We start from the raw sequence: 57,671 nt of genomic DNA, 5'->3' as shown, positions 1-57,671 counted from the left end.
TATTATTGATATGGGTCCCGAAGGTGGAAAAGGAGGAGGCCAGTTGCTGGTCTGCGGAACTCCGGAAGAAGTAGCCGCTTCGGGAAAAGGATATACATCAGGATTTTTAAAAGAAGAACTGAAAGGAGCGATAAAAAATGGCAAAAGATAAGATTGCAAAAACCAATGCAGCCCGCCTGCTGGATCGGGATAAGGTGAAATACGAACTGGTTCCCTATGAGGTGGATGAAAACGACTTGAGTTGCGTACATGTGGCTGCCACATTGGGTGAGAATATTGAACAAGTATTCAAGACGCTGGTGCTGCATGGAGACAAGTCGGGCTATTTTGTCTGCGTGGTTCCGGGAGAACACGAGATTGACCTGAAGCTGGCGGCCAAGGTTTCCGGCAACAAGAAATGTGATTTGATTCCGGTAAAGGAGTTGCTTCCGTTGACCGGATACATTCGGGGAGGATGTTCTCCGATAGGGATGAAGAAACATTTCCCGACGTATATCCACCACACTTGCACGGACTTTCCTTATATTTATGTCAGTGCAGGAGTGAGAGGGTTGCAGGTGAAACTGGCTCCGGCCGATTTGATTAAAGTGAGCCAGGCCGAGGTGTGTACATTGTTTTAAGAAGATAGAATAATAGCATTCGTTTATGGGATACGGAAAATGGATTGGGGGAATCATGGGATTCATGGCCATGGGCCCCTTGGGAGCTTTGGCCGGATTTGCCATCGGCTCCTTGTTTGACAAGAGTGTGACTGCACAGAATGAAATGGGGGAAACTGCTGGAACTTATACGCAGGAGGATATCTATGCCGGACAGCGCAATAGCTTTTTGTTTTCTATGCTGGTCATGGCTTCGTATATCATCCGTGCGGACGGACGTATCATGCACAGTGAAATGGAATTCGTTCGTCAGTTCCTGCGGGTCAATTTTGGCGCCAATGCCGTGGACGAGGGCGAACGTATTTTGCTGAACCTGTTTGAACAGCGTAAGCAGATGGAACGGAATGACCCTTCTGCGTTTCGTCGTACCATCCGGGAATGTGGGGCACAGATTGCCGCCAACCTGACTTACGAACAGCGTTTGCAATTGCTCGATTTCTTGGTGAAGATTGCCCAAAGTGACGGCAATGTGTGTCAGGCCGAAGTGGATGCATTGAAAGAAGTGGCACAGTCCATGCAGCTTTCCATACAGGAAGTAGACTCCATGCTGAACCTGAAAGGCGATTCACTGGAAGATGCCTACAAGGTGCTGGAAATCGAACCTACGGCTTCGGATGAGGAAGTGCGCAAGGCTTATCGCAGTCTGGTACTGAAACATCATCCCGACCGGGTAGCCACATTGGGAGAAGATATCCGAAAGGCTGCCGAAGAAAAGCTCCAGCGTATCAATGATGCCAAGGAGCGGATTTTCAAGGCACGTGGCATGAAATAAATTACCAAAGAGGCCTGTCTCGTTTTTTTACGTTGACAGGCCTTTTTTGTGTCTTTTTATGAAGTTGATAAATAGATTGTTATGCATTGCGAGTACTGCCTAAGAAGTACCGCAGTACTTCCTTGGCAGTACTGTAGTACTTCTTAGGCAGTACTGCAGTACTTTCGGGAAAGTACTGGTTAGTCGTACCAGTTGAATCCGGTTTCTTGCTGGTCAAATTCCAGGTTGTCTGTCACTCCAGCCTGCTTCAGGGCCTTGCGGATGATTTCCTGTTCCTGGAGATTCAGTTTTCTTTCCCCTCTTCTTCTTTCAAAATAAGGATTTCGCCCGAAGTGGGCAACCAGGATATTCATGAATTTCTGATATTGGTCGGGATACATCCGCTTTTTCATTTGAGTGAAACCGCGCATGTAGGTCACCGGAGTGGCATCGCGGTAATACGGACAGGAAGTGTCTTTGGTGCATCGTGCGGGATTGGCCAGGTGCAGGAATGCCTCCCGTTCCAGCAGTACCGGATAGGCCAACTGGCGCAGGCAATTGGAAGCGCAGGTACAGTCAGTATATAAGCAGATGGAAAAACTGGCCGGAGCCTCTTTGTAAGGATTCTTTTTCATAAGTGTGTTTTTTAGCTTAAGCTGATAACAAACTTATGCAAAATAATTCTGAAAAGGGACAAGTTCGGCTACTTTTTTTTGATGGTTTGACAAAAATATTCTGTAGATTGCGCCGTGTTGCCTGTGAGAGAATGGGGTACAATCAGTTGTGGGGAGAGGGTGGTGTATCTGCCTTCGACGAACCAAACCACTTGTCGATAAGAAGAGCCAAGGCTCCGTCGCCCGTTACGTTGCAGGCCGTACCGAAACTGTCCATGGCGATGTAGAGGGCAATCATCAGGGCCTGTGCGTTTTCGTCAAATCCTAACATGGACGACAGGATTCCCAATGAGGCCATGATGGCACCTCCCGGTACGCCAGGAGCGGCTACCATGGTGATGCCTAACATAAAGATAAATCCGGCAAACATCTGAAAGTCGTAAGGAATGCCCTGCATCATCATCAGGGCCAAGGCACAAGCCACAATCTTCATGGTACTTCCCGAAAGGTGGATGGTGGCACACAACGGAATGACAAAGCCGGCAATTCCTTCGTGCACGCCATTCAGTATCGTCTGTTTCATGGTCACAGGAATGGTGGCCGCCGATGACTGGGTACCCAGTGCGGTGAAATAGGCCGGCATCATCCTTGCTAACAGGCGGAACGGATTCTTGCGTACAAACAGTCCCGCGATGCAGTATTGGAATATCAGCAGGAAAATGTGCAGCAGGAAGATGATGCCGATAATCTTGATGAATACGCCTAATACGTGGAATACCTGTCCGGAATGCGTCATGTTGAAGAAAATTCCGAAGATATAAATCGGCAACAGGGGAAGGATTACGGCTTGTATGGTCTTGACGATGATTTCCTTGAAATCGTTGCAGACATTTTTCAGGTAGGTCGTATCCAGGTGTGCTAGTCCGAGTCCGAGGGTAAAGGCCATTACCAAGGCCGTCATGACATTGAGCGGTTCCGGTATGGCCACGGTAAAGAAAGGAGTGACGCCGTGTGCCTCACTGATTTCCGACAAAGGTATGTTCCGGGTGATGAGGCTGGGGAAAAAGGTTTCTCCTACGCCGAACGAGAGAAATCCGGAAAACAGGGTGGCTCCGTAAGCCAGCAACACGGTGGCTACCAGCATTTTCCCAGCCCCTTTCCCGATGTCGGCAATGGCCGGAGTGACCAGTCCCACAATAATCAGAGGAATGATGAAGTTCAGAAACTGGCTGAAAAGCGCGTTGAAGGTCACAAAGATACGTACCGGAAGAGCCGGTGAGACGATACCTGCACCGATGCCTAAGGCAATAGCTATGATGATTTGCGGTAAAAGTCCTAGTTTAATTTTTTTCATGAGGTTTGGTTTTTGTCACAAAGATAGTATAATAATCCTGAACAAGCGATACACTCTACCTGAGGAAATGATTACTTTTGTGCCCGAGAAAAATAACGGACAAAATTAGTTAAATTATGGAACCGACTCAAAAGAAGATTAACAAGGTAGAGCTTCGAAATTTGCAGATTGAAGATTATGCACAGCTTGCCCAGTCGTTTACTCGCGTTTATGCCGACAAAGATGTGTTCTGGACACATGCACAAATAGAAAAACTGATTCGTATTTTCCCGGAAGGACAGATTGTCACCGTCGTGGATGACAAGATTGTGGGATGCGCACTTTCCATCATCGTGGATTATGATTTGGTCAAGGGAGACCACACGTATGCGAAGGTGACAGGAGATGAGACTTTCAGCACACACAATCCGAAAGGAAATATCCTTTATGGTATTGAAGTGTTTATCCATCCGGAATACCGGGGGCTGCGTCTGGCTCGCCGAATGTATGAGTATCGCAAGGAATTGTGTGAAAAATTGAACCTGAAAGCCATCATGTTCGGTGGACGTATTCCGAACTATTACAAATATGCCGACCAGATGCGCCCGAAGGAATACATCGAGAAGGTCCGTTCGCGCGAAATCTATGATCCGGTGCTGACTTTCCAGCTTTCGAATGATTTCCACGTACGCCGGGTAATGCGTAACTATTTGCCGAACGATGAGGAATCCAAGCATTGCGCTACCTTGCTTCAGTGGGATAACATCTATTATCAGCCGCCTACAGATTCTTATATCGACAAGAAGACCACAGTCAGAGTGGGTCTGGTACAGTGGCAGATGCGTTCCTATCAGACACTGGACGATGTGTTTGAACAGGTAGAGTTCTTCATCGATGCGGTGGCCGGATACAAGAGCGACTTCGTATTGTTCCCGGAATATTTCAATGCCCCGTTGATGGCCAAATTCAACAATATGGGAGAGGCCCAGTCTATCCGTGCTTTGGCTCAATATACTGAAGATATCAGAGACCGTTTCATTAACCTGGCCATTAAGCACAACATCAATATCATCACAGGTAGTATGCCTTATGTGAAGGAAGATGGTGGACTCTACAATGTGGGATTCCTTTGCCGTCGTGACGGAACTTACGAAATGTATGAGAAGATTCACGTAACTCCCGATGAAGTGAAGAGCTGGGGCTTGAGCGGCGGTAAGAAAGTACAGACCTTTGACACCGACTGTGCCAAAATCGGTGTGTTGATTTGCTATGATGTGGAATTCCCGGAACTTTCCCGACTGATGGCCGATCAGGGCATGCAGATTCTGTTTGTGCCGTTCTTGACCGATACACAGAACGGTTATTCACGTGTACGTGTCTGCGCACAGGCACGTGCCATTGAAAATGAATGTTTCGTGGTGATTGCCGGTAGTGTAGGCAACCTGCCTCGTGTACACAACATGGATATCCAGTATGCACAGTCAGGTGTCTTCACACCGTGTGACTTTGCTTTCCCGACCGATGGAAAACGTGCGGAAGCGACTCCGAATACCGAAATGATTCTGGTTTCCGATGTCGATTTGGATTTGTTGAATGAACTTCATACCTACGGTAGTGTACGTAACTTGCGTGACCGCCGGAATGATTTGTATGAATTGCGCATGAAGAAAAGTGCTCAGGAAAATAATTGATAAAAAAATCCCCGGATGGCTTGGGCTTTCCGGGGATTTTTGTGTCTTATTCTTTGTAAAGGTCTTCGTGATAGTCGAACAACCAGTCGGCTTCGGCGAGCAACGGATGGTGTTTGTCTTTCTCCGAAAGAATGACTTTTTCGGCGGGTATCTTCCAGTCAATCTTCAAAGCGGGGTCATTCCAGGCAATGGCACCTTCACTTTGGGGTGCATAGAAATTGTCGCACTTGTATTGGAAGATGACTTCATCGCTCAGTACGCTGAATCCGTGGGCAAAGCCGCGGGGAATGAAAAACTGCCGGTGATTGTCCTCTGTCAGTTCTACCGCCACATGCTGTCCGAAAGTGGGAGAACCTTTGCGTATGTCCACCGCTACATCCAGTACAGAACCCTTGATGACGCGTACCAGCTTGCTCTGTGCAAATGGTGGTTTCTGAAAATGCAGCCCGCGTAGCACTCCGTAGCTTGATTTGCTTTCATTGTCTTGTACGAAACGGATGGTGCGTACCTGCTTGTCGAAATCTCTTTGGGAGAATGACTCAAAAAAATATCCTCTCTCATCTTTAAACAGACGGGGTTCGATGATGACTACCCCGTCGATTGCCGTATGTATTACTTCCATTCTTGAAGGATTTAAAAACCAGTTAAAGGTTGTTCTTTTGCAGTTCGTCAATTACTTTCAGCAAGTATTGCCCGTATTGGTTCTTCAGCATGGGCTGAGCCAGTTCACGCATCTTTTCTGGAGTAATCCATCCCTGACGCAGGGCGATGCCTTCCAGGCAGGCCACTTTCAGTCCTTGCCGCTTTTCAATGACTTCGATATAGGTGGAAGCCTCTGCCAGCGAATCATGCGTGCCGGTATCCAGCCAGGCGAATCCTCTTCCAAGGGTTTGTACTTTCAGTTGTCCGTCGGACAGGAAACGCTGGTTCACCGAAGTGATTTCCAGTTCCCCACGGGCGGAAGGTTTGATTTGTTTGGCCACTTCCACCACCTTGTTCGGATAGAAATAAAGGCCTGTCACCGCATAGTTGGATTTGGGATGCTGAGGCTTTTCCTCAATGGAGAGGCAATTGCCCTCTTTGTCGAACTCTGCTACTCCATAGCGTTCCGGGTCACTGACCCAATAGCCGAAGACGGTCGCTTTTCCGTCTTGTTCGGCCGTACGGACAGCCTCTTTCAGCATGACCGTGAAACTGTTTCCATGGAAGATGTTATCTCCCAGGACTAGGCAGACCGCCTCCTTTCCGATAAATTCTTCTCCAATCAGAAAAGCCTGTGCCAGTCCGTCGGGTGAAGGTTGTTCGGCATATTCAAAGTGAACTCCGAAATCGCTTCCATCGCCCAGTAGCCGGCGAAAGCTTGGAAGGTCGTTTGGGGTAGAAATAATCAGAATGTCGCGGATTCCCGCCAGCATCAGGACCGATATCGGGTAATAAATCATGGGTTTGTCGAAAACTGGAAGAAGTTGTTTGGAAACTCCTTTGGTGATAGGGTAGAGTCGGGTGCCCGATCCCCCTGCAAGAACAATACCTTTCATGGTTGCATGTTTTATAGTTAGTTGTATGCAAAGAAAAAAGTTTTTTGTGAGAACTCAAAGTTTCTGCCTATTATCATTAAGGTGAAAGAGAGGGTTGGGGTGCTTTTTGTAAAGAAAAATACAAATTCCTTTCTTCAGGTATTGTAAGTTTGAAAAATAGTTGTACCTTTGCAACGCATTTGAGAAAAACAAGTGCAGCGAACATCTTGGTTCCTTGGATGAGTGGCTTAGTCAGCGGTCTGCAAAACCGTGCACGGCGGTTCGAATCCGCCAGGAACCTCGCAAATTAGCCAAAAAGAGAGCACATTCGGTTCCTTGGATGAGTGGCTTAGTCAGCGGTCTGCAAAACCGTGCACGGCGGTTCGAATCCGCCAGGAACCTCCAAACAACAAGATGCACTCTTAGCTCAGTTGGTAGAGCAACTGACTCTTAATCAGTGGGTCCAGGGTTCGAATCCCTGAGGGTGTACAAAGGATGGTTTCAAGAAGGTTTCTTGAAACCATTTTTTTTGGTGCTTTGTAATTTTCCTTAATCTGTTTTTTAACATAAGGTATTCTTTTGTGGTTCCGTATAAAATCTTTTCCTTTGTATCAGCATGGTTCAGCACAGATAATGCATTGATATGGAAAAGAATGTGAAATTCGGACAGCAGTCTACCAAGGTAAAGCAACTATCAGATATGATTGAGCAAGATATTCTGATAGGGAAATATCGTACGGATACCAGTCTGCCCTCTATCAATGCGTTGAGCAGAACTTATCATGTGTCGCGTGACACTGTTTTCAAGGCCTTTGCGGCTTTGCGTGAGCGTCGGTTGATTGATTCCACTCCGGGAAAAGGGTATTATGTCATTAACCGGCAAGAGAAAATCTTTCTGCTATTGGATGAGTATTCTCCTTTTAAGAATACCTTATATAATAGTTTTATCAAGAAACTTTCTGTTTCCTACAAGGTAGATCTTTGGTTTCATCAGTATAATGAACATATATTCAATACCATTTTGCAGGAAGCCATTGGCAGATACAACTATTATGTCGTCATGAATTTTGACAACGAGACATTTTCTCCCTTGTTTGACAAAATCCCGTCTTCGCGGCTTCTGTTGCTCGATTTTGGCAAGTTTGAAAAAGGGAACCGTTCTTACATCTGCCAGGATTTTGATGAGGCATTTTATAGGGCTTTGTCTGAATTGACGGAACGTTTGAAGCGTTATCGCAAGATGGTGTTTCAGTTGCCTCAGGAGTCTAAGCATCCTCAGACTTCCGTGTGGAGTTTTGAAGCCTATTGTCGTGACAACCATATGGTGGCAGAGGTAGTGAGCGACGAAGAGATTCAGCAGATTGAAAAAGGGGTGGTGTATATCGTCATCCGGCAGACAGATGTGGTAAACGTCATCAAGCGGAGCAGGAAGGAAGGGTTGAAATGTGGCACCGATTTTGGATTGATTGCCTATAACGACACGCCCGCCTATGAGGTAATCGATGACGGAATCACGGCGCTTAGTATTGACTGGGAAGAAATGGGTCGGAAGGCTGCCCGTTTTATTTTGACAGGTGAGCCGGTGCAGGAGTTTCTTTCTACGGAAGTGCATCTTCGGCGCTCTGTTTGAAAAGAAGGAGGAACAGAGTGTCTTTTTTGTACGGCTGTTTCAGCACAGTTCAGTATGGATAATTGAAAGAGACAGATATAAATAGAAGTTTAACTTTGTAAAAAATCTAAGCAATGAAAAAGTACCCCAAAATTGGGATTCGTCCCACAATTGACGGACGTCAGGGTGGCGTTCGTGAAAGCCTTGAAGAAAAAACGATGAATCTGGCGAAAGCTGTAGCCGAACTGATATCTTCTAATTTGAAAAACGGTGACGGAAGTCCGGTGGAATGCGTGATTGCCGATTCTACCATCGGTCGTGTGGCTGAGAGTGCGGCTTGTGCCGAGAAGTTTGAACGGGAAGGCGTAGGTGCTACCATCACAGTGACTTCCTGCTGGTGTTATGGAGCTGAAACGATGGATATGAATCCTTACTATCCGAAGGCTGTGTGGGGATTCAACGGTACGGAAAGACCGGGGGCGGTATACTTGGCTGCGGTGTTGGCCGGGCATGCACAAAAAGGACTGCCGGCATTCGGTATTTACGGGCATGACGTACAGGATTTGGATGACAATACCATTCCGGCCGATGTGGCGGAAAAGATTTTGCGTTTTGCCCGTGCGGCTCAGGCAGTAGCAACTATGAGAGGTAAATCTTATCTTTCCATGGGTAGTGTGTCCATGGGTATTGCCGGTTCAATTGTCAATCCGGATTTCTTCCAGGAATACTTGGGCATGCGTTGTGAGTCGGTCGATTTGACCGAGATTATCCGTCGTATGACCGAAGGGATTTACGATAAAGAAGAATATGCCAAGGCGATGGCATGGACCGAGAAATACTGCAAGAAGAATGAAGGGAAAGACTTTAATGTGGAAGCCAAGGTCAAGACACGTGCAGAGAAGGATGCCGACTGGGAATTTATTGTGAAGATGACCCTCATCATGCGTGATTTGATGACCGGTAATCCGAAGTTGAGAGAAATGGGATTCAAGGAAGAGGCATTGGGACACAATGCCATTGCAGCCGGTTTTCAGGGACAGCGTCAGTGGACCGATTTCTATCCGAACGGGGATTTCTCGGAAGCTTTGTTGAATACCTCCTTTGACTGGAACGGTATCCGTGAGGCTTACGTGGTGGCCACTGAAAATGATGCTTGCAACGGAGTAGCCATGCTGTTCGGTCATTTGTTGACTAATCGTGCACAGATTTTCTCTGACGTGCGTACTTATTGGAGTCCGGAAGCCGTGAAACGGGTTACAGGCAAGGAACTGACCGGATTGGCAAAGAATGGTATCATCCATTTGATTAATTCCGGAGCGACCACCTTGGATGGAACAGGACAGCAGACCGACGCCAATGGCCATCCGGCGATGAAACCGTCTTGGGAAATTACGGAAGGCGAAGTGGAAAAATGTCTGGAAGCTACTACTTGGTATCCGGCCAATAGAGATTATTTCCGTGGAGGTGGTTTCTCTTCCAACTTCTTGTCAAAGGGAGGCATGCCTGTCACCATGAGCCGTTTGAATCTGGTAAAAGGACTGGGTCCGGTGCTTCAGATAGCCGAGGGATGGACGGTGGAAATCGATCCGGAAATCCACAAGCTGCTGGATGAACGAACTGACCGTACATGGCCAACCACTTGGTTTGTACCTCGCTTGTGCGACAAACCCGCTTTCAAGGATGTATACTCTGTCATGAACAACTGGGGCGCTAATCATGGAGCCATCAGCTACGGACACATTGGTCAAGATTTGATTACGCTGGCCTCTATCCTGCGTATTCCGGTCTGCATGCATAATGTGGAAGACGATAAGATTTTCCGTCCGGCGGCATGGAATGCGTTCGGTATGGATAAGGAAGGAGCCGACTACCGGGCTTGCCAGAATTACGGTCCTATTTATAAATAACTCATATTTTAATTACCTTGCCGGAACGGATGGGAAAACCCGTTGGTTCCGGCTTTATTTCCATTCTTGAGAAAATTATGATTACAAACGAACATATTGAAGAATTTTTGAAACAGGCGCATCGGGTAGGTGATGCCGGATTGACGGTGTGCAGCAGTGGTAACCTTTCATGGCGCGTAGGCGAAGAAGTGCTGGTATCTGGCACTGGCTCGTGGGTTCCGTCCTTGACAAAGGATAAAGTGGCTGTGTGCCGTTTGGATACAGGCGAGGTACTGAATGGCGTGAAACCTTCTATGGAAAGTGTATTTCATTTGGGAGTGTTGAGAGAACGTCCGGAGGTAAATGTGGTACTTCATTTCCAGTCTCCCTATGCCACGGTGGTGTCATGCATGGAAGATACCCCGAAGGATTTCAATGTGACGGCAGAAGTGCCGTGCCATGTCGGTGCGGAGATTCCAGTCATCCCGTATTTCCGTCCGGGTTCCAAAGAACTGGCTGAGGCGGTGATTGCAGCCATGAAGTCGCATAATTCGGTGTTGTTGCAGAAACATGGACAAGTGGTCTGCGGAAAAGACTTTGACCAGGCTTTTGAGAGAGCGATGTTCTTTGAAATGGCATGTCGTATCATCGTGCTTTCCGGGGGAAAGTACAAGACGTTGACACCGGAAGAGATTGATGACCTTGATACCTATATTTTAGGAAAGAAGACCAAATGAAAGAAGCATATTTAGCGATTGATTTCGGAGGAGGTAGCGGCAGAGTAATCGCCGGCTACCTTTCCGGTGATGAACTCCAGCTGGATACGGTGTATCGTTTTCCCAATCGTCAGGTGCGGATGGGAGGTCGTATTTACTGGGATTTCCTTTCCTTGTTTGAGGAGATGAAGACGGGCATCCGCAAGGCGGTGGAGAAAGGATATGTCCTGAAGAGTATCGGTATCGATACCTGGGGAGTGGATTTCGGATTGATAGACCGGCAGGGAAATCTGTTGGGAAATCCGGTCTGCTACCGTGACAACCGTACGGACGGTATGCCCGAGGAGTTCTTCTCGAAGGTGGATGTGGCGGCACATTATGCGGAATCGGGTACACAGGTAATGGCTATCAACACCTTATTCCAGTTGTATGCCCTACAGAAGGAAGATAATATTCAGCTGAAGGTGGCCGATAAGTTGTTGTTCATGCCTGATTTGTTCAGCTATTATCTCACAGGGGTAGCCAACAATGAATATAGTATTGCTTCTACCTCGGAACTGCTGGACGCCAAGGCACGTACGTGGAATTTCAAGCTGATTCGTGAACTGGGGCTTCCGGAGCATCTTTTTGGTGAAGTGGTTATGCCAGGAACCTCACGGGGTTTTCTGAAACAGGAAATCAAGGAACAGATAGGAATAGATTATGAGGTGGAAGTAATAGCCGTGGCTTCACACGACACAGCCAGTGCAGCCAGTGTGGTTCCTTCGTCTGTGGATGGAAAGAAAGTGGCATTCCTGAGCTCGGGTACCTGGTCTTTGCTGGGAGTCATGAACAATGAACCGATTCTGACGGAAGCCGCCCGGCTGGCAGGATTTACCAATGAGGGTGGAAGAGACGGACAGATTTGTTTCTTGCAGAACATCACTGGGCTGTGGATACTTCAGAAGCTGATGCAGGAATGGAAGGATGAAGGGAAAGATGTAGCCTATACCACCTTGTTGCCGGCTGCGGAAGGTGCGGAAACGGAGGCGTTGATAGATGTGGATGCAGCAGCTTTCCAGTGTCCGGTAAGTATGGCAGATGCCATTACCACTTATTGCGTGGCTCAGGGTCAGAACCCCCCTGTCACCCAGGGAGAGTTTGTGAAATGTGTGCTTCGTTCGCTGGCTTTGCGCTATAAGGTGGGGGTGGAAGCTTTGAACCGGCTTTTGCCGGAGCCGGTCACAAAACTGTATGTCATAGGTGGAGGAAGTCAGAACAAATACCTGAACCGGTTGACGGAAGAGGCCATTGGCATTCCCGTAGTAGAAGGACCGGTGGAAGCGACTGCCATCGGAAATATCATGCAACAAATCAAGTAACCGAATGGTCACCTGCTGACTTTATTAAAATCTGATACCATGAGTAATACATCGAATAACCAATCTATATTAAAGAAGGATGGGGTGAATTTCCTGATTCCCTTCATTCTGATTACCTTTTGTTTTGCCTTGTGGGGCTTTGCCAATGACATTACCAATCCCATGGTCAAGGCTTTTTCCAAAATATTCAGGATGAGCGTGACCGACGGAACCTTGGTGCAAGTCGCTTTTTACGGCGGATATTTTGCCATGGCTTTCCCGGCGGCGATGTTTATCCGCAAGTATTCCTACAAGGCGGGAGTCATGTTGGGTCTGGGGCTGTATGCTTTGGGGGCCTTGTCTTTTTTTCCAGCCAAACTGACCGGTAACTATTATCCTTTTTTGCTGGCTTATTTCATTATGACATGCGGACTGTCTTTCTTGGAAACCAGTTGCAATCCTTATATTCTGTCGATGGGAACGGAGGAAACCGCTACCCGCCGCTTGAATCTGGCACAGGCCTTCAATCCCATAGGCTCTTTGATGGGGATGTTTGTGGCCATGAACTTTATCCAGAACCAGCTTCATCCGCTGGACACCGCCGGGCGTGCCCAGCTTAGTCAGTCTGAATTTGAGGCGATTCGCGATTCAGACCTGACTATACTCATCACCCCTTATTTGTCTATTGGAGTGGTGATACTGGTAATGCTTCTTGTCATTCGCCTGACCCGTATGCCTAAGAATGCCGACCAGTCCCATTCCATTGATTTTGTGCCTACCTTGAAGCGTCTGTATGCCGTCAAGCGCTACCGTTATGGGGTAGTGACACAGTTCTTCTATGTAGGAGCGCAGATTATGTGCTGGACTTTTATCATTCAGTATGGCACCCGTTTGTTTATGTTGCAAGGTATGGAAGAACAGGCAGCTGAGGTTTTGTCGCAGAAATACAATATTATCGCTATGGTGATTTTTTGTATCAGTCGTTTTGTTTGTACCTTGATGCTGAAATATGTCAATCCGGGTAAGTTGTTGAAGGTGCTTGCCATTGGGGCTTCCTTGTGCATTTTAGGGGTGATTTTCTTGCAGAATATCTATGGCATGTATTGCCTGGTGGGAGTTTCTGCCTGCATGTCACTGATGTTTCCCACTATCTACGGCATTGCCCTGAAAGGTATGGGTGATGATGCAAAGTTCGGGGCCGCCGGATTGATTATGGCCATTTTGGGAGGATCGGTGTTGCCTCCTTTGCAAGCTTCTTTGATAGACTGCAAGACCTTGCTGGGGCTGCCGGCAGTGAATGTATCTTTCGTACTCCCTCTGATTTGTTTTTTGGTCATTGTGGTGTACGGTCACCGGATGCGTCAGGAAAAATAAGCAATTGGCAAACTTGTTTCCTCGTTTTAAGAGGAAATAGGTTTGTTATCTTTACAATTTTGTTGTAAAGTTCAATTAAGTTCTTATCTTTGCAATAGTTTCATAAATCATGGATGTATGAACTTAAAGACTGACTTACTATTCGTTTTATTATTATTGTTTTCCGTGGTGGTTCAATGTGTTTTTGGCAATTTTCCGTTTGCCTTTTTCACTTTTCCACTGGATTTCCTTTTGGCCTTACTTTGGATAGGAGGAATGTGGTATGCATATAAGGAGAAGCGTTCTTCCGAGGCTGTCAGACTATGGCTTTCCCCGCGGTGTACTTGCTGGACATTGGGCTGGTTTTTGGCCGGTTGTCTGGTAATCGGATTGTTTCCTCAACTTTCTGCACAGGAAATGGCGGAAAAATCGGGCGTGCTTTCCCGTTTGGGATGTTACCATTTTACCTCTTCCTGGATTTTTGTGATGAGTCTGTTCGTGTTGCTCACTCATTTGGGAATGGTTACCCTGAGGAGATGTTTCCTTCCGGGGCGGAACCGGTGGCGTTTCGTGCTCAATCATGCGGGATTGTGGCTGGCTCTTTTCGCTGGATTCATTGGCAGTGCCGAAGAACAGACCTTGCGTATTCCCGTATTCCGGACTTCGCCTACCAATGAAGCCTTTACAGAGCAGGGGGCTAAGGTTTATCTGCCTCAAAAATTGCAATTGACAGATTTTACGGTAGAGCATTATCCTAATGGAGCTCCTCGTCATTTCTTTGCCGAGGTCACGATAGATGGGAAACAGGCTCATTTGGAAGTGAATCATCCTTATGCGGCCAATTGGATGGACGATTATTATCTGACTTCCTACGATGTACGGTCACCCGAACCGCAGTATTGTGTGGTTCAAATTGTGCGTGAGCCTTTGAAATATCTTATGTGGCTGGGCATTGTAATGTTGTTGTGCGGGAGTTGCCTGTTGTTCCTGGCTGGGCCGAACAGGCAACGAAGAGCTTCATACTAAGAATTCAGATGACTAGACTTAAAAAACTAATGTTTTGCTTAAATGATTACGTGGAATAATTTTGAATGGTTTGCCCTGTCGGCGATTGTTTTGTGGGCAAGCGGTGCGGCATTTGCTTTGTTCTCCAGGGAACGGAGCCGTTGGGCCATCTTGCTGACATTGTTGGGCATTCTGGTCTTTGGAGTGTTTATTGCCGGATTTTGGATATACTTGCAGCGTCCTCCTTTGCGCACCATGGGAGAAACTCGGTTATGGTATTCCTTTTTTATGGGCGTCTCCGGCTTGTTGACGTATATCCGTTGGAAATATCCTTGGATTTTGTGCTTTTCTACGGTGGTGGGGGCGGTCTTTGCCCTTGTCAATATCCTGAAACCGGAGATTCATGACCAGTCGCTCATGCCTGCCTTGCAGAGTCCGTGGTTTATTCCCCATGTCACCATCTATATGTTTTCTTATTCTGTGCTGGGATGCGCCTTCATCCTGTCGTGTATGGGACTTTTCAAACATCGGTCCAATTATCTGGAGGCAGCCGATAAGCTGGTGTATACCGGACTGGCCTTTCTGACGGTGGGAATGCTTACCGGGGCCATTTGGGCAAAGGCAGCTTGGGGGCATTACTGGAGCTGGGACCCGAAAGAGACTTGGGCGGCAGTGACTTGGACCGGTTACCTGCTGTATGTACACCTGCGTTTGTTCAGAAGTGCTTCTGCCCGTACGCTTTACTGGATACTGATTGTGTCTTTCCTCTCGCTCCAGATGTGCTGGTACGGGGTGAATTACCTTCCGGCGGCCCGGCAAAGTGTGCACTTGTATTCTCGTTCATAGTCTTATTTATAATATATACTGGTTGTTTAATTTTTAAATTCATTTTTTATGAAAAAAAGTTCGAAGATTATTCTTTCCGTACTGGTGGTAGTCATCGTACTATGCGTAGTGTACCGGTTGGTGAATAGAGCACCTTCAGCCAGCCTGGAAAGTAATGCGCAAATGGAAGAAATCATTGAAAGTAGTGGCTGTATGGCTTGCCATTCAGCCAATCCGAAGTTGCCTTTCTATGCGGGCTTCCCGATAGCAGGCAAACTGGTGAAAGAAGATGTCCGCCTGGGCTATCGTTCTTTTGACATGACTCCGATGGTAGAGGCATTGAAGAAGGGCGAAAAAATCAATGAAGTGGATCTGGCCAAGGTGGAAAAAGTGATTGCCGATGGTACGATGCCGTTGGCCAAGTATTACCTCGTTCACTGGGGTTCTTCGCTGACCGATACGGAGACACAGATGGCACTTGCTTGGGTGAAATCTCAACGTGCGGCTTCCTATCCGAATCTGTTGGCCGATAAGCAGTGGGCGAACGAGGCTGTTCGTCCGGTACAGGATTCCGTGCCGGTGGATATGCGTAAGGTGATATTGGGTAAGATGTTGTTCCATGACGTACGTCTGTCGGCCGATAACACTGTGTCTTGTTCTTCTTGCCACGGATTGAATACCGGTGGTGTGGACAACAAAGCTTTCTCAGAAGGTGTCGGTGGACAGCACGGAGGGGTAAATGCTCCGACAGTTTACAATGCATTGTATAACTTTGTGCAGTTCTGGGACGGACGTGCGGCTACGTTGGCCGACCAGGCAGCCGGACCTCCTTTGAATCCGGTAGAAATGGCTTGCAAGTCATTCGATGAAATCTGTGATAAGCTGAAAGCAGATGCCGCATTCAGCAAGGCATTTACGGAAGTATATCCTGACGGCATTAACGAGGCCAACATTACGAATGCCATTCAGGAGTTTGAAAGAACCTTGCTGACTCCGAATTCTCGTTTCGACAAGTTCCTGAAAGGAGATAAGACAGCCATGAATGCAGAAGAAGTGGCCGGATACGATTTGTTCAAGAAATACAACTGCGCTACTTGCCATGTCGGTGAAAACATGGGTGGACAGTCGTATGAACTGATGGGAATCAAAGCTGACTACTTTGCCGACCGTGGTACGGAACTGACCGTAGAAGACAACGGCCGTTACAAGGAAACCAAGAACGAAAGAGACCGTCACCGCTTTAAAGTGCCCGGTTTGCGTAACGTGGCACTGACTGCACCTTATTTCCATGATGCTACTCAGGCTACACTGGAAGATGCGGTGGTAGCTATGGCTAAATATGAAGTCGGTGTGAACCTGTCACAGCAGGAAGTGAAACAGATTGTGGCATTCTTGAAGACCTTGACCGGAGAATATGAGGGCAAGTTGTTGACCAATGCGAATGACTTGAAGAAATAAGACTATACCTTTATAATCTACCTGAAGGCCGTTTCAGTCGGGAAGACTGGAGCGGCTTTTTTATCTATTTTTCTTCTTGATTTATTTGGTTTATAAAATAAACTTATTTATCTTTGTGGTGAAAGCAAGAGAGAAGCGCGCCTCCTTGCTTTTATTTATCAGTTTATGGTTTATAAAATAAACTATATTTAGTTTGAAACCTCTAAAATGAGTGCCTTATGGAAGAAAAGAAATTATCAGAACGGGAAAGTCTGGAATTGATTTCGCAGATGATTCATTCCACACGGAAAAATCTGGAGGTGGGCAGTGGTAACCAGTTTCTTTACTGGGGTTATTTCACTACCGCCCTTTCAGTCTTGTTGTTCTTGTTGGTGTACTACACGGGTGATGCTCGCTGGAACTTTGGTTGGTTCACTATGTTTTTGTTCTGGGGCTTCATGCTTTGGGAACAGCGTCGGCAGGTGGCTGAGGTGATTACTTATACAGACCGTGCCATTATGCAGGTCTGGAAAGTGATAGGCAGTCTGTTTGTGCAGACGGTGTTTGTCATGTGCCTGCTGACCTTTTATTATGGAAGAGTGGATTTTTCACTGATGCTTCCTCTGTCCCTGCTTTATTGCGGCATTGGGGTTTCCATTACCGGTGTGGTTATCCGTAGCCGCTTGGTGACGTGGTGTCCGCTGGTGGCTTTCTGTTTTGCCATTTATATGCTGATGGCTTATACCATCCACCAGTCTTCTACGGTCGACTGGAATCTGTATTTCGGATTGTCGTTTTTGGTGATGATGGTTTTGCCCGGCCATTATCTGAACCGTAAAGCGCGTCAGGTATGTTGAAGGAATTAAATCCGTTGCTCCATTCCCAGTTGCGGCTGGCGGTGATGTCGATTCTTTTGTCGGTGGAAGAGGCTGAGTTCGTATATCTGAAAGAGCAGACCCAGGCCACAGCCGGCAACCTCAGTGTGCAGCTCGACAAACTGAGTGAGGTCGGTTACATCGAAGTAGAGAAAAGCTTTGTGGGCAAGAAGCCTCGTACCGTTTGCCGGATGACTCCGAAAGGCAGGGAGGCCATGGCGGAATATGTGGAGGCATTGAAAGAATACCTTCCGGGATTTTGAGGATTTTGGAGGGCTTTTAGGGGCATATAATGTCTCGTGAAAAAACGCAAGTACGTTTGGTATCAAATGTACTTGCGTTTTGTTTTAAACGCACTTGCGTTTCAAGTAAAACGTCCTTGCGTTTTGGTTCAAACGTCCTTGTGTTTCAGATGAAACGCAAAGGCGTTTTTTATGGCCTTGAAAAGGCCTTTTTTATGTTTTATAGCCTAAATGTATCACAGAATAAAGAAAATGTTACACGTGTGAGTAGGATGTAACATGCAATATGCGAGTTTGTAATATGGTATAATTTCTTTCATTTATTAAGAATTACATTTGCGACATGTTAAATGATTTATAAATGTGTAATCTTAAATGAAATGCGTATGGACACAACAAGGAATAATGGAGGATGAAGTAATAATAATGGAAGAATTATTACTTGGTAAGTAAGAAAGAAATTTATTAACTTTTAAACATACAACTATAATGAAAAACTCTTTTAATTTACGCCTGACATGGCTATTCATATTGTTTTGTATGATTCCTTTATGGGCTTTGTCCCAAAATATTACCGTAAAAGGAGTCGTTAAAGATGGAACTGGGGAGTCGGTTATTGGAGCGAGTGTGCTTCAGAAAGGTACGACTAATGGTACAATTACAGATTTTGAAGGGGGATTTACATTGAATGTACCTTCTAATTCAGTGATTGTGGTATCTTTTGTAGGATATAAAAGTCAGGAAATTTCGGTTGCTGGCAGAACAGACCTGACTGTTACGTTGAAAGAAGACACGCAATTACTGGATGATGTCGTAGTAGTAGGATATGGTACTCAGAAAAAAGAAGATTTGACTTCAGCAATTGCCACTTTAAGCCCAAAGGAAGTTTTGAAGTCTCCGGGTGGAATTACAGATGCTTTGCAGGGAAGTACGGCAGGTGTGAATGTATCAGGTGGTAAGATTCGTATTCGTGGTACTTCTTCTATTACAGGTAGTACAGACCCGCTGTGGGTAGTAGATGGTATCATTGACGCCTCTGGTAACATTCCGAATGATAATGAAATTGAGTCTATTCAGGTGTTGAAGGATGCGGCTTCGTGTGCTATCTACGGTGTGCGTGGTGCAAATGGTGTAATTGTGGTCACTACGAAAAAGGGAGCTGAAGGAAAACCGAAAGTAAGTTTTAATGCATATGCCGGTTTTGGTTCAAATACAAGTAAGGTAGACATGTTGAATCCTTATGACTATGCCGTTTATGTAAATGAACTTTATTATAATTCTTCTGATGCGAATGCAATTGCCAATGGCACATGGAATAAAACAGTTCCGACAGGTGTGGCAAATCCAAGTAACCCGCTTGGTAGCACAGACTGGTGGGATGAATATTTTAGCAATACAAACTATCAGAAATATGACTTGTCAGTAAGTGGAGGTAGTAAATATGCCAGCTATCGTATTGGTGCCACACATGCAGACAATGATGATAAGATGCATACAGAAGATGTGAAAGTGGATAACATCTATGCCAATGTACAAGGTACTGTGGGTCGTTTTACTTACGGTGGTCGTATCTTTGCCAATTATAGCAGAACAAATGGCTTTACGGGTGCCTCTTTGATGAATACTTTGCAGACTCCTTCCAACCTGCCAGTATATAATGAAGATGGTAGTTTCTTCTTGACTGGTAACAATGGACGTGACGGAAATGACTTGGTCAACCAGATCTGGTTCTTAAGAAATGAAAAGCTTCGCAATCGTTCCATCAGTGCATTGGGAAGTATTTTTGGAGAAATAAAGATTTTTGACTGGTTGAAATACCGTTTGACTTATACCTATTCATTTGCCAGAAACAATGATGCCACTCTCGTTCCGGAACATGATCTTGGAACCGCTAATGGAAGACAGTCATATAATTCACAAAGTACAACAAAAGGAGGAAGCGGACATGAGATTATTGAAAACTTGTTGACTTTCGATAAGACTTTTAATGATGTGCATACTTTGTCAGGAGTTGTCGGCGTGGTTTCAGAAAAATTTGACGGATGGTCTACGGGTATTTCTGGTCGTAGCAATGAATATGCAGATTTCGGTCCGGAAAGTCGTTTCCCAGATAGTCAGAACATCACGAGTTCACAGTATAACGAAGCTTATTTTTCTTATCTGGCCAGAGTGATGTATTCATACAACAGCAAATATATGATTACTGCCAATTTCCGTGCAGATGAATCTTCTAAATTCAAGAAAGGCAATCGTTGGGGATATTTCCCATCATTCTCTGTAGGTTGGAGAGTAAGCGAGGAATCTTGGATGAAAGATGCCACTTCCAGTTGGTTGAACAACTTGAAACTTCGTGCCACATTGGGTTGGATTGGTAGTGCCAATGCGGTTGGACGGTATGATTATCAGTCAGTAGTGGTAACCGACAACAGATATTATACTTTTGGTCCTAACCAGATTAATCCTGAGGGAACTGCTTCTAATGCATCTGCCCCATTGATTGAAAATTTTGCTAATCCAGATTTATCATGGGAAACAACCAGAGATGCAGGTGTAGGTTTCGACCTTGATATGTTTAATAATAAATTCAGCTTGGTATTCGATTATTATAATCGTAAGACAACCGATATGTTGCTTGCCGTACAGTTGCCTAAATCAACAGGTAATATCAATACCATGTATTCTAATGTGGGTAGCATGAAGAACTGGGGTATCGAACTTTCAGCTACTTATCGTGAGCAGATTGGGGATGTGAAATTGACTATTTCTCCTAATTTCTCTCTTTATCGGAATGAAGTAACAAGTTTGGGTGATAATGCTTCACTTGCCGGTGGTGCTTGTAGTACAGGTAATGTGACGATGACGGTAGTTGGACAGCCAGTAGCTCAATTCTGGGGATATAAGACAGATGGTTTGTTCCGTACAGATGAAGAGGCCGCTAACTATGTAAATAGCAAGGGAGAACGTCTTCAACCTTCTGCTGCAGCCGGAGACTTGAAATACGTGGACTTGAATGGTGACGGACAAATTACAGATGACGATAAGACATTTATCGGTTCTTCTTTACCGAATTGCTCTTTTGGTTTGAATATTACGGCAGAATATAAAGGATTTGATTTTTCAATGTTGTGGCAAGGTGACTTTGGAAACCAGATTTATAATAACTGGAAAACAGAGTTGATGGGTGGTTATGCTGCAAAGAACCAGATGGCAGATATGAACAATCGTTTCCGTGCAGAAGATGTAACCTTTACAACTGCTGGAGGTGAAACTATTACATTGCCGGCCAATGTGAATACTGATGTTCCCCGTGCCGTTCTGAATGACCCGAATGGTAATCACACAATGGCATCCGACTATTTTATTGAAAATGGTTCTTACTTCCGTTGTAACCGTATTACACTGGGCTATACTTTTGACAAAGCATTGATTTCGAAAGCTCACATTGAATCTTTACGTTTGTATTTAGGTGTAAAGAATCCGTTCACTATTACAGGATATTCCATGTTTGACCCGCAGGTACCTAACAATGGTTCAACTTTGAATCGTGGTGTAGATGGAGCCTATTATTACTCTGGAGATACCTATTGGGCTAACCGTGAATTCTTTGCTGGTTTACAGTTGACATTTTAAATAACAATGAAATATCGGAAAATTATGAAACATCTTAAAACATATATGGGTATTTGTTTAGGCTCATTATTAATGACAATGAGTTCATGTGAGCCTGACATGGATTTTAATAATCCTTCCGCAGAAAACGAAGCTACATATTATAATACAAAAGAGCATTTGACTTATGCGGTAAATGGAGCGTATAACATTCTTCAAAGAGCTGGTGGATGGGCTCGTTGGATGCCATTCATGCTGAATGCACGTAGTGATGAATATGTGTTTACAAGTGGAGCGGCTGCTGGTGAACCTGAAACAGCGAGATTGTCTCAGTATAACGTGAACGCGGACCTGGGTAGTGTATCAACTTGTTACCAGGATTTGTACGTATTGCAGTATGCGGCTAATTTAGCGCTTGAAAAATTGGAAGCAAACCAAGATGGAGCTTTTGATTTGAGCAATGAAGATGATAAGAAGTTATATAACCGGTTAAAAGGAGAGGCTATCTTCCTGCGTGGATTGAGCCGGTTCTATCTGGTGTATTTCTGGGGAGACGAAATTCCTGACCGTGATTATGTGACTACCGGTGAAGGGGATTATATGTTGGCTCCTGCTGAACCAGGTGTTATTTATCAGCGTATGATAAAAGACTTCCAGGATGCCTCAGAGTTGCTTACCGACTGGTCATACGAAGGTACAGAGAATGAAGGTCGTGCCACCAAAGGTTCTGCACTTGCCTTTTTGGCAAAGACATATATGGCTCGTCCGATATTGGATGGAACAGCTAAGGCTGGAGATGCAGAATGGGCCTTGGCCAAAGACGTGTTGTGGCAGATTATTAATTCCGGTAAATATTCATTGGTGGATAATTATCGTGACAATGCCACAGAAGATAATGAAAACAATTCAGAATCCTTGTTTGAGGTACAATTCTGTCAGAGTGTAGAAACAGACGGTTTTAACCCTGCAGCTAATGGTGACTTAAATGACTGGGTTGTAACCGGTCAAAATACAATCCGTGAATTGGAAATGAGTGCGCCTAACTCTACTGAGTCTGCCAGATGGTGGAATGGACAGCCTTCTTTGGCCCTGTACAATGAGTTTGAACGTGATGAGAATGGAAATATTATTGACCCTCGTGCTTATTTGGGTATGTATATTCCAGACGGTTGTAATTTCTTAGGAAAGTCTGGTAGCTGGATTCCTTATGAGGTTTTGTTCTCAGGCGATACATTTGATGAATGGAGAGGAAAATGGTTTGGCTGCCGTAAGTATAGTCTTGATCAAGTGAGAAGTAAAGAACAGAGTGGTATCAATGACCGTCTTATCCGTTATTCAGATATTCTGTTGATGTATGCAGAGTGCTGTCTGGAAGCTGACAACGATGAGGCAACAGCTAAAAAATACATTCAGATGGTGCGTGATCGTGCGAATAACAATACCGAAGCGTTCAATACGACTGAGGCTGATGCTGGTAAAGATTATTTGAAAGGTGGTACATTGCCTACTGTCGATGAACTGTTGCAGGATCATCCGGTTGTAGGTAGAGTGGTTGGAACAAATGGTAATGTCATTTGCGAAGGCATGGAATTGAATACCGTACGTCGAATTCTGAAACATGAGTATTCTGTAGAGTTGTATTGGGAAGGCTGGAGATTCTTCAACTTGATGAGATGGTACAATAATCCGAATGACCCGGATCAGAGTATCATGTTGAATAACTTGAAGAATAAAAATGCCCTTCAGGTTGAACAGACTAACTTGACTGGTACTCAGACGTTTGATTATTCTCGTCATTTACGTGTGCCAATACCTTCAACAGAACTTTCTACCAATACGAATATGCATGGTAATTCTGCTAACTAATTTCATATTTTGTTGAATATAAGAAGCTGCTCCATGTAGTTTGGGGCAGCTTTTTTTATCTTTTTGTTATATCTAATACTGATATTTATGAGGCATCTATATTTCTGTGTACTTGTTTTGTTTGCGTCTGCATTGGCAGTCTACTCGCAAAATCCGATTATTAATCATTCATTCTCAGCCGATCCGACTGCGCGGGTTTTTGACGGGAAAATATATTTGTATCCGTCACATGATATAGAAAGTCCGGTAGCCCGTCTTAAAGATTGGTTTTGTATGGAAGACTATCATGTATATTCGTCAGAAGATTTAGTAAACTGGATGGACCATGGGGTGATTCTATCGCAGAATAATGTGCCTTGGGTGGAACGTGATTCTTATTCTATGTGGGCGCCTGATTGTGTTTATAAGAGGGGAAAGTATTATTTTTATTTTCCGGCTAAGGCGAAAAATGCAAAAGGGTTTTCTGTGGGAGTGGCAGTAGCTGATAATCCGTCGGGACCATTTATGCCTGATTGGAAGCCGATAAGTGGAATTCAAGGTATCGACCCTTGTGTGATGGTGGATAAGGATGGAAGTGCCTATATTTATTGGGCTGGAAATGGGTTGCGTATGGCAAAACTGAAAGATAATATGCGGGAGCTGGCTTCCGAACCGGTCTTGATAGAAGGACTTCCAGAGGGTTTTAAGGAAGGACCATTTGTTTTTGAAAGAAATGGCAAGTATTATCTGACTTTCCCATGGGTAAAGGATAAGACGGAAACTCTGGCCTATGCAATGGGAGATTCACCTATGGGGCCGTTTGATTTCAAAGGAGTCATGATGGATGAATCTCCTACGGGATGCTGGACCAATCATCATTCTGTGGTGGAATACAAAGGCCAGTGGTACCTTTTTTATCATCATAACGATTTTTCGCCGGAAGCAGACAAACGCCGTTCGGTCCGGATTGATACTTTGTGCTTTAATGCGGATGGGACCATCCGGAAGGTGAAGCCCACATTAAGAGGAGTAGGCGTGACAAATGCACGTATGAAAATACAGATAGACCGGTATAGTGAAGCCAGTAAGAAAGGAGTGAGGATTTCATTTGTGGATGAAAAGAATAGATTTGAAGGATGGAAATGTGAACTGGCAAAAGTGAAATCTTGGGTCCGTTATAATCAGGTGGATTTCGGAACTCAGCCAGTACAGGAAGTGAAGATGCGGGTAAAGTCTCTCCATGGCGGAACACTGAAAGTGGAGGTCGCAGATAAGGAAGTGGCGCAAATCAAAGTTCCGGCATGTAAGGATTGGTGTATCATAAGGGAATCTGTGCATGATGTACAAAAGGGAATACAGGACGTACGGCTTATGCTCCAGCAGGGAGGGGCCGTGGAGATTGATTGGTTAGGCTTTGATGCGGTGCCATGGTCTGCCGGAGCCTTTGAGACTCATCAATATCGGAATTTCTTTGCGGAGATGGGATATTCTCAGGCTGAAATAGATGCAAAACTGAACGAGGTTTTCAATGAGGTATTTTATGGGGAAAACAAGGTCTATTTTGAGGTAGGTGACTCTATGGCGTATATTAGTGATATTAAAAATCATGATGTGCGTACGGAAGGGATGTCCTATGGTATGATGATAGCTGTCCAGTTTGACCGGAAAGACATATTTGACCGTTTGTGGCGGTGGTGTAAAAAATATATGCAGCATCAGGACGGAAGGTTGAAAGGTTATTTTGCATGGAGTTGTCAGACGGATGGAACTCGTAACTCAGAGGGTCCGGCATCCGACGGGGAGTTATATTATGTGACATCCTTGATTTTCGCTTCAAACAGATGGGGAAACAGCTCGGGTATCAATTATCTGGCGGAAGCACAGAATATCTTGGATTGTTCCATGCAAAAGACCGGAATGGATGCAGTGACTCCTTTTATCAATGTGGAGCAAAAGCTGATTACTTTTACTCCTACAGGTTTTGGAGCGAGATTTACAGACCCTTCTTATCATTTGCCAGCCTTTTATGAAGTGTGGGCCAGATGGGCTAATGACGGGAGAAGTCGCTTTTGGAGAGAATGTGCCCAGAAAAGCCGTGAGTATTTGCATAAAAGCATTCATCCGGTGACAGGATTGAATCCTGATTATAATAACTATGACGGCTCTTTGCTCAATTCAGGTGGAATCATTGGGGATGCGTTTCGTTTTGATTCATGGCGTGTGCCTATGAACATTGCCTTGGATTATTCATGGGCATGTGTCGACAAAGAATGGCAGCAGGAATATGGCCATAAAATACAGAACTTTCTGTATAGTCAGGGGCTTTATGATTTTAAAGATCAGTATAATGTAGATGGAAGCCCGGTGAAAGAGGTCTTGCAGGCTGGTGAATATAAACAGCTTCGTCATTCTTTAGGACTTGTGGCTACTTCTGCTGCTGTATCATTGGTGTGTACAGATGTAAAATGTTATGAATTTGTAAAGCAACTATGGGAGGCAAAGCATGAGCCTTATGAAGATGGTTACTTGGATAAATATTATGATGGTTTGTTGCGCTTGTTTGCCTTTATGCATTTGAGCGGGCGTTACCAGATAATTTTTCCACAGTGATTGAGCCGTGTTTTGTATTTGATTAAAAAAATCAGCCCACCAACCTTTGTCGGTCAGTGGGCTGATTTTTTTGATTGGAAAAGTAAAATGAATACATATTATAGTGCTTCCGCATCATTGGATGTGGTGGCATATAATCCGATCATGGCACCCGTAAATCCTCCAGCTACGTTGGTCGAGAGAATGTCTCCGGAAACGGTTCCTCCTACGGTCTGATAGTTGTCGTCTTTTACGGAATAGCTGAATGTATAGTTGTCGCCTTCAGCATTTACCCGGAGGCTGACAGGAGTATCCTTTTCAATCTTTTCACTGGCAAGCGTGGAAGAGTTTCCGTTCTCAGTCCGTTGCAGGACGATGTAGTTTTCTTCCCCTTTCTTGGTCAGTCCGAATACGTAGTTGAATTTCTCACTTTGGTAACAGGTGATTCCGGCAAGGTCTTTTTCTGTGCGAGGAACATATTTCAGGGTCGTGGTGACGGTGAAATTGATATGCTGCTGACGATAGAAAAGAGTGGAAGTGGGAGCTACAGCCTTGATATTGGTTTCGTAAGGTGTTATTTTCAATCCGTCTTCTGTGGTAGAGATGAATCCTTCTTTAGCTCCTCTGACTCCTACCCAGCGGTAATCCAGCGGGCTTTGCGTAAAGGTTTCTGTATAAGTAAAGTTTCCGTTGGGGAAGTAACCGTTCTTTCCTGTTTCATTCTTCACGCCTTGTGGCATGGTCAGTTTGGGCTGGATAGGTTCCAGGCCGCCTTTAAATACGGGGAAAGTACCACTCCAGTCAACAGGCAGCATGAAGGTTTCTCGTCCGGTATTTACTCGGTTGGCTTCATTGGGACGGATTGCCAAGAAAACACCGTAATATTGTCCGTCAGGACCTTCCACCAAATCGGCATGACCGGCCCAGTCTACTTTGAACGGGCGTTCTGCCGGAAGATGCCTTTGTGAAAGAATCGGATTCTCCGGAGCTGGTTTGAACGGACCTTTCGGACTGTCGCCGATGAAAATGACTTCACTGTGCCAGCCGCCTGTACCTCCTTCTGCACACATGAGGTAGTATTTCCCGCCTTTTTTATAGAGATGAGGAGCTTCTATCCAAATGGGTTTCTTTGACAAATCTACGCCTCCGTTTACTACAACTTTGTCTGTTCCAGGAATTATCTGGTCTTTTTCCAGGTCATATTCCCATACTTTGATGACTCTGTGTCCTTCGTATAACGGCTTTTCAGGGGCATCGTTGTGGGTGACATAGGCTTTTCCATTGTCATCGAAGAAAATATCCGGATCGATTCCTTCGAAATTCAGTTTGATTGGGTCGCTCCATCCTTTCATGGGGTCTTTGGTTTTTACCACCATATTTCCCATTCCTCCCGAGAACTGGGTGGTAATCATATAGAAGGTATCATTGTATGGATTGTATCGTATGGTCGGTGCATATATGCCGGCACTGATACCGGAGTCTTCCACTTTGAGCTGTGAGGGACGGTCGAGCACATGACCTATCTGTTTCCAATTTACCAAGTCGGTAGAGTGGAAAATGGGTACTCCAGGGTTAATGGCAAAAGAAGAGCATACCAAGTAGTAGTCGGTACCTTTTTTACAGATACTGGGGTCAGGGTAGCAGCCCTGCAGTATCGGATTGTAGAACTCGCCTTCATTGAGCGGATTTTTTTCGTATACCGCATCTTTTCCTGTATAGGTGAACTGACCGAAAACCGGTACTCCTGGCTCAGGCATGGTTACCTTGTTGCTACAGGAAGCAGCCAAGAGACTTAATGTTCCTAATGTAAGTAGTTTAAATTGATTTTTCATGATAATAACTTTGTAAAAATTGAATGATTGTGTAGTTAAATGAAGTGTAATCTTTCTGAATACAAATGTATGCTTTTTGCAGGGGAAGAGTGTGACGGTATGTTGCAGATTTCTTATTGTATGTTACGATGTGGTATTTTTTGTGTAATTTGAATGTGATTCCTATAAAATATTGTCATTCAATGGTGTATCGAAAAAAATGTAATGTGAGCATAGGTAAAATGTACGCTTTGTAAATACAATATGTAGGGTGTGTAACATAGACAAAAGGACTGGTAACGTAAATTCTTGTAATTTATCTATATGTGAGTTATTTTTGTGTAGATTAAATTTTATGTCTATGGATAAACATTCTTTTATTGTTTTTTTATTGGCTTTAGCCTTGATTCCTGTCTCTTTGTTTTCGCGTAGCAGGGTAGTAAATGATACGATTTTCAGTAAAAAGTTGAATACAGAAAGGGTATGCTCCATTTATCTTCCTCCTTCTTATGGGGAAATACCTGGTAAGAAATATCCGGTACTTTATCTGTTTCATGGTATGTCACAAACCAATCAGGATTGGGTATGGCGCGGACATGTGCAGGAAGTGGCCGACCGTTTGATTTATGCGCAGGAGGCCAGTGAAATGATTATTGTCATGCCCAATGCGGGAGGGGATATCTACAAAGAAGTATGGAATGGTTTTTTCAACATGCCGGGATGGCTTTATGAGGATTTCTTTTTTGAAGAATTCTTGCCTTATGTGGAAAGTAAATACAATATTATCGGGAATAAGGAAAATCGTGCAGTGGCTGGATTGTCTATGGGAGGCGGCGGGGCCACTGGTTATGGCTTGTGGCATGCAGATAAGTTTGCCTCTGTCTATGCTATGAGTGCGCTGATGTCTATTCCGGAAGAAGGAGCGGCTCGCTTTGAGAATCCTGACAGCAAGCTGGCCATTCTGACACGGGCTGTGATAGACCGCAGCTGCATCAAGCGCGTGTCTGAAGCGGATACAAATACAATTCAGGCATTGAAGTCGGTGAGATGGTTTGTAGATTGTGGAGATGATGATTTCCTGCTCGACCGGAACATTGAGTTCTTTCAGGCGATGCGCAAGGCAGGCATTTCCTGTCAGTTCAGGGTAAGAGACGGTGGACATGATTGGGAATACTGGCATTCTGCTTTGTATATGTGTCTGCCGTTTGTGTCAAGGACCTTCGATAAATAACGGGTTAAGAATAGGCATCTATGAGAAAAGTTCTATGTGTATGTGTGCTTCTGATAGCTTCTGTCATTGGGGCAATGGCGGCGGAGGCAGAGAATCTGAGATTGTGGTATTCGGCTCCGGCATGTAACTGGTGGGAAGCATTGCCTGTAGGTAATTCTCATATCGGAGGAATGGTGTTTGGAGGAGTTGCACACGAGGAAATCCAATTGAATGAAGAAACCTTCTGGGCCGGTGGACCGTATAGTAATAACCGGGAAGGGGCATCAGCCTATCTGAATGAGGTGAGAAGACTGATTTTTGAAGGGAAAAACTCAGAGGCCAGAAGTCTGCTGGATGCAAAGTTCATGACTTCCCAACATGGCATGCGTTACCTGACCTTGGGTAGTCTGCGGATGGATTTTGATTGCGAAGGAGAGGTAGATTCTTATTCTCGTGACTTGAATTTAGAGGATGCGACGGCTTCTGTACGTTTCCGTTGTGGGGGAGTGGAATATACCCGTCGGGTATTTACTTCCTTTGTCGACAATGTCATGGTGATTGAACTGGCTGCGGGTGAGGGTACCCAAAAATTGGGAGTTGACTTGAGATATGCTTGTCCGTTGGCTTCAGAGGTGAAAAGTGAAGGGGAATACCTTGTCATGTACTGTAATGGTGAGGAGCATGAAGGCATTCCAGCCGCACTTCATGCAGTAGTGATGATGCGGGTAAAGTCGGATGGAAAGGTGGAATGCAAGGATGGACATCTTTCGGTAAAGGATGCATCGTCGGTTACCATCTTCCTGAGTGCGGCAACTAATTTTGTCAATTATCGGGATGTGTCGGGAGATGCATACGCCAAAGCACGTCGTGCCATCGAAGGTGCTTGGGCCAAACCGAATAAAGTATTGTATAAGGAACATAAGGAAGCCTATTCCAAGCAGTTTGGAAGGGTGGACCTGAGTTTGCCTTCTTCTGAATTTTCGAAGAGGGAAACAGATATACGTATCAACGAATTCAATAAGGTAGAAGATTGTTCGCTGGCTGCATTGATGTTTCAGTATGGGCGTTATCTGTTGATATCGTCCTCGCAGCCAGGTAGCCAGCCGGCGAATCTACAGGGCATATGGAACAAGGATTTATATGCACCTTGGGACAGCAAATACACCATCAACATCAATGCGGAGATGAATTACTGGCCGGCAGAAGTGACAAACCTGACGGAAACGCATCGTCCGTTCTTCGAGATGGCACGTGATCTTTCTGTGACTGGTAAGGAAACGGCTCGTGTGTTGTATGGGGCTAAAGGATGGGTGGCTCACCATAATACGGATCTTTGGCGGGCGGCCGGACCGGTGGATTTCGCAGATGCAGGTATGTGGCCCAATGGAGGAGCATGGGTGGCCCAGCATCTTTGGCAGCATTATCTGTATTCCGGAGATAAGGATTTTCTTCGGGAGTATTATCCGGTGTTGAAAGGTACGGCCGATTTTCTTTTGTCATTCATGACCAAGCATCCCCGCTATGGTTGGATGGTGACAGCTCCTTCTGTTTCTCCAGAGCATGGACCGAATGGGGTATCCATCGTAGCTGGATGTACGATGGACAACCAGATTGCTTTTGATGCATTGAGCAATACGCTGCGTGCGGCACAGATATTGGGAGAAAGCAAGGCCTATTGTGACTCTCTTCAGCATTTGATAAGCCAGTTACCTCCGATGCAGATCGGACAGTACAATCAGTTGCAGGAGTGGCTGGAGGATGTGGATGATCCGAAAGACCAGCATCGGCATATCTCTCATCTGTATGGTTTGTATCCAAGCAATCAGGTATCTCCTTATCGGAGCCCGGAATTGTTTCAGGCTGCAAAGAATACCTTGATACAGAGAGGCGATATGGCAACCGGATGGAGTATTGGCTGGAAAATCAATTTCTGGGCACGTATGCTGGATGGCAATCATGCGTATCGCATCATCCGGAATATGCTTTCTTTGTTACCCTGTGACAGTCTGGCCAGTCAATATCCTTTAGGACGTACATATCCGAATATGCTGGATGCGCATCCACCTTTTCAGATAGACGGGAACTTCGGTTTTACGGCTGGAGTGGCTGAGATGCTGTTGCAGAGTCATGATGGGGCTGTACATCTGTTGCCTGCCATACCTGATGAATGGCAGGAAGGAAGTGTAAAAGGTCTGGTGGCCCGTGGAGGCTTCGTGGTGGATATGGACTGGAAGAATACGAATCTCACTCAGGCGGTAGTCTATTCCCGGATTGGGGGAGTGATTCGTTTACGGTCTTATGTTCCTCTGAAAGGAAAAGGTTTGAAGAAGGCTTCGGGTGATTGTCCGAATGACTTGTTGAGGCAGGCAGAAATAGCTGCACCGTTGATTTCAAAGAAATTGACGCATCCGGAACAACCTGAATTGAAGAAGGTATATGAATACGATTTGAAAACCATTCCGGGAAAGCGGTATATGGTTTACGCAAAATAAATATAGGCGAATCATTTGTAATAACTTAATAATCATGAAAAAACACTTTTTGTTAGCTTGTCTGTTAATGGCTGTGGGAGGCATGTGGTCCGGTCCGGTCAATGCCCAGTGTGGAGATAATGGAGATGGAACTTTTTCTAATCCGGTATTTTGGGCGGATGTGCCCGATCCGGACGTCATACGTGTGGGCGACGACTTCTACATGGTGAGTACAACCATGCATCTGGTTCCTGGAGCACCCATCATGCACTCTAAAGATTTGGTGAACTGGAAAATTGTCAGCTATCTGTATGACCGGTTGGACGAAAAACCTGCTTATGATTTGAAGGATGGAACGGTATATGGCCGTGGACAGTGGGCTACTTCCTTACGCTATCATAACGGAATGTATTATGCGTATTTTTCTCCGAATGATACTCCTTATAAAGGATATGTATATACTACTTCCGATCCGAAAAAAGGATGGAAACTTTTGTCACGTATTCCTCATTTCCATGATGCCTCTTTGTTCTTTGACGACGATGGAAAGGCCTATATCTTTTATGGCACCGGACAATTGCGTGAGCTGAAGCCGGATTTGAGCGGTGTCATGCCGGGTGGGGTCGATATGAAGATATTCGAAAGAGATAAAGAGGAAAATGCTTTGCTGGAAGGCAGCAGGGTGATTAAACACGATGGAAAGTATTATTTGCTGATGATTTCATGGCCTCAGGGAGGTAACCGTCGGCAAGTATGCTATCGGGCGGATAAGATAACCGGGCCTTATGAGAAAAAAGTGATATTGGAAGATGCGTTTGCCGGATTCCCGTATGTGGCACAAGGTACGATTGTGGATGATGGAAAAGGAAACTGGTATGGGGTCATTTTCCAAGACCGTAATGGAGTAGGTCGCGTATTGACCGTAATGCCTTGCCGCTGGGTGGACGGTTGGCCGATGCTGGGTGACGAAAACGGATATGTGCCGGCTACGATGACCAAACCAGTACAGGGATATGCTGCCGAAGAGCTGGTAGTCAGTGATGATTTTAGTGGAGATAAATTGAAGTTGAACTGGCAGTGGAATCACAATCCGATGAATGACTGCTGGTCATTGACTGAACGCAAGGGATATTTGCGGTTGAAAACCGGACGGGTGGTCGATAATTTGTTTTTGGCTCCCAATACGTTGACACAGCGCATGGAAGGACCGAAATGTTCCGGAGTGGTTTGTATGGATCTTTCAGGTATGAAGGAAGGAGATGTAGCCGGACTGAGTGCCTTTAATGGAGATGCGGGCATCTTGGCCGTGACTTGTGAAGGAAACCGGAAGTATTTGACCATGAAAACGGAAAGTGTTCAACTGGATGAAACGAGCAAGGCAGTGACAAGTATTGACCGGAAGGAAATTCAGAAAGTAGAGTTGACATCGGATGTGATATATCTTCGTCTGGATGGAGATTTCCGGTTGAATAAAGACATGGCTTGTTTTTATTATAGTTACGATAATAAGGACTGGAAGAAAATCGGTACTGACTTTAAAATGATTTTTGACTATCGTCGTTTCTTTATGGGAACCAAATTTGCCTTGTTTAATTATGCCACGAAGAGTTTGGGAGGTTTTGTAGATGTAGACTTCTTCGATTATAAGCACATAAAGAAATGATGGTAGACTTTAAACTTAAATAAAGACTTGGATGATGAAACTGAATTTGATTGCAGGATGTGTAGGTCTGATGATGCTGAATGGCATCGTTCAAGATATTCAGGCTCAAGATAGACTATACAAGAATACTTTCCCGTTAGGAGATGTGGAATTGCTCGACGGACCGTTTAAGCATGCCCAGGAATTAAACCTCAAGGTTTTGATGGAATATGATGTAGACCGCCTCCTGGCTCCTTTCTTGAAAGAAGCCGGGCTGCCCGTAAAAGCAGAACCATTTTCTAACTGGGCTGGTCTGGACGGACATGTAGGAGGGCATTATTTGTCGGCCATGGCAATGAATTATGCAGCGACTGGCAACGAAGAGTGCAAAAAGCGGATGGAGTACATGCTGAGTGAGTTGAAGCGTTGTCAGGACAGTAATGGAGACGGCTATATCGGGGGTGTTCCTAATGGAAAAGTGTTGTGGACGGATATTAAGAACGGAAAAGTAGAGTCTATCTGGAAATATTGGGCCCCATGGTATAACGTACATAAGATCTTTGCCGGATTGAGAGATGCTTGGATGTATACGGGAAATCAAGAAGCATTGGATATGTTCTTGAAACTGTGTGACTGGGGAATTTCCGTTACGGAAGGACTTTCAGACGATCAGATGGAACAGATGTTGGGCAATGAGTTTGGAGGTATGGATGAAATTTTTGCCGATGCCTACCAGATTACCGGAAATAAGAAATATTTGACTACGGCCAAACGTTTCTCTCATCACTGGTTGTTCGATAGCATGGCGGCGCACAAGGATAATCTGGACAATATACATGCAAATACACAAATTCCGAAAGTAATCGGCTATCAACGCATTGCAGAAGTATGTGGAGATCATCAATACCTGGATGCGGCAGATTTCTTCTGGGACATTGTGGCTTGCAAGCGTTCGCTGGCGTTGGGTGGCAACAGTCGTCGGGAGTATTTTTCGGCCATGGACGATTTCAGAAGTCATGTAGAAGTGCGGGAAGGTCCGGAATCATGTAACACCTATAACATGTTGAAACTGACGGAAGGTTTGTTCCGGATGACAGGAAAGGCGGCCTATGCAGATTTTTATGAGAGAGCACTATACAATCATATTTTGTCTACCCAGCATCCGGAGCATGGTGGTTACGTGTACTTTACGTCGGCTCGTCCGGCACATTATCGGGTGTATTCAAAGCCCAACAGTGCTATGTGGTGTTGCGTAGGAACCGGAATGGAGAATCATGGTAAGTATGGGGAGTTTATCTATACGCATGCTTCTGATTCTCTGTTTGTCAATCTTTTCATTCCTTCACGGTTGAACTGGGAGCAGGAGAAGGTTACCATTACGCAGGAAACCCAATTCCCCGATGCGGAAACTTCTCAATTTACAATAGGATTGAAGGGCGGAAAGTCTCGTCATTTCAAGTTGTTGGTAAGACGTCCGGCATGGGTGAAAGAAGGATATGAAGTGAAATGCAATGGAAAGGTAGTGGAAGCTTCGGAGAAAACAGACGATTCTTCTTATATCTGTATCGACCGTAAATGGAAGGATGGGGATAAGGTAGAAGTGTCCTTGCCTATGAAAATGCGTTTGGAAACGCTTCAAGGAGAAAATGATTTTGTAGCAATCATGCGTGGCCCTATTTTGATGGGAGCCTCAGTGGGTACTGATAATCTGGATGGATTGATTGCAGATGATGGCCGTTGGGGACACATCGCTTCCGGGAAACTGGTGCCGCTGAGTGAGACTCCGGTTCTGATTGGAAGTAAAGAAGAGGTGACCGATTACCTGAATGGGCTGAAACCCATCGAAGGTCAGACTTTACGTTATAAGTTGTCGGGCATATTCAATGATTCGAAGTTTGATGGTTTGGTGTTGGAACCCTTCTCTCGCATCCATGACTGCCGATACATGATGTACTGGCTATGCATGACTGCGGATGGATATGCGGCATATACGAAACGTACACAAGAAGAGGAAAAACGGTTGATGGCTCTGGATGCGCGTACGGTAGATGCGGTAAGTGTCGGTGAGCAGCAGCCTGAAGTGGACCATAAGATGGTGAAGGAAAACTCTGAGACCGGATTGCTGAAAGGTAAGAAGTGGAGAGATGCCCGCAATGGAGGGTATTTCAAATACACACTTTCTACCAACGGCAAACAGCCTCTTTCACTCATGGCTACTTATTGGGGTAACGAACAAGGTAACCGGAAATTTGAAATTGTGGTCGATGGTACGGTTGTGGCGACTGAGAATATCGTGGGCAAATGGAACAAGGAAGAGTTTGTGGATGTGGAATACAAATTGCCCGAAGCTCTGGTAAAAGGAAAGAGTCAGATTGAAGTCATGTTTAAGAGTGAGAAAAACAGTGTGGCAGGTGGTATCTTCATGCTTCGTCTGCTAACGGAATAATATGTGCTATAAAAACGAATGTCTATGATAAAACGTGTATTGTTATCATCCTTTGCGGCAATAATTTGTATCACAGGACTATATGCAAGTGAAAAGGATGTGTTAAGTCCTGATGGACGTGTGAAGGTGGTTGTATCGGATGAAGGTGGAATGCCTTCTTATCAGGTATTCTATGATGGAATGGCTTTTATCAAGAAGTCTCCGCTGGGAATGAAAACAACAATTGGTGATTTCACGTCTTCTTTGTCATTGGGAAAGGAGATAAAGGAAGCTTCTATCCGGAAAAATTATCGCTTGCCGAACATCAAGAAAAGTAAAGTTGACTATTCTGCTGAATCAGCTGTCATTCCATTTACCAAAGAAGGACAGAAGGTTTTTGATGTGGAATTCCGGGTGAGTAACAATGATGTGGCTTTCAGATATACTGTGTATCCTAAGAAGGATATCTTGTGTTGTGTCGTACAGCAGGAAGCTACGGGTTTTGTGTTGCCGGAAGGAACGACTACCTTCTTGTGTCCGCAAAGTGGGCCGATGGGTGGTTTTGCCCGAACTTCTCCCAGTTATGAGACACCGTATACAGTAGATGATACGATGGGAAAAAATGGTTGGGGGGAAGGATACACATTCCCTTGTCTATTCAAAAATTCTGACAAAGGTTGGGTATTAATATCCGAAACTGGGGTGAGCAGCTATTATTGTGGCAGTCGCCTGATCGGGCACGAAGGGGGACTTTATACCATTGGTTTTCCGCAGGAAGGTGAATTTAACGGCAATGGTACTACTTCTCCAGGAATCGCTCTTCCGGGCAAGACTCCTTGGCGTACGATTACGTTGGGTTCCACTTTGGCTCCAATTGTAGAAACGACCGTGCCGTTTGATGTAGTAGAACCGTTGTATGAACCGTCGAAAGACTATGCGGCTGAATATGGTTGCGGCACCTGGAGCTGGATTATTGCGGGCGATGCCAGCATGAATATGGACGACCAGAAGCGTTACGTAGATTTCTGTGCAGCGATGGGTTATCGTACAGTGCTGGTCGATGCGCTTTGGGATACGCAGGTGGGCTATGATAAAATAGAAGAGCTGGCAGCTTATGCCAAACAGAAGAATGTAGGACTGTATTTGTGGTATAACTCCAACGGATACTGGAATGATGCGCCTCAAGGTCCTCGTGGAAAGATGAGTAACATCATCACCCGGCGGAAAGAAATGAAGTGGATGCAGCGTATCGGTATTAAAGGAATCAAGGTTGACTTTGTGGGTAGTGACAAGCAGGTCACCATGCAGCTTTACGAAGATATTCTGGCCGATGCAAATGATTACGGACTCTTGGTCATTTTCCATGGGTGTACCATTCCGCGTGGATGGGAACGTATGTATCCTAATTATGCGGCCAGTGAAGCCGTATTGGCCAGTGAGAATATGAATTTCTCTCAGGGAAGCTGCGATGCAGAAGCATTCAATGCATGTATCCATCCGTTTGTGCGCAACACGATTGGAAGCATGGACTTTGGAGGAAGTACACTGAACAAGTATTATAATGCGAAAAATGAGCCGGGTGGACGGATGAGAGTGACTTCCGATGTGTTTGCGCTGGCTACGGCAGTATTGTTCCAAAGTCCGGTACAGCACTTTGCATTAGCACCGAATAACCTGACGGATGCGCCGGCTTGGGCCATTGATTTCATGAAAAAAGTACCAACCACATGGGATGAAGTGAAATTTATAGACGGCTATCCAGGCAAGTATATTGTGATGGCACGTAAACATGCCGGTAAATGGTATGTAGCCGGTATCAATGCACAGGATAAGACCATTAAGTTGAAAATCGATGTGTCTACCTTGTTTGCGGCAGGAGAGGTTGTCAATTTGTATGAAGATAATGATAAACTGGCGGGCTCAGTCAAGGAGCAGGTTATCAGCAAGAAACAGATTGTCAATCTTTCTATTCCTAAGAATGGAGGGGCGGTGATTACTCGGAAATAATAGTGGATAAGAAAGTCATGATGAGGAATCTATGAAAACGTATATACAAAATATTGTAGGAGGGCTATGTATCACCCTGTGTCCTCTGACTGCTTTAGGAGTGACCGAGGGCTATAAACAGCTTTCATACTGGAGTTTTGAACTGTATACGGAAGTACATCCGGATTCCATCTCCCCTGCATTTGTGACGGACGACTCTCAAAATGGAAATGCGCTTCAGTTGAGGCCGGGAGCAAAGGTGTCGGAACTTTTCAGCAAAGACGTACCTTTTCAAGAACGAGGAGGGAAGGCTAATAGTACTTCGCTTAAACTGAACAACAGTGAATTCAAGGTACCGTTTAATGTATCTCTTCCTTTTTTGGACATTCAATACGGGTGGAATATCAGTTTGAGCCTTAAATGTAATCAGCTTGGGACGGAACAGGTTTTTCTTTGTAAAGAAGGGAAAAAGGGTACTTTGACAGGGGATATATCTATCGGTTTTGACCCCATGGAAAAGAAGTTCTTTGTGGAGGTAGCTACAGACCAGGGAGAAACGGTCCGTATGACCGCAGGTGAGGATGTCAAGGCGGGAATATGGTATGATTTGTATGCTTCTGCGGAGTACGAAAAGACAAGCGACGCTAGCGTTCTGACGTTGGGAGTGAAGCCATCTGTAGAGGAGGGCTATAAAACTGCGAATACTTCCTATAAAGGATTAGCCGTACGGCATAATGCCGGCATGTGGATCGTAGGACGTGGATTCCCCGGAGGGTATCCCAATAGTTTGCAGGTATTAGACGGGTATATTGATGAGGTATCCATAAAAGGGATGGAGCGTCCGTATGAGCCCGGTCAGAATCCTTTGTTCCGGGATGAGTTTACTGCCGATCCGGCTGTGACGGTTTACAAGAATAAAGCCTATGCCTATGTAGGTGTAGACAAAGCTGGAGTGGGCGGCTGGTTCAATATGCCGGGATGGGTGTGCTATTCCAGTGAAGACATGAAACACTGGACGCCTCATGGAATGGTATTGCGTGCGGATGATTTCCCTGATTCTAATCCGAACGGAGCGTGGGCAGCCCAGGTGGTGGAGCATCACGGAAAGTTTTATTTTTATGTGACGCTTGATCAGAAAGAAAATGGTGCACATAAAATCGATGTGGCAGTGGGAGATAGCCCCTTGGGGCCTTTTAAACCTGCGCGTGCTGACGGAACGCCCCTCATTACAGATTCCATGACGTGTGACTCGCATCGTGCGAATGCGGACATTGATCCTACGGTGTGGATAGACGAGGACGGAACTCCTTGGATGGCCTGGGGAAACGGAGACTGTTACATGGTGAAGTTGAAGAAGAATATGATTGAGCTGGACGGTGAAATCCGAAATGTACCTTATCGGAATTATTCGGAGGGACCTTGGCTTTTCAAGCGGAAGAACTTGTATTATAATATTTATGCAGCAGATGCCCCTGGTACACAGCCTGAACAGATTTGTTATTCTACAGCTGAGGACATAAAGGGGCCATGGACTTATCGTGGTTTCATTACCGGACCGGCGAATTTTGGTTTTACCATCCATCCGTCGGTAGTGGAATTGAACGGACAATGGTATTTTTTCTATCATGATGGTTCTTATTCTTTGGATGGCCAGCCTGGAGGAGATTGTCGTCGCCATGTATGTGTAGAATATCTTTATTTTAACGAGGATGGCACAATTCAACCGATTGAATTGACATCTTCCGGTGTAAGCGGGGTACCTCGCAAGTAAAATAAAGGTGAATTTGTTGGAACTTAAATTTTGAATATTATGAATATTAGTAAGATTTTATTGTTATGTGGAAGTTATGGGTTATTGAATTGCTTGAATGTCAATGCCCAACGACCAATTATTCAGACAAAGTATACGGCCGATCCGGCACCGATGGTATATAATGATACGGTGTTTCTTTATACAACTCATGATGAGAATGATGCGGAAGGATTTAAGATGCAGGACTGGTTGTTGTATACCTCTACAGATATGGTCAACTGGACCGACCATGGAGCAGTGGCTTCGCTCAAAGATTTCGGCTGGATAAAACGTGACAACGGGGCCTGGGCAGAACAGGTAGTGGAGCGTAACGGAAAATTCTATATGTATTGTCCGATTCATGGGAATGGCATTGGTGTACTGGTGGCCGATAGTCCTTACGGGCCGTTCAAGGATCCGTTAGGCAAGCCTTTGGTCTGGCAGAAGGAACATTGGGATGACATTGATCCGACAGTGTTTATTGACGATGACGGACAGGCTTATATGTATTGGGGAAATCCGAACTGTTATTATGTGAAATTGAATGAGGATATGATTTCGTATTCCGGAGATATTGTGAAATTGAAGGAAACTCCGGAGCATTATCAGGAAGGTCCTTGGTTCTATAAACGCAACGGGCACTATTATTTGGCTTTTGCTTCTACTTGCTGTCCGGAAGGTATCGGTTATGCTATGAGCGATAGTCCTACAGGTCCGTGGAAGACCAGAGGATACATCATGCGTCCTACGGTCAGGACCCGTGGAAATCATCCAGGTATTATGGATTACAAAGGAAAGTCGTATGTCTTTGGCTTGAATTATGATTTATTGAAGCTGGAAACTGATACGCACTATGAACGTCGTTCGGTGGCAGTGGCTGAAATGCATTACAACGCGGATGGAACCATTCAAGAAGTGCCTTATTGGGCGGATACCAAACTGGAACAGATAGGTACCTTCAATCCTTTCCGAAAGGTAGAGGCTGAAACGATGGCTTGGGGATATGGATTGCAGACAGCCCCCAACGGAATGCAAGGGATTTCTGTAGTGAATGTTAATAATGGAGAATATATTTGTGTACGTGGGGTAGATTTTGGAAAGAATAAAGTTCGCCGCTTTGAGGTTTCCGCTTTGCCGTTAGAGGGAGGAAATCTGAAGATTCGTTTGGATGCTCCGAATGGAAAGATTGTGGGAAATGTGACTATCCCACAGGGAAATGAGACTCCCAATTATCAACTTTATTCCTGTGAAGTCAATGCGGTCAGTGGAGTACATGATTTGTACCTTAGCTTTGAAGGAGAGAACAAGAAGGACTTATTTGAGTTGGATTATTGGAGATTTAGAAACTAATCGTGAAAAATATAAACAAACTTTTAAATGGATATTTCTATGGAAACAATCAGTTGCAAGAGCCAATGGCGTAATATCATGACTGGAATCGCTTTATTGTCCGGTTTGACATTGAATGCGCAAAATCCTATTATTCAGACCTCGTATACAGCCGATCCGGCCCCTCTGGTATATAATGACCGGTTGTATCTTTATACCAGTCACGATGAAGGCGGGTCTACTTGGTTTACCATGAATGACTGGAAACTCTATTCTACAGACGACATGGTGAATTGGACAGAACATCCTATGCCTTTGTCATTTAAAACATTTGAGTGGGCAGGAGGAGATGCTTGGGCAGCTCAGTGTATGGAACGGAATGGCAAATTTTACATGTATGTGCCGGTGACAGACCATAAAGGAGAAACTGCCATTGGAGTAGCAGTGGCTGATAGTCCTTATGGACCTTTCTATGATCCGTTGGGAGCTCCGCTCGTGCGGGCTGAATATGGTAATATCGATCCTACTGTCTTTATCGATGATGACGGACAGGCTTATTTGTATTGGGGAAATCCCAATTGTTATTATGTGAAGTTGAATGAGGACATGATTTCTTATGAAGGAGGAATACATGCGGTTCCAATGAAGCCGGAGGCATTTGGACTCAGGGAGGGCGATCCACAGCGTCCTACTTTGTATGAGGAAGCTCCGTGGTTGTATAAGCGGAAGGGTTTGTATTATCTTTTCTATGCGGGAGGACCTCTGCCTGAGCATTTGGCCTATGCTACGTCGAAAAGTCCGGAAGGGCCATGGAAGTACGGAGGTACGTTGATGGCTACCGAAGGGGGAAGTTTTACGAACCATCCGGGTATTGCCGACTTCAGAGGAAAAACGTATTTATTCTATCATAATGCTGCTCTTCCGGGAGGAAGTGGCTTTACCCGTTCTGTGTGCGTCAGAGAACTGGATTTCCAGGCAGATGGAAAGATCCCGTGTGTAAAAATGGTGAAAGAGGGTGTGGCAAACAGTTTGAAACCTCTTTGTCCATACCGGAAGGTAGAAGCCGAAACCATTGCCTGGTCGGAAAAAATGAAGAGTTCCTATAATCCTCAAGTGGGAGTGTTTATTACTGCTTTGGCCGATGGGGCTTATACAAGAGTTCGGTCTGTTGATTTTGGTGAAAAGGCTCCTTCTCGTTTTACTGCCCGTTTGTCTACTACTCACAATGCGGAGATTACGATGGAAGTACATCTTAACGGATTGGACGGTCAGGTGTTGGCAAAGATAAAGGTACCGCGGACGGGGGGAAGCGACCGTTGGCGGATGGTGGAAGCACAGATTCCGCAAGTAACTGGTGTGCATGATCTTTATTTTGTCTTTAGAGGAGATGCTCCCAAAGATCTGGCGTATTTCGATTATTGGAAGCTGAATTACTAACTATGCAGCAACGACTTATTATGAGAAGGTCTTATTTGCTTTTATTATTCTTTTTTGTTTGTATAGGATGGAAAGGACAAAGTTTGGCCGGGAATGTTCCCGGCCTCTTGTCTGTCCGTCAGGCATCCGAATGGACCTTGGAAGAAGAAAAGGTGGGGCAGGTAGTGTTCCGTTCTGCGGATACAAGTTTAAAGCTCATTCCACTGAATGATGGAGCAGTCAGAGTGATTCGAAGCAAGGGAATCGCTCACCAGGTGCCAGAGCTGGTTTATCTGCAGACTGAAGCCCCGTCTTATACACTCAAAAAAGGAAAAGATACTTATCTTCTGTCGCTCAAAGGATTGAAGGTACAAGTGGCTGTATCCGACGGACGGGTTTCTTTCCTCTCAGCCGATGGAAAAGAAATTTTGGGAGAAGAAGGTAGCCAGATTCAGCCGTCCACTGTGCAAGAAGAAAAAACGTATGTTTCCACACAGATTTTTCATTCTCCTTCTGATGAATATCTTTATGGATTGGGGCAGTTTCAGGACGGGTATCTGAACGTACGTGGGCTGACACGCAGGCTGACCCAGGTCAATACGCAGATTGCCATTCCGTTTGTAATGTCGAACAGAGGGTATGGACTTTTGTGGAACAATTACGGTCTGACAGATTTTAATCCCGCTTCTTCTGTGGTTGCACTCCAAAAGACGGGTGTGTTGGGAGATAAAGTGACCGTGAATGTGACTTCTACCGAAGGAGGGAAGGAAGAAGTACGTGAAAGCAATGTCTTTGCAGGTAATCTGAAAGTGGAGTCCGACGGGCAATATGCTTTGATGCTGGACGTAGGAAGTACCATGGCCCGCAAGCATAATCTGGTCATTGACGGTCGTACGGTGATAGATCAGAATAACCTGTGGCTTCCGCCTACAGCTTCTGTATTGGTTAACCTGAAAGCAGGAGAGCATAGTTTGCGGGCGGAACTGACCAAAGAAGATACGCCTAAACTGTTTTTCCGGAAGGTGGATGCTACCACGACGTTCCGTTCTCCGGTTTCCAATGGAATAGATTATACGTTTTTTGCCGGGACGGCCGATGAAGTGATTGCCTCTTATCGGGAAGTCACGGGAGAGGTACCTATGTTGCCCGTATGGGCCTTGGGATACATTCATTGCCGGGAACGCTTTCATTCTCAAAAAGAACTGCTGGAAACAGCTTCTCGGTTTCGGAAAGAAAGGTTACCAGTCGATTTGATGGTGCAGGACTGGCAGTATTGGGGAAAATACGGCTGGAATGCCATGCGTTTTGACGAGACGGATTATCCTTCTCCCCGGGAAATGGTGGATAGCCTTCATCGGATGGATATGAGACTGATGCTTTCAGTCTGGTCGAAGGTGGATCAGAATTCCGTATTGGGAAAAAGAATGGCCGAGAAAGACTATTATATTCCGGGCACTCCCTGGATTGATTTCTTTAATCCGGAAGCTGCCTCTTTCTATTGGCAGAATTTCCGGGATAGTCTGGTCCTTCCGATAGAGATAGATGCCTGGTGGCTGGATGCCACGGAACCAGAGAACGATGATTTGGTAGGACGTAGGGTAAACCATTCCAGTTATCCTGGTGAAGTATTCCGGAATGTGTATCCTTTGGTTGTCAATAAAACGGTATATGAAGGTCTGCGAAACCTTTCTGCCAATGGAGGGAAACGGGATTCCTTCAGTCCCCGAACGGTTTTGCTTACCCGTAGCGGCTTCCCGGGAATTCAGCGATATGGAGTGGCCACTTGGTCGGGAGATGTCGGAAACGATTGGGATACATTCCGTCGTCAGATTGTAGCCGGTTTAGGGATTTCAGTCTGCGGTCTGCCTTGGTGGACGTACGACGCCGGAGGATTCTTCCGTCCGGGCGAGGCCCAATATAAGGACGTGCATTTTCATGAACGGTTTTCCCGGTGGCTTCAGACTTCGGTCTTTCTGCCTTTGATGCGTGTGCATGGGTATATGACTAATACGGAGTTCTGGAACTACGGAGAGAAAGTGACAGAAATGGCGCGTAAGTCTTTGGCATTGCGTTATCGCCTTCTGCCCTATATTTATTCAGAATCTGCATGGGTTTCACGCGAAAATGGTACGATGTTGCGTCCCTTGGTAATGGATTTTCCGCAGGACACGCAGGCCTTATCCTTGAAATATCAGTATATGTTTGGTCGTTCCTTGTTGGTTTCCCCAATAGTAGAAGAGGGACCTGTTACCTGGAAGACGTACTTGCCTGCCGTTCAAGGGGGATGGTATGATTTTTATGACAACCGGCATTTATCCTCAGGATGGGTTCAGACTCAGGTCTCTCCAGATTATATTCCTGTATTTGTGAAGGCGGGTACCATTCTGCCTTTGGCTTCAGGATACGTAGACGATGCGAAGACCGCCTTGAAGTCGGAACTGGAGATACGGGTGTATGCAGGGAAAGACGGTATGTACCAATTGTATGAAGATGAAGGAACGAATTATACGTACGAAAAAGGCGAATATTCTTGTATCCGGTTGGATTGGGATGAAAATCGTTCCACTTTAGTGATTGGAAAATGGACCGGTAAGTATGTAGGGATGGATACGACCCGAAAGATGAAGATTGTGAAAGTCACTCCATCAGCAGACGGAAAGGTTGAAGTGGCTGAAAAGTCTGTCATTTATAAGGGGCAAGAGTTGAAGGTCGTGTTCTGAGAAAGTAAGATATGAAGTTGAAAGTTGAATCTAATTTTTTGAATGATGGAAATGAAAAGAATGTTTGCGACGGTTGCGTCGTGGATGCTTCTGTTTTTGGGGGCAGTAGTGGCTCAGGAACCGGCGGAAGGAAGTAAGGTGAATGAAAACTTCTATGTTTATTTGTGTCTGGGGCAGTCAAATATGGAAGGGAATGCCAAAATAGAAGCTTGTGATACGGTAAATGTGAATCCTCGTTTTAAAGTGCTTCAGGCCGTAGATTGTCCGGATTTGGGACGAAAAAAAGGAGAGTGGTATACAGCGATTCCGCCTTTGGCTAGATGCAGTACCGGCCTGACGCCAGCTGATTATTTCGGTCGTACGTTGGTCGACAGTCTTCCTTCCAACGTAGAAGTAGGGGTAATCAATGTGGCTGTAGGAGGTTGCAAAATTGAATTGTTCGATAAAGACAATTATACTTCATACGTGGAGACTTCTCCAGACTGGCTGAAGAACATGGTGGCCGAGTATGGTGGCAATCCTTATGCCAGGTTAATTGAACTGGCCAGGCAGGCTTCCCGCTGTGGGGTGATAAAAGGGATTCTCCTCCATCAGGGAGAGTCCAATACCGGAGACCCGGAGTGGCCGTTGAAAGTGAAGAAAGTGTATGACAATATTCTTTCAGACCTTAATCTGAAACCCAATTCGCTGCCTCTGTTGGTGGGTGAACTTGTGTCGGAAGGACAGGGAGGAGCTTGTGCTTCAATGAATCCGGTGATTCAGAAATTGCCGGAAACGATTCCCTCTGCACATGTCATTTCATCTGAAGGGTGTGAGGCAGTATCCGACCGATTGCATTTCAGTGCAGCCGGCTATCGGGAACTGGGCAAGAGATATGGGCAGGCCATGCTTCAAATTCTGAAAGCCGAGAAATAAAAGTAATCTGTTTCCGGGGGAACGAAAAATGCCGTGTATCTCTGGAAGCAGTTGTTCCGTGTTGTTTTATGTAGTTTGATTGCAGCCAGATAGACCTCTCGGTGAGAGGGGCTATCTGGCTGTCGGTTATTCTGATTCCTGTGTGGAATTCTCTTCGGTCTCGTTTTGCTTGCAGTGTTCCATGTATTTGCTTGGAGAAACACCATATAATTCTTTAAATGCGTTCGAGAAATACGTGGTGTTGTTGAACCCTACCAGCTGGGATATTTCAGAGATACTGTAATTCTTTTCTGATTTGAGCAGAATCTCCGCCTGTTTCAATCGGATATTCCGGATGAAATCCCGGGTAGACTGGTTCGTAATTTCTTTCAGCTTCCTGTACAAGTGTACACGGCTTATTCCTACTTCTGCTGCAATCATTTCTGCATTCAGATCTGGATTGTTCAGGTTCTTGTTGATGGCTTTCATCACTTTCTTCATCAGCTTCTCATCTGCCGACTGGGGCTGGACGACTTCAATTTGTCCGTCCTGTTCCTGTTTCCCACTGAAGTTATTGCGTAAGACCTCTCGGTTTCTGATTAGATTTTCGATGGTCGTAACCAGAATTTCCAGGTTAAACGGTTTGGCAATATAAGCATCAGCTCCCAATGAGAGTCCTTCAATGTAATCTTTTTCACTGTTCTTGGCTGTCAGAAGAATGACCGGAATATGGTTGGTCTTGATGTTCTGTTTCAGCTTTTTGAGCAAGGTAATGCCGTTTACTTCCGGCATCATGATGTCACTGAGTACCAAATCCGGCATGTGCGACATAATGATTTCCAGAGCCTCTTTTCCATTACTGCAACTTAATACCCGGAAATAATTGCCTAACTCAGTCACTAAATAATTACGGATGTCATCTTCATCGTCCACAATTAAGACCGAATGTTTCTTTCTGGGCACTTTCTTTCCCGTTTCTTCTTCGTTTTCATCTTCATTGAGTGCCATGGGGATATGCTGGAGCATATTATCTTCCTGTAATGCAGGTGCGGTGTTTTCAGTGGGTTCCGGAGCAATATCTTCAGGAGACAAATGGGCACATCCTAATGGAATATGTATGGTAAAGCTGCATCCTGGCTGGTTCTCGTTGTTCTTGACCGTGATGGTACCATGATGCATCTTGACGAGTGACATGGACAGGTGGAGCCCGATGCCGGTTCCTTTGCTGCGCGACCGGTCATCACTGATTTGGTAGAAGCGTTCAAAAATACGGGGCATTTCACTTTCCTTGATGCCGGTTCCATTATCTTCAATGATTATTTCAGCGCAGTGGTTCAATGGAGCCTCTTCTTTGTCGTTGTGGACTGTATTGATGTAGATATTGATTTTCCCTTCATTTTGAATATGTTTAAGTGCATTGGACAGCAGGTTAAAAATGACTTTATCGAAGTTATTCGGGTCAATCCACACCTTCAGATCATCCAGTTGGGTAATCAGATTCAGCTGTGCGTGCTTGCTGGCAGCTTGATAGTCGAATGTATCTTTTATATTATTGATGAAATCTATGAGGTCCACTTCCGTGAAGCTGAGTTTCATCTGGTTCTTGTCTATTTTTCGGATGTCCATCAGCTGGTTGATCAGGTTCAGGATGCGTTGGGCATTGCGCTCAATCAGGGAATAACTCTTTTGTCTTTCCGGGTTGGAATCGGTAGATATAAGCTTCTGCAACGGACTTATAATTAAAGACATCGGCGTTCTGATTTCATGAGAGATATTGATGAAGAACTGGAGTTTGGCTTCGTTTATCTCTTCCAGATGCTTGTGCTTGAGCATTTCTTGCCGCACTTTGTATTTTTCTTTTGCCTGATGTATGAAAACGACCGCTATGCCGCCTGCCACAATGATATAAATGATCCATGCTATGCCAGAATTATACCAGGCCGGATGGATATTGATGAGGATGGTTTTTACTTCAGATTCGGCAGTGCCGTTGATTGCCTTGATCTTGAACTCATATTTTCCTGCCGGAAGATTGCTGAATGAGACACGGGACGTGCCTTTGGGCAGGGAGTTCCAGGTGCCATTGTTCATGGAATACATGAAGCTTTGGGGAGCCATAAAATTATCGGTGGCAAATTCAATGTAGAAAGAATTGTCGTAATGTGCCAAGTTGATTTCTTTTGCATTGAATATGTCATTGTCAATTACATGGTAATTTCCGGATTTCGTAAGTTCATTTACAGGCTTATCGTGTAGATAGAATCCGGTAATTCGGATTTTCCCTTGGAATTTCTGAATTTTGATATCGTCCGGATTGAAGAAAATGATTCCGTTGGTTCCTCCAAACAGGATTTTACCGTCGGGATATAGGCAGAATGCATTTCTGGAGAATTCGTTGTTGTATAAGCCGTCGGAAGCATAAAACGGGATGAAAGATTTCTTTTGTGGGTCGTATTTGGCAAGACCTTGATTGGTGCTGACCCAGATATCGTTGTTTTTGTCAACGACAATGGATGAAACAGAGTTGTTGGGCAAGCCGTTTTGGATGGTGAATTGTTCAAGGATATTCAAATCCTTGTCCATGATTATAACTCCATCAGATGTACCGGCCCAAATACGATGTTCGTGGTCTTCTATAATGGAATAGACTACCAGTCCAAGCAATGCCTTTTCTTGGCCTACAATTTTCAAGCTTTGAGTATCTATGCATTTTATTCCATCGTAATTGCCAATGTATAATCTTCCATTTTGAGCATAATAAAGTGCATCAATCCATTGATTGATATCTTGCATGTCTTGGGTATTATACACGTTGATGTTTTTCTGAATGGGAGCTTGTAAGTCAGTGAAATAGAGTCCTGCTCCCATTGTGCCAATCCATAATCTTTTATGTTCGTCTTCAGCTAAGCAATATACGCGTTTGATTTCATTTCCGTTTTTGTCTTTCAAAGTCACTTTGGTAATTTTGTCTCCTTTGGCATCCATGAAAGAAAGCCCGCTCAGGTAAGAGCCTATCCATATATTCTTGTGGGAATCTTTGAACAGGCACATCACCGTGGGAGGTATGTCAGAATCTGATTCAGGAGTCAAATGTCGGATAAAATTATATTGGTTATTCAGCTGGTAGATTCCGTCGTTATCTGTTCCCACAACGAGTTTCCCGTCATCGTAGTCGCATAAGGCTGTGATGCAGTTGTTTCCGATGTAATTCCGAAGCGAGGAATAACTTCCGATATACCCGAACATATTGGCTTGTAAAGGAATAAAAGCTATGCCTCTCTGGTAAATACCTATCCACAGATTGGTACTGTTGTCTATCAGAAGGGAGTGTACTTTACTTCTTTTCAGGTTTACATTGTCTATATAAAAGTCCGTATCCGCAATGTTTTTTCCTAAAATGTCATAAGAAACTATTCCTTCTCCGTCAATGCCAATCAGCATGAAACTTCCCTTTTGTTTCAGGTCTTTGATGGGAAACTCGGATTTGAAGATTTGCTGGAACGTATCGTCTGCCTTTCGATAGACGAATGCGCCGCGTCCGGTGGTACCTATATATACATTGCCGTAGGAGTCTTCTGCACAGCAATTAATAAACTGGTTGCCGTTGTGTGTACCAAGCGAATAATCGTATCTCTTTCCGTTTTTATCAATCCGAATGACGCCATGGTATTCTGTGCAGATCCAGATATTTCCGTTCTTGTCTTCTTTGATTTCATTGATGGTATATCCGGGCAGAGGAATATTCCAGTCCTTAATCTGAAAGTTTCCTTTTGAGTCGGTCGACAAGGTTTTTATTCCATATCCGCTGGTTCCAATCAGAATATTGCCGTTGCGAAGTTCTGTGATACTTTTGTTATTATAGGACGAGCCTGATTTTTTGATGGTTTTGAACGTGTCCGACCGGTAGTCATAGATTTGCAGTCCTTTGGTAGAAAGAATGTACAAATTTCCTTTGGAATCCTGGAACACTTTATATACGTGGTTCCCTAATAAGGACGTGGAGTCTTTTCGATGAGAGCGGTAGTTGGTAAATTTGGCTCCGTCAAATTTATTCAATCCATCCTCTGTTGTTACCCATATATATCCTTTTTGATCCTGATATATATTGTTGATCATACTGCTGGAGATTTCCCCATGAGTAGTATACAGCTTACAGAATTGTCCTTTACAGAAGAGGGGCAATAGGCTGCAAATAATAGCTATAATGAATGTCTTGTTTCTCATTATGAGTGTGGTTTGTAGGGCTGAAATTGAATTAAAATACATTTATTTGATACAAAGTAAGTTCTTTTTTCTTAGTTGTCAATAAAAAAAACGGGGATTTTTCAGGCTTTTGAAAATGGATTTTAAGGGGTGGAAGTGAGTTCTTGTAAAAGATGCGTGGAAAATTATAGAAAAGCCTTTGGAGGGGAATTTCTTTTTGTGATGTAACATTTCCGAAAGTTTTTGTTACAGTAGAAAGGATGGTGTAACAATAGATAAGAGGTTGGTATCCTGTGTGAGAGCCGATTCTATAGGCTTTTGCTACTTTTGTAATGGTAGAGATTAATGAAAAATACAAAATATAATATATGAAAACACAGACTTATTTTGGTAGGGTATTGGGAGCTCTTCTCTTGTATGCTTGTTGTAGTTTTAGCTTATCGGCCAAAGTGACTTTACCTGCGTTGGTTTCCGATGGAATGGTGTTGCAACGGGAAGTCCCTTTGAAAATATGGGGCACAGCCTGTCCGGGAGAAAAGGTGAATCTGACTTTCATGAAAAAGCAATATCACACGGTAGCGGATGAGACCGGAAATTGGACGATTGGGTTGCCGGCCTTGAAAGCGGGAGGACCTTATTCGATGTCGATTAATGACATTACGTTGAAGGAAATTTTGGTAGGAGACGTTTTCTTGTGTTCCGGACAGTCGAATATGGAATTGACGGTAAATCGGGTGATGGATAAATATACCGAAGAGATTGCATCGTATGAAAATTCATCTGTTCGTTATGTAAAGATTCCGTATGCGTATGATTTTTTGCAACCGCTGAACGATTTGCAAGCAGTAAAATGGCAACCGATGACTCAGGAATACGTACAGAGTTTCTCTGCCCTCTGTTATTTCTTTTCTAAACTCCTGGAGGAAAAGACGGGAGTGCCGGTAGGTATTATTAATTCCAGTTGGGGAGGTACACCCATTGAAGCATGGATCAGTGAGGATGGATTAAAGGATTTTCCAGCGTATGTCAATCAGAAAACCTTATATGAAGATGCCGCACTGGTGGCTCAAATAAAGAAAACCGAACAGCTACATCAGTTGGCATGGAACAAGCAATTGTATCGGTCGGATGCCGGACTGCATGGGGAGATTCCTTGGTATGCCGAGTCATACAATGATACGGATTGGGAATGGGTAGATATGTTTTCAGATAATTGGGCACTTCGTAACGGTCGTCCATTGAATGGAACCCATTGGTTCCGAAAAGAGTTTGTAGTGCCCGATGGATGGGCAGGAAAAGACGTAGTATTGCGGTTAGGTTGTATGGTGGATGCTGACTCTGTGTATGTGAACGGACATTTTGTGGGGTCTGTTTCCTATCAGTATCCGCCGAGGGTTTATCAGGTACCGGCTAAGTACCTGAAAGAGGGGAAAAACCAGCTGACCGTACGTTTGTTCAGCTACGGTTCCTGTCCTTCCTTTGTCAAAGAAAAACCCTATAAATTGCTTTGCGGCAATCAGGAAATAAATTTGGAAGGTAGATGGAAACATAAAATAGGCACGGTGATGCCTCCTTCCCCTTCTTCTACGGCTTTCCATTATACACCGGTGGGCTTGTACAACGGTATGATTCATCCGTTGCAGCATTATGTGTTCAAAGGGGTGGTATGGTATCAAGGCGAATCGAACGTGGACCGCTGGAGGGAATATTCTTCCTTGCTTACGGCAATGATTGCAGATTGGAGGGCCCTGTTTCAAAATGAAAACTTACCTTTCTATGTGGTGGAATTGGCCGATTTTCTGGCACCGGATGACCCCGGACGTACGGATTGGGCCGCATTGAGAAAGCAACAGGCAAAGGCGGCACAGGAAAACACGCACGTAACCTTAATCAAGAACAGTGATACGGGTGAATGGAATGACATTCATCCATTGGACAAAAAAACGCCGGCTACCCGGTTGGTGAATGCAGTAATACAGAATGAAAAACAAAATAAGTAAAAATGAGTAATATTCTAAGTCAGAAAGTGTCCATGGCCGAAAAAGTAGGCTATGGATTGGGCGATTGCTCTGCGAATCTGGTGTTCCAGATGATGATGATTTATCAGACCAAATTCTATACGGATGTGTTTGGGCTGGAAGGAGCAATTGCAGGTACCGTAATGTTGGTGGCACGTATCGTAGATGCTTTTGTAGACCCTACCGTGGGAATTTTATCCGACCGTACCCAAACCCGATGGGGAAAGTATCGTCCTTGGGTGTTGTGGACAGCTCTTCCGTTCATGGTATTTTATGTGTTGGCCTTTTATAATCCGGGGATTGAGGAGAAAGGACTGGTGGCAGTGTATGCGACCATCTCTTATACCTTGTTGATGACAATGTATTCTTTTAATAACACGCCTTATTCTTCTTTAGGCGGAGTGATGTCGTCGGACATTAAGGAGCGTACCAGCATTACTTCCGTACGTTTTGTCTTTTCTACCATAGCCCAGTTTGTGGTTCAGGGACTTACTTTGCCATTGGTGAGCAAGTTTTCCGACGGAGGAGACAAGGCGCATGGGTGGCTTTGCACGATTTCCCTGTTTGCGGCAGTCGGTTTTATTTTCCTTCTGATTGTATTCTTCTCGGCAAGAGAACGTATCACTCCACCGGCTAGCCAAAAGAACGATACCCGTCAGGATATCAAAGACGTGTTGAGCAGTGTGCCTTGGAGGTCTATGTTTATCCTGACGTTGTTCGTCTTCATCACACTGGCTATGTGGGGAAGTGCCATGAACTATTATTTTGAGAACTATGTAGACAAGGCCGCGCTGTTTGCTTTCTTGGACAATATCGGGCTGGTGGCTGCAGAACCTGGAGACTCTGTTGGCTATCATGTGCTCAATGCTTTTGGATTGATTGTGACCTCACCAGATAAGGCATACGAAGTAGGATTTGGCGTCTTCAATATGGTAGGGGCACTGGTTCAGTTCTTTGGAGTGATTTTCTTATCCGAATTTTTAGCTAACAAATACGGCAAGAAGCGCACGTTTATTGTGTGCCTTTCGCTGACAGCTATATTTACAGCCATGTTCTATTTCCCTGCTAAAGATAATGTGGGTATGATGTTCGTGCTGAACTTCCTGAAGAGTCTGGCTTATGCGCCTACGGTACCTTTGCTTTGGGCCATGATTGCTGATGTGGCCGACCATTCGGAGTATATCCATTATCGTCGTGCCACGGGATTTGTCTTTTCGGGTGTGGTATTTGCCTTGAAAGCGGGATTGGGCATCGGGGGTGCCGTACTGGGATTTTTATTGTCCGGATTTGGGTACATTTCCGGTTCAGGTATCGCGCAGAGCGATACGGCTGTGCAGGGAATCATTCTGTCTTCCAGTCTGATTCCTGCCGCTTTCTTCCTGGTGGGAGTGGTAGCGTTGTTTTTTTATCCTATCAGTAAAGAATACAATGAGAAAATGCAGGCAGAACTGAGCGAACGCAGAAGTAAAAATGATTATTAATTAGGAAATACGAAGAAGAATGAAGAACAGACACATTGTATCTGCGCTATTATGCAGCCTTTTTCTGATGGCATGTGGAAGCAATGCTTCCCAAATGGCCGTTTCGGAAAAATCATTAAAAGAGGTGGTTGGGGATAAATTTTTGATGGGTGTGGCCCTTAATGTACGTCAGTCCTCAGGAATGGACACTTCCGCCTTAAAGATTGTGAAACAGCATTTCAATGCCATCGTGGCAGAGAATTGTATGAAAAGTGAGGAAATCCAGCCGAAGGAAGGAGAATTCCATTTTGAAGATGCCGACCGTCTGGTGCAGTTTGGACTCGACAACGGGCTGACGGTGACGGGACATTGCCTGATATGGCATTCACAGCTTCCCGAATGGTTTTGTGTGGACGACAAAGGAAAGAATGTTTCTCCTGAAGTGTTGAAACAACGTATGAAAACCCATATCCAGACAGTGGTCGGACGCTACAAGGGAAAGATTAAAGGATGGGATGTGGTGAACGAAGCCATTATGGAAGACGGTTCTTACCGCAAGAGCAAGTTCTATGAGATTTTGGGCGAAGAGTTCATCCCATTGGCTTTTCAGTATGCACACGAAGCCGATCCGGACGCAGAATTGTATTACAATGACTACGGGATGGATGTGCCGGGACGCCGTGACGGAGTGGTGAAACTGGTTCGTTCGCTGAAAGAAAAAGGTTTGCGTATCGATGCGGTAGGCATGCAGGGACACATGGGAATGGATTATCCGGACATCCGCCAGTTTGAGAAAAGTATGCTGGCCTTTGCCGCTACCGGTGTCAAGGTGATGATTACGGAGTGGGATATGAGTGCGTTGCCTACGGCTATGCGAAGTGCCAATGTGTCGGATACGGTCGCTTTCAAGAAGGCATTGAACCCTTATCCGGAAGCTTTGCCGGATTCTGTCAGCCAGGTTTGGAATGAAAGAATGCAACAGTTCTTCCAGCTGTTTGAGAAGCATGCCGACATTGTGGAACGGGTGACCGCTTGGGGAGTGACCGATAAAGATTCCTGGAAAAATAATTTCCCGATTCGAGGAAGAAAGGACTATCCGTTGCTTTTCGACCGGAATTACCAACCGAAAGATTTTGTACGGAAAATGATAGAAGAAGCATCCGATTCTGTAACGTCTGCAAAGAAATAAATGTTTAACCGGAGACTGCTTTCGGGCGGTCTCACAAACCATCATAAAAATGAAAAAGGAAGAAAGATATCTGTTTCCTGCCGATTATATGGCAGACCCTTCAGTACATGTATTCAATGGCCGTTTGTATATATATCCTTCACATGACCGTGAATCCGGCATCCCGGAAAATGACAACGGCGACCATTTTGATATGAATGACTATCATGTGCTGTCTACCGACGATGTGATGCATGGAGAAATCGTGGACCACGGAGTCGCTTTGAAAGTGGCTGATATTCCTTGGGCCGGACGCCAGCTTTGGGATTGTGACATTGCCTGCAAGAACGGAAAGTATTACTTGTATTTCCCGTTGAAGGACCGGAACGACATCTTCCGGATGGGAGTAGCCATCGGTGACAAGCCGGAAGGTCCGTTCATTCCTCAGCCCGATCCGATTCGGGGCAGTTACAGCATTGATGCCGCAGTGCTTCAGGATGAGGATGGCAGTTATTACATGTATTTTGGCGGTATCTGGGGCGGACAGCTGCAACGCTATCGGGACAATAAGGCCATTGAGAACCCGTTCCTTCCGGAAGCCGATGAACCGGCCTTGCCGAGCCGGGTGGTAAAATTGTCGGATGATATGCTCGGTTTTGCAGAAGAACCGCGTCCGGTGATTGTGTTGGGGGAAGACGGCAAACCGTTGACCGCAGGCGACCCGCACCGCTTCTTTGAGGCTTCCTGGGTACACAAGTACAATGGGAAATATTATTTCTCTTATTCTACCGGTGACACACACTTGCTGTGTTACGCCGTAGGTGACAGTCCTTATGGTCCGTTTGTGTATCAGGGAGTGATTTTGACACCCGTGGTGGGATGGACTACGCATCATTCCATTGCGGAATATAAGGGAAAATGGTATCTGTTCCATCACGACTGTGTGCCTTCGGGTGGAAAGACCTGGCTTCGCAGCCTGAAGGTGGTGGAGCTGGAATATGACGAGAACGGTAAGATTCAAACCGTAAAAGGCAGTGCGGATGAATAAACGATTTTGGAGTGGTATCTGTTTCCTGTCTTTGGCCCTGACGTTGTGGGCCGAAGACGGGAGCAGACTTTGGTTACGACAGACGCCTGTGAATCAAGCGTCTGTCTGTTGTTTAGTGACTTCCCCTACGCTTACGGTGGCGCGTGAGGAACTGGCCGCCTTGTGGCAGGGAGGAGAAGTGGATTTGCAGCTCTGTGCCGATGAAACTCATCGTCGGCTGGGTAAAGAGGGATATACCATACGTACTTCCGAGGGAAAGACGGTGTTGGGGGCCGCTACGGAACAGGGATTGCTGTACGCGACCTACCATCTGTTGCGCTTACAGGCGGAGGGAGCGGATTGTACCCAGTTGGATATTCAGGAAAAGCCGGCCTTTGACATCCGTGTGCTGAACCATTGGGACAATCTGGACGGCACGATTGAGCGTGGTTATGCGGGACGTTCTTTGTGGAAATGGGAGGAACTGACCGATTCCGTGTCGGCCCGTTATCGGGAATATGCCCGTGCCAATGCTTCGGTGGGTATCAACGGGACTGTGCTGAACAATGTGAATGCTTCGCCCGAGATTCTCTCCGCAGACTACCTGCAAAAGGTGCGGAAGTTGGCCGATGTGTTCCGTCCTTATGGCATCAAAGTGTACCTTTCGGTCAATTTTGCTTCTCCGATGAAGTTGGGAGGTTTGTCTACGGCCGACCCGCTGGACGAGGAGGTAGCCCGTTGGTGGAAAGAGAAGGTACAGGAAATTTATGGGTTGATTCCTGACTTTGGCGGTTTTCTGGTGAAAGCCAATTCGGAAGGACAGCCCGGTCCGTGTGATTACGGGCGTACGCATGCCGAGGGGGCGAACATGCTGGCGGAGGCTTTGAAACCCTATGGGGGAATCGTGATGTGGCGGGCTTTTGTCTACAGTCCGTCGGATGCCGACCGGGCCAAGCAGGCTTACCTGGAATTTCAGCCGTTAGACGGCCGGTTCCGGGATAATGTGATGGTGCAGGTGAAAAACGGGCCGATTGACTTTCAGCCGCGGGAACCTTACAGTCCGTTGTTCGGGGCCATGCCGCATACGCCCTTGATGGTGGAGTTTCAGATTACGCAGGAGTACTTGGGACATTCCAACCACCTGGCTTATCTGGCTACTATGTGGAAAGAGTTTTACCGCTATGTGCAGCCTTCTTCCCTGAAGGGGGTAGCGGGTGTAGTGAATGTAGGCGACAATGTAAATTGGTGCGGACATGATTTTGCACAGGCCAACTGGTATGCTTACGGGCGGTTGGCTTGGAATCCGGACTTGTCGGCGGAAGAGATTGCCCGCGAATGGCTGGCACAGACTTTCACGACCGACCGCCGGTTTGTGGAACCCATGACGCAGGTCATGATGGAGAGCCGGGAGGCAGTGGTGGATTACATGATGCCGCTGGGTTTGCATCACATCTTTGCCTGGGGGCACCATTACGGTCCGGAACCTTGGTGTGAGGTGTCCGGGGCACGAGCCGATTGGCTGCCTTCGTATTACCATCAGGCGGACAAGGAGGGATTGGGTTTCGACCGGAGCCGTACGGGAAGTGATGCCGTGTCGCAGTATCCGGATTCATTAGCCCGGTTGTTCGATTCGTTGGAGCAATGTCCGGAGGAATATCTGCTTTGGTTCCATCATGTGAAGTGGAATCAAAAACTTCGTTCAGGACGTTCCTTGTGGGATGAACTCTGTTACAAGTACCAGAAAGGGGTAGACGATGTGCGTGCGTTCCAGCGGGTGTGGAAGGAGATGCAGCCCTATGTGGATGCGGAACGCTATCAGGCGGTGGCCGAACGGCTGGACATTCAGGCACACGATGCCGTGTGGTGGAAAGATGCTTGTCTGGAGTATTTCCGTACCTTCTCCAAGCAACCCTATCCCAAAGGGGTGGAGTCTCCGGTATTTACCTTGAAGGAATTGAAAAAGGTGAAGTTGCCCATCAGTAATTATGAACCTCCTACGATTGAGATGCTTCCGCGGAAAAAATAAGGGATATTGGAAGTGGATTCGGAGGATTTTAGAGGACTTTTAGGGACCTGAAATGTCTCGTGAAAAGAGGGTGTGTCAAAATGATGCATCCTCTTTTTCGTTATATAATCATCGTTTTGCCATTTTTCATAGAGTATGATTTATGTTTTTCCTATGTCCATGCCTTTTGGTGGTATA

37 protein-coding genes, 3 tRNA genes and 1 pseudogene (1 of these 41 running past the window's edge) are annotated in these 57,671 nt (G+C 45.3%); 35 read left to right on the top strand and 6 right to left on the bottom strand.

Translation table 11 applies throughout. From position 1 onward, the window contains the following. The 3 genes in view from uvrA to RDP42_RS03200 are tightly spaced (at most 25 nt apart) and all read left to right on the top strand, a layout consistent with a single transcriptional unit that may run on beyond the window. On the top strand, positions 1 to 151 hold the 3' portion of the coding sequence (gene uvrA, locus RDP42_RS03210; RefSeq protein WP_308762499.1) for an excinuclease ABC subunit UvrA. Its footprint begins 2,699 nt before the window's first position; only the last 151 of its 2,850 coding nucleotides appear in the window; the start codon falls outside the window, past its left edge; its stop codon occupies positions 149 to 151. Then, positions 138 to 620: a Cys-tRNA(Pro) deacylase gene (ybaK, locus tag RDP42_RS03205; RefSeq protein WP_204475841.1), complete on the top strand. Its 483-nt coding sequence runs from the start codon at positions 138 to 140 to the stop codon at positions 618 to 620. Before uvrA ends, ybaK begins: the two co-directional genes overlap by 14 nt. A gap of 25 nt (positions 621 to 645) precedes the next feature. Beyond that, a complete protein-coding gene (locus RDP42_RS03200; RefSeq protein ID WP_303911417.1) occupies positions 646 to 1,431 on the top strand; it encodes a TerB family tellurite resistance protein in 786 nt (261 codons plus the stop codon). A gap of 179 nt (positions 1,432 to 1,610) precedes the next feature. Here the strand turns inward: RDP42_RS03200 and RDP42_RS03195 are convergent, their stop codons facing one another. Continuing rightward, positions 1,611 to 2,045: a DUF6078 family protein gene (locus RDP42_RS03195; RefSeq protein WP_308762498.1), complete on the bottom strand. Its 435-nt coding sequence runs from the start codon at positions 2,043 to 2,045 to the stop codon at positions 1,611 to 1,613. A 142-nt stretch (positions 2,046 to 2,187) separates the two neighbouring features. Continuing rightward, positions 2,188 to 3,378 carry a dicarboxylate/amino acid:cation symporter gene (locus RDP42_RS03190; RefSeq protein ID WP_308762497.1) on the bottom strand — a complete coding sequence of 397 codons (1,191 nt, stop codon included), beginning with the start codon at positions 3,376 to 3,378 and terminating at the stop codon, positions 2,188 to 2,190. 116 nt (positions 3,379 to 3,494) lie between these two features. On the opposite strand from RDP42_RS03190, the gene RDP42_RS03185 reads away from it, so the two are divergent. Then, positions 3,495 to 5,048 carry a carbon-nitrogen hydrolase family protein gene (locus RDP42_RS03185; RefSeq protein ID WP_204475845.1) on the top strand — a complete coding sequence of 518 codons (1,554 nt, stop codon included), beginning with the start codon at positions 3,495 to 3,497 and terminating at the stop codon, positions 5,046 to 5,048. Positions 5,049 to 5,094: 46 nt separating this feature from the next. On the opposite strand, the gene rfbC is transcribed toward RDP42_RS03185, so the two are convergent. After that, positions 5,095 to 5,670, bottom strand: a complete 576-nt coding sequence (rfbC, locus tag RDP42_RS03180; protein ID WP_308762496.1) for a dTDP-4-dehydrorhamnose 3,5-epimerase — start codon at positions 5,668 to 5,670, stop codon at positions 5,095 to 5,097. Between the two features lie 22 nt (positions 5,671 to 5,692). Continuing rightward, positions 5,693 to 6,586 carry a glucose-1-phosphate thymidylyltransferase RfbA gene (gene rfbA, locus RDP42_RS03175; RefSeq protein WP_308762495.1) on the bottom strand — a complete coding sequence of 298 codons (894 nt, stop codon included), beginning with the start codon at positions 6,584 to 6,586 and terminating at the stop codon, positions 5,693 to 5,695. Positions 6,587 to 6,794: 208 nt separating this feature from the next. Here rfbA and RDP42_RS03170 point away from each other — a divergent pair. The 16 genes from RDP42_RS03170 to RDP42_RS03095 all read left to right on the top strand — a co-directional run bounded on the left by RDP42_RS03170 (position 6,795) and on the right by RDP42_RS03095 (position 25,917). Beyond that, positions 6,795 to 6,866: transfer RNA gene (locus RDP42_RS03170), tRNA-Cys, on the top strand. A 29-nt stretch (positions 6,867 to 6,895) separates the two neighbouring features. Then, positions 6,896 to 6,970: transfer RNA gene (locus RDP42_RS03165), tRNA-Cys, on the top strand. 11 nt (positions 6,971 to 6,981) lie between these two features. Further along, positions 6,982 to 7,054: transfer RNA gene (locus tag RDP42_RS03160), tRNA-Lys, on the top strand. Between the two features lie 154 nt (positions 7,055 to 7,208). Next, the gene (locus tag RDP42_RS03155; protein WP_308762494.1) at positions 7,209 to 8,195 is read left to right on the top strand and encodes a GntR family transcriptional regulator; all 987 of its coding nucleotides are present in this window, start codon (positions 7,209 to 7,211) and stop codon (positions 8,193 to 8,195) included. A 113-nt stretch (positions 8,196 to 8,308) separates the two neighbouring features. After that, positions 8,309 to 10,081 (top strand): L-fucose isomerase, encoded by a 1,773-nt coding sequence (gene fucI / locus RDP42_RS03150; protein WP_308762493.1) that lies wholly within the window; start codon positions 8,309 to 8,311, stop codon positions 10,079 to 10,081. 77 nt (positions 10,082 to 10,158) lie between these two features. Continuing rightward, entirely contained in the window at positions 10,159 to 10,797 is a 639-nt protein-coding gene (locus RDP42_RS03145; RefSeq protein WP_303911550.1) for a class II aldolase/adducin family protein, read from the top strand. Then, a complete protein-coding gene (locus tag RDP42_RS03140) occupies positions 10,794 to 12,137 on the top strand; it encodes a rhamnulokinase family protein (protein WP_308762492.1) in 1,344 nt (447 codons plus the stop codon). The genes RDP42_RS03145 and RDP42_RS03140 overlap by 4 nt, the downstream gene beginning before the upstream one ends. 39 nt (positions 12,138 to 12,176) lie before the next feature. Then, the gene (fucP, locus tag RDP42_RS03135; RefSeq protein WP_308762491.1) at positions 12,177 to 13,490 is read left to right on the top strand and encodes an L-fucose:H+ symporter permease; all 1,314 of its coding nucleotides are present in this window, start codon (positions 12,177 to 12,179) and stop codon (positions 13,488 to 13,490) included. Between the two features lie 255 nt (positions 13,491 to 13,745). Further along, a complete protein-coding gene (locus RDP42_RS03130) occupies positions 13,746 to 14,495 on the top strand; it encodes a cytochrome c biogenesis protein ResB (protein WP_308762490.1) in 750 nt (249 codons plus the stop codon). Between the two features lie 42 nt (positions 14,496 to 14,537). Next, positions 14,538 to 15,320, top strand: coding sequence for a cytochrome c biogenesis protein CcsA (locus RDP42_RS03125; RefSeq protein ID WP_308762489.1), 783 nt, complete (start codon positions 14,538 to 14,540; stop codon positions 15,318 to 15,320). A 48-nt stretch (positions 15,321 to 15,368) separates the two neighbouring features. Next, a complete protein-coding gene (locus RDP42_RS03120; protein WP_308762488.1) occupies positions 15,369 to 16,757 on the top strand; it encodes a cytochrome-c peroxidase in 1,389 nt (462 codons plus the stop codon). Between the two features lie 218 nt (positions 16,758 to 16,975). Continuing rightward, entirely contained in the window at positions 16,976 to 17,593 is a 618-nt protein-coding gene (locus tag RDP42_RS03115) for a hypothetical protein (RefSeq protein WP_308762487.1), read from the top strand. Continuing rightward, on the top strand, positions 17,587 to 17,874 hold the full coding sequence (locus RDP42_RS03110) for a transcriptional regulator (RefSeq protein ID WP_308762486.1): 288 nt from the start codon (positions 17,587 to 17,589) through the stop codon (positions 17,872 to 17,874). The genes RDP42_RS03115 and RDP42_RS03110 overlap by 7 nt, the downstream gene beginning before the upstream one ends. A 519-nt stretch (positions 17,875 to 18,393) precedes the next feature. Then, positions 18,394 to 21,483: a TonB-dependent receptor gene (locus RDP42_RS03105; RefSeq protein WP_308762485.1), complete on the top strand. Its 3,090-nt coding sequence runs from the start codon at positions 18,394 to 18,396 to the stop codon at positions 21,481 to 21,483. A 24-nt stretch (positions 21,484 to 21,507) separates the two neighbouring features. Continuing rightward, positions 21,508 to 23,328, top strand: coding sequence for a RagB/SusD family nutrient uptake outer membrane protein (locus RDP42_RS03100; protein WP_308762484.1), 1,821 nt, complete (start codon positions 21,508 to 21,510; stop codon positions 23,326 to 23,328). Between the two features lie 87 nt (positions 23,329 to 23,415). Beyond that, the gene (locus tag RDP42_RS03095) at positions 23,416 to 25,917 is read left to right on the top strand and encodes a glycosyl hydrolase family 8 (protein ID WP_308762483.1); all 2,502 of its coding nucleotides are present in this window, start codon (positions 23,416 to 23,418) and stop codon (positions 25,915 to 25,917) included. 98 nt (positions 25,918 to 26,015) lie between these two features. Here RDP42_RS03095 and RDP42_RS03090 read toward each other — a convergent pair whose 3' ends face one another. After that, complete coding sequence (locus tag RDP42_RS03090; protein WP_308762524.1) at positions 26,016 to 27,653, bottom strand: glycoside hydrolase family 43 protein; 1,638 nt, start codon at positions 27,651 to 27,653, stop codon at positions 26,016 to 26,018. Positions 27,654 to 28,068: 415 nt separating this feature from the next. On the opposite strand from RDP42_RS03090, the gene RDP42_RS03085 reads away from it, so the two are divergent. From RDP42_RS03085 to RDP42_RS03040, 10 genes and pseudogenes are all read left to right on the top strand, one after another. Then, positions 28,069 to 28,938, top strand: a complete 870-nt coding sequence (locus tag RDP42_RS03085; protein ID WP_308762482.1) for an alpha/beta hydrolase-fold protein — start codon at positions 28,069 to 28,071, stop codon at positions 28,936 to 28,938. Between the two features lie 20 nt (positions 28,939 to 28,958). Continuing rightward, positions 28,959 to 31,409 carry a glycoside hydrolase family 95 protein gene (locus RDP42_RS03080; RefSeq protein ID WP_308762481.1) on the top strand — a complete coding sequence of 817 codons (2,451 nt, stop codon included), beginning with the start codon at positions 28,959 to 28,961 and terminating at the stop codon, positions 31,407 to 31,409. Positions 31,410 to 31,491: 82 nt separating this feature from the next. Next, positions 31,492 to 33,051 (top strand): glycoside hydrolase 43 family protein, encoded by a 1,560-nt coding sequence (locus RDP42_RS03075; protein ID WP_308762523.1) that lies wholly within the window; start codon positions 31,492 to 31,494, stop codon positions 33,049 to 33,051. Positions 33,052 to 33,085: 34 nt separating this feature from the next. Further along, positions 33,086 to 35,476 (top strand): glycoside hydrolase family 127 protein, encoded by a 2,391-nt coding sequence (locus RDP42_RS03070; protein WP_308762522.1) that lies wholly within the window; start codon positions 33,086 to 33,088, stop codon positions 35,474 to 35,476. Positions 35,477 to 35,500: 24 nt separating this feature from the next. After that, positions 35,501 to 37,462, top strand: coding sequence for a glycoside hydrolase family 97 protein (locus RDP42_RS03065; RefSeq protein ID WP_308762480.1), 1,962 nt, complete (start codon positions 35,501 to 35,503; stop codon positions 37,460 to 37,462). Positions 37,463 to 37,493: 31 nt separating this feature from the next. Further along, the gene (locus RDP42_RS03060) at positions 37,494 to 39,212 is read left to right on the top strand and encodes a family 43 glycosylhydrolase (protein WP_308762479.1); all 1,719 of its coding nucleotides are present in this window, start codon (positions 37,494 to 37,496) and stop codon (positions 39,210 to 39,212) included. A gap of 39 nt (positions 39,213 to 39,251) precedes the next feature. Continuing rightward, complete coding sequence (locus tag RDP42_RS03055) at positions 39,252 to 40,583, top strand: glycoside hydrolase family 43 protein (RefSeq protein ID WP_308762478.1); 1,332 nt, start codon at positions 39,252 to 39,254, stop codon at positions 40,581 to 40,583. Between the two features lie 78 nt (positions 40,584 to 40,661). Further along, positions 40,662 to 41,999 carry a glycoside hydrolase family 43 protein gene (locus RDP42_RS03050; protein WP_308762521.1) on the top strand — a complete coding sequence of 446 codons (1,338 nt, stop codon included), beginning with the start codon at positions 40,662 to 40,664 and terminating at the stop codon, positions 41,997 to 41,999. Positions 42,000 to 42,082: 83 nt separating this feature from the next. Further along, positions 42,083 to 44,698 carry a TIM-barrel domain-containing protein gene (locus RDP42_RS03045; protein WP_308762477.1) on the top strand — a complete coding sequence of 872 codons (2,616 nt, stop codon included), beginning with the start codon at positions 42,083 to 42,085 and terminating at the stop codon, positions 44,696 to 44,698. A gap of 84 nt (positions 44,699 to 44,782) precedes the next feature. Continuing rightward, positions 44,783 to 45,607: pseudogene (locus tag RDP42_RS03040) on the top strand (sialate O-acetylesterase); the annotation flags it as partial. 132 nt (positions 45,608 to 45,739) lie between these two features. Here the strand turns inward: RDP42_RS03040 and RDP42_RS03035 are convergent. After that, positions 45,740 to 49,816, bottom strand: coding sequence for a two-component regulator propeller domain-containing protein (locus RDP42_RS03035; protein ID WP_374046906.1), 4,077 nt, complete (start codon positions 49,814 to 49,816; stop codon positions 45,740 to 45,742). Between the two features lie 347 nt (positions 49,817 to 50,163). Here RDP42_RS03035 and RDP42_RS03030 point away from each other — a divergent pair, with 347 nt between their 5' ends. The 5 genes from RDP42_RS03030 to RDP42_RS03010 are packed head-to-tail and all read left to right on the top strand — an operon-like array spanning position 50,164 to position 57,494. Beyond that, positions 50,164 to 51,795 carry a sialate O-acetylesterase gene (locus RDP42_RS03030; RefSeq protein ID WP_308762475.1) on the top strand — a complete coding sequence of 544 codons (1,632 nt, stop codon included), beginning with the start codon at positions 50,164 to 50,166 and terminating at the stop codon, positions 51,793 to 51,795. A gap of 2 nt (positions 51,796 to 51,797) precedes the next feature. Next, positions 51,798 to 53,294 (top strand): MFS transporter, encoded by a 1,497-nt coding sequence (locus RDP42_RS03025; protein ID WP_308762474.1) that lies wholly within the window; start codon positions 51,798 to 51,800, stop codon positions 53,292 to 53,294. 19 nt (positions 53,295 to 53,313) lie between these two features. Further along, positions 53,314 to 54,462: an endo-1,4-beta-xylanase gene (locus RDP42_RS03020; RefSeq protein ID WP_308762473.1), complete on the top strand. Its 1,149-nt coding sequence runs from the start codon at positions 53,314 to 53,316 to the stop codon at positions 54,460 to 54,462. 49 nt (positions 54,463 to 54,511) lie between these two features. Further along, positions 54,512 to 55,489: a glycoside hydrolase family 43 protein gene (locus tag RDP42_RS03015; RefSeq protein WP_308762472.1), complete on the top strand. Its 978-nt coding sequence runs from the start codon at positions 54,512 to 54,514 to the stop codon at positions 55,487 to 55,489. After that, entirely contained in the window at positions 55,482 to 57,494 is a 2,013-nt protein-coding gene (locus RDP42_RS03010; RefSeq protein WP_308762471.1) for an alpha-glucuronidase, read from the top strand. The genes RDP42_RS03015 and RDP42_RS03010 overlap by 8 nt, the downstream gene beginning before the upstream one ends. The last annotated feature ends 177 nt before the right edge of the window (positions 57,495 to 57,671 follow it).

The sequence above is a fragment of the uncultured Bacteroides sp. genome (assembly GCF_902472605.1).
In the GTDB taxonomy this organism is placed as follows: domain Bacteria; phylum Bacteroidota; class Bacteroidia; order Bacteroidales; family Bacteroidaceae; genus Phocaeicola.
The sequence above is the reverse complement of the archived record's forward strand: the minus strand, read 5'-3'. Positions and strand labels throughout refer to the sequence as shown.

What these genes read in the sequence shown, in the direction of transcription:
- ybaK (WP_204475841.1), top strand. Translation starts at nt 138, where the DNA reads ATGGCAAAAGATAAGATTGCAAAAACCAATGCAGCCCGCCTGCTGGAT.
- RDP42_RS03200 (WP_303911417.1), top strand. Translation starts at nt 646, where the DNA reads ATGGGATACGGAAAATGGATTGGGGGAATCATGGGATTCATGGCCATG.
- RDP42_RS03195 (WP_308762498.1), bottom strand. Translation starts at nt 2,045, where the DNA reads ATGAAAAAGAATCCTTACAAAGAGGCTCCGGCCAGTTTTTCCATCTGC.
- RDP42_RS03190 (WP_308762497.1), bottom strand. Translation starts at nt 3,378, where the DNA reads ATGAAAAAAATTAAACTAGGACTTTTACCGCAAATCATCATAGCTATT.
- RDP42_RS03185 (WP_204475845.1), top strand. Translation starts at nt 3,495, where the DNA reads ATGGAACCGACTCAAAAGAAGATTAACAAGGTAGAGCTTCGAAATTTG.
- rfbC (WP_308762496.1), bottom strand. Translation starts at nt 5,670, where the DNA reads ATGGAAGTAATACATACGGCAATCGACGGGGTAGTCATCATCGAACCC.
- rfbA (WP_308762495.1), bottom strand. Translation starts at nt 6,586, where the DNA reads ATGAAAGGTATTGTTCTTGCAGGGGGATCGGGCACCCGACTCTACCCT.
- RDP42_RS03155 (WP_308762494.1), top strand. Translation starts at nt 7,209, where the DNA reads ATGGAAAAGAATGTGAAATTCGGACAGCAGTCTACCAAGGTAAAGCAA.
- fucI (WP_308762493.1), top strand. Translation starts at nt 8,309, where the DNA reads ATGAAAAAGTACCCCAAAATTGGGATTCGTCCCACAATTGACGGACGT.
- RDP42_RS03145 (WP_303911550.1), top strand. Translation starts at nt 10,159, where the DNA reads ATGATTACAAACGAACATATTGAAGAATTTTTGAAACAGGCGCATCGG.
- RDP42_RS03140 (WP_308762492.1), top strand. Translation starts at nt 10,794, where the DNA reads ATGAAAGAAGCATATTTAGCGATTGATTTCGGAGGAGGTAGCGGCAGA.
- fucP (WP_308762491.1), top strand. Translation starts at nt 12,177, where the DNA reads ATGAGTAATACATCGAATAACCAATCTATATTAAAGAAGGATGGGGTG.
- RDP42_RS03130 (WP_308762490.1), top strand. Translation starts at nt 13,746, where the DNA reads ATGTGGTATGCATATAAGGAGAAGCGTTCTTCCGAGGCTGTCAGACTA.
- RDP42_RS03125 (WP_308762489.1), top strand. Translation starts at nt 14,538, where the DNA reads ATGATTACGTGGAATAATTTTGAATGGTTTGCCCTGTCGGCGATTGTT.
- RDP42_RS03120 (WP_308762488.1), top strand. Translation starts at nt 15,369, where the DNA reads ATGAAAAAAAGTTCGAAGATTATTCTTTCCGTACTGGTGGTAGTCATC.
- RDP42_RS03115 (WP_308762487.1), top strand. Translation starts at nt 16,976, where the DNA reads ATGGAAGAAAAGAAATTATCAGAACGGGAAAGTCTGGAATTGATTTCG.
- RDP42_RS03110 (WP_308762486.1), top strand. Translation starts at nt 17,587, where the DNA reads ATGTTGAAGGAATTAAATCCGTTGCTCCATTCCCAGTTGCGGCTGGCG.
- RDP42_RS03105 (WP_308762485.1), top strand. Translation starts at nt 18,394, where the DNA reads ATGATTCCTTTATGGGCTTTGTCCCAAAATATTACCGTAAAAGGAGTC.
- RDP42_RS03100 (WP_308762484.1), top strand. Translation starts at nt 21,508, where the DNA reads ATGAAACATCTTAAAACATATATGGGTATTTGTTTAGGCTCATTATTA.
- RDP42_RS03095 (WP_308762483.1), top strand. Translation starts at nt 23,416, where the DNA reads ATGAGGCATCTATATTTCTGTGTACTTGTTTTGTTTGCGTCTGCATTG.
- RDP42_RS03090 (WP_308762524.1), bottom strand. Translation starts at nt 27,653, where the DNA reads ATGCCTGAGCCAGGAGTACCGGTTTTCGGTCAGTTCACCTATACAGGA.
- RDP42_RS03085 (WP_308762482.1), top strand. Translation starts at nt 28,069, where the DNA reads ATGGATAAACATTCTTTTATTGTTTTTTTATTGGCTTTAGCCTTGATT.
- RDP42_RS03080 (WP_308762481.1), top strand. Translation starts at nt 28,959, where the DNA reads ATGAGAAAAGTTCTATGTGTATGTGTGCTTCTGATAGCTTCTGTCATT.
- RDP42_RS03075 (WP_308762523.1), top strand. Translation starts at nt 31,492, where the DNA reads ATGTGGTCCGGTCCGGTCAATGCCCAGTGTGGAGATAATGGAGATGGA.
- RDP42_RS03070 (WP_308762522.1), top strand. Translation starts at nt 33,086, where the DNA reads ATGAAACTGAATTTGATTGCAGGATGTGTAGGTCTGATGATGCTGAAT.
- RDP42_RS03065 (WP_308762480.1), top strand. Translation starts at nt 35,501, where the DNA reads ATGATAAAACGTGTATTGTTATCATCCTTTGCGGCAATAATTTGTATC.
- RDP42_RS03060 (WP_308762479.1), top strand. Translation starts at nt 37,494, where the DNA reads ATGAAAACGTATATACAAAATATTGTAGGAGGGCTATGTATCACCCTG.
- RDP42_RS03055 (WP_308762478.1), top strand. Translation starts at nt 39,252, where the DNA reads ATGAATATTAGTAAGATTTTATTGTTATGTGGAAGTTATGGGTTATTG.
- RDP42_RS03050 (WP_308762521.1), top strand. Translation starts at nt 40,662, where the DNA reads ATGACTGGAATCGCTTTATTGTCCGGTTTGACATTGAATGCGCAAAAT.
- RDP42_RS03035 (WP_374046906.1), bottom strand. Translation starts at nt 49,816, where the DNA reads ATGAGAAACAAGACATTCATTATAGCTATTATTTGCAGCCTATTGCCC.
- RDP42_RS03030 (WP_308762475.1), top strand. Translation starts at nt 50,164, where the DNA reads ATGAAAACACAGACTTATTTTGGTAGGGTATTGGGAGCTCTTCTCTTG.
- RDP42_RS03025 (WP_308762474.1), top strand. Translation starts at nt 51,798, where the DNA reads ATGAGTAATATTCTAAGTCAGAAAGTGTCCATGGCCGAAAAAGTAGGC.
- RDP42_RS03020 (WP_308762473.1), top strand. Translation starts at nt 53,314, where the DNA reads ATGAAGAACAGACACATTGTATCTGCGCTATTATGCAGCCTTTTTCTG.
- RDP42_RS03015 (WP_308762472.1), top strand. Translation starts at nt 54,512, where the DNA reads ATGAAAAAGGAAGAAAGATATCTGTTTCCTGCCGATTATATGGCAGAC.
- RDP42_RS03010 (WP_308762471.1), top strand. Translation starts at nt 55,482, where the DNA reads ATGAATAAACGATTTTGGAGTGGTATCTGTTTCCTGTCTTTGGCCCTG.